Below are 56120 nucleotides of genomic sequence, written 5' to 3'. Positions count from 1 at the left end.
CGTCCGCCGCGAGGAAGCGCCCGAGGAGGCCCTGCTGGCCGAGGGCTGCGCGCATGACCTCATCATCATCGGCCGCGACAGCACGCTCGGCCGCGAGGCCTGCGATGACGGTCTTTCGCCGACCATCGAGGCGCTGCTGCGCGACGGTGCGCGCCCGCTGCTGGTGGTGCCGCCGGGCATTGAGACGGCCGCACCCGGCATCGCCGCCGGCGAGGCGCTGAAGCGCCCCATCCTGGTCGCACATGACGGCTCGCTCGCCGCGATGCGGACGCTGCATGTCTTCGCGCTTCTCGGCCTCGGGCGGAACCAGGCCGTGAAGGTGCTCGACTTCGTCTCGGAAACCAGCCCCCAGGCGCTGCAGCGCTACCTCACCCAGCACGAGATGCGGGCCGAGGCCTACGCCGTGCAGGGTGATGTGCATGACATCGTGCTGGCCGAGGCGAGCAGCTTGCCGGCCTCGTTCCTCGTGCTCGGCGCGGATCAGGAGAGCGGCATCACGCGGCTGATCTTCGGCAGCGCCACCGCGCGGCTGCTGCGCGCCTCGCCCTGCGCGGTGTTCATCCACGGCTGAGCAGCGGGGGGCTCAGCTTCTCCGCTGCTCCTCCAGCAGCCAGAACAGGATATTGTCGCGGAAGGTCGCGTCGCGCGTGATCTCCAGATGCTCGCGTGGCAGGAACAGCGCGCGCTCGAAGCCCATCGGGCTTTCCACACGCGGCGGGCGCGGGGATTGCCCCTGGCGGTGGTCGAGCAGGACGGAATCGCGCAGCACCACGCCATCGCCCGGCCCGTTCTCGCGCACCGTGAGCCGCCCTTCGGCACTGGCCGCGATGCGCAGCGCCGTCGGCATGGAATCGCCCGCTACCAGCATCAGCTCCGTCCCCGGCGGCAGGTGCACCGGCTGATCCATGGCTGCCGCGAAGGCACGGGCACGGCGCAGCAGACGCGCCTGCAAGGCGATGGCCAGTCGCCGCCGCTCCGCCGCATCCGCCACATCGGGCATCAGAGTCGCCAGGTCCCCCTCCAGCCCGCGTGCGGCCAGCCCCCAGCCCAGGCGCTGCCACAGCTCCGGGTCATGCGGATCAGCCGGCGCATCGCCCACCAGCAGCGGTTGGCTGCGCGCACGCGGCAGCAGCTGATAGACCGAGGCGAAGGTGCCAAGGATGGCCTGGCTGTAGCGCGGCACGATGGGCTGGCCGAAATCCCGCCCCTCCACCAGCACGCGCAGCGCATCGAGCGAGCCGCCATTGGGCGTGCCGATCTGGATCAGCCGCGCGATATACTCGGCCCCCGCGTAGCTCGGCGTGGGCAGTGCGCCATCTGCCGGCAGGTCGGCCGCGCCGAAGAGCATGGCGTAGCGCGCGACGAGCCCGCCCATGGAATGCGCCACCACGTCGAACTTCACCGGATGGTTCCGCATGCCGTAGCGCCGCGCATATTCCGCCTGCACATAGGCGCGCTTCTCGGCCATGAAGTCCATCAGCCGCCGCGCATTCGCGACATTGTCCTGCCGCCAGTCATAGGCGAACTGGAAGCAGGTGAAGTGGTCATTGCCGTAATCCACCCGTCCGGCGAGGCCCAGCGCCTCGTCGCGATAGCCACCGAGGCCGAGCGTGCTCAGGATCTCCGCATAGGCGCGAAGTGCCAGCGGAATGCCCGCCACGCGCAGTTGCACCCGTTCCAGCACGCCATCGGGCGAGACCCGCGCCCCGGGGCTCTGCATCTCCTCGGTGAAGGGCAGCGCCACCAGCCTGGCACCCTCCGGCGTGCCGGGATCGGCCGCGACACCATCGAAGGCGCCCCAGACGACGCGGCCCGAGGCCGGATCGCGCAGGCGGCTGCCGAGCAGGCCGGGGATGACGATGATCGGGTTGCGGTCCAGCCCGTGATGCATGGCGGCGGGCGTGTAGAGCAGATGAAGGTCGGCCTCGGTCTCGGGCGGCCGTGTCTTCAGCGCGGCATAGGCCGCGGCACCCGCGACGCCGCCCAGCAGCATCCCGCGGCGCGTCCATCGCCAAGCCTGACGCCTGTTCATGCCGCCACCCTGCTCAACCGGCATGAGACTGTGCGCCACGCGCCGTGCTGTCAAAGAATCCCGTCAAGCCAATCCTGCACCCGCGCGGCGATGGCATCACTGTTGCGCTCCAGCATGAGCATGTGCCCATTGCCCCTCAGGCCATTCGCCGGCAGGTCGCACAGGGTTACATGCGGGTGCGCCGCGGCGAAGGCGCCGCCCGCCGCGCGCTGCGTCACCCAGCGCGGATCGCGCGCGATGTGGTCGCCATAGAGCAGCAGGACGGGGATGTCCGGCATCGCGCCGCTGCCGAAGCCCGAGGGTTCCAGCAGCACCAGCGCGCGGACCTTGTCCGGCGCGGCCTGCGCCGCCGCGCAGGCGAAATGCCCGCCCTGGCTATGCGCGATGATGACCGAGGGGCCCACGCGTTCCAGCAGCGCGAGATAGCCCGCCAGGATATCGCCATCCGTGCCGACGAAGCGCGGCACGCCCTGCCGCACGAAATCCTCATAATGCTCCAGCGGGAACTGGTGATCCGGATGCGCGCGGCGCTCCGCGTAACTCGGCCCGATGCGGAACTGCTCCCAAGGGTCGTTCACGCGGCGATGGATCGGCGCGCCGGGGAAGATTTCGGGAAAGGGGGCATAGCCGCTGCGGCCGCGCTCCACCGCATCGCTCACATGCACATGCCAGCCGCGGCGGAGGAACCAGAGCTTCCAGCCCTCGCGCCCATCAGGCGTCGTGTCCCAGCAGGCGCCGGTCAGCCCGCCGCCATGCCAGAAGAGCAGCGGGAAGGGCCGCGTCACCGGATCGGGCCGCGCATGCTCCACATAGAGGCTGGCCACCAGGTATTCGCCGTTCATGTCGGCGCGATAGGGCGGGCTGCCGGGAACGAGCTGCATCTCGGCGATCGGCCGTCCCTCGACGCGCGCCCGGCGCCCACCCACGAAGAAATGCCCCATTTCGGCGATGCTGAGCGGCTCCATCGACGCATCCTGCGGCAGCACGCGCGGGCGTGAAAGCGCGGGATTGACGCCGCGCGCCCGAGAGGCCGGAATACGGCAAACACCAACAGGGAGGCAGCCATGGCCGGAAGGCTCGCAGGCAAACGCGCATTCGTGACGGCCGCCGGCCAGGGCATCGGCCGCGCCACCGCCATCGCCATGGCGAAGGAAGGGGCCACGGTCATCGCCACCGACCGCGACGCCGCCAAGCTCGCCGGCCTCGACGCGCATGGCATCCAGAGCCACGCGCTGGACGTGCTGGATGACGCGGCGGTGGAAGCGGCGATCCAAGCGGCCGGGCGGCTCGACATCCTCTTCAACTGCGCGGGCTTTGTGCACCAGAACACGGCGCTGACCTGCACGGACGAGGAATGGGACTTCGCCTTCGCACTGAACGTCCGCAGCATGTGGCGCACCATCAAGGCCGCACTGCCCGCGATGCTGGAAGCCCGAAGCGGCAGCATCATCAACATGGCCTCCGCCGCGTCGAACATCAAAGGCGCGCCCAATCGCTTCCTCTACGGCACCAGCAAGGCGGCCGTGATCGGGATGACGCGCGCCGTCGCGGCTGATTGTGTGACGCAGGGCGTGCGCGTGAACTGCCTGGCCCCCGGCACGGTGGACACGCCGAGCCTGCAGGACCGCATCGCCGCCAATGCGGCGGCGGCGGGAAGCGTCGAGGCCTCGCGTGCCGCCTTCATCGCGCGCCAGGCCATGGGGCGCCTCGCCACGGCGGAGGAAATGGCGGCGCTGGTCGTCTATCTGGCGAGTGACGAAAGCGCCTTCGTCACCGGCCAGGCCATGGTGATCGACGGAGGATGGACGCTGTGATGACGACCCGCCGCGCGCTCTTCGCCGCGCCCCTGCTCGCCACGCCCGCGCTCGCGCAATCCCCTTGGCCCAACCGCCCCATCCGCATCCTGGTGGGCTTTCCCGCCGGCGGCACGACGGATCTTCTGGGCCGCCTTGCCGGCCAGATCCTCACCGAGGAGCTGGGCCAGCCCGTGGTGATCGAGAACCGCCCCGGCGCCGGCTCCAATATCGCGGCCCAGGCCGTGCTGCGCAGCCCCGCCGATGGCTACACGCTGCTGCTGGGCTCGCCCGGCACCAACGCCATCAACGCGCATCTCTACAGCAATGCGGGCTATGACCCGCTGACCGACTTCCTGCCGATCAGCCAGATCGCCGAAGTGCCGAACCTGCTGGCGGCCCACCCCTCGCTCGGCGTGCGCGACGTGCCGGGGCTGATTGCGTTGGCCAGGCAGCGCCGCCTCTCCTATGGCGAGACCAGCATCGGCGGCTCCACCCATCTCTCGGCCGAGATGTTCCGCCTGATGGCCGGCATCGAGGCGACGCATGTGCCCTATCGCGGCAGCGCGCCGATGATGGTGGACCTGCTGCCCGGCCGCATCGACTACGGCGTGGACAATATGCCGACCATCATCAACCATGTGCGTTCCGGCGCGCTGGTGGGCATCGGCGTGACCTCCGCGCGGCGCTGGCCGACGGCGCCGGACATCCAGGCCATCGCCGAGACGCTGCCCGGCTATGAGGTGACGGCCTGGTTCGGCCTTGTCGCCCCACGCGGCACGCCGCAGGAGGTGATCCAGCGCGCCAATGCGGCACTTCGCGCGGGGCTGGCGAAGCCCGAAGTGGTGGCGCGCCTTTCCGAACTCGGCGCCGCGCCGCTGCCCGGCACGCCGGAGGAATACCAGGCACGCAACGTGGCGCAGCACGCGCGGCTGGGCGAGCTGATCCGGCGCATCGGCGTGAAGGCGGACTGAGGCTTATTCCTCGGGAAGGTCCGTCTTCGCCTCGGGCCGCCCATGCCGCATGCGCCCGCGCGACAGCTCGGCCACCACGCCGTGCAGCGTGCGCACCTCCTGCTCGGTGATCTCGCCGCGCTCGAACCAATGGCGCAGGTTGCGCACCATGCCCTCGCGCTTCGGCGCATTGCGCAGGAAGCCACAGGCATCCAGCTCCGCGATGAGGTGGCCCATGAAATTGTCGAGGCTGCCCTTGGTGGCGACCTCGGTCTTGTGCGTCTGCAGGCGGCGCGGCGGGGTGGCATCGGCCGACACCCACCATTCATAGGCCAGCACCATCACCGCCTGGGCGAGGTTGAGCGAGCTGAATTCCGGATTGAGCGGATAGCGGATCAGCGTATCCGCCCGCGCCAGATCCTCCGCCTCCAGCCCCGCGCGCTCCGGCCCGAACAGCACCGCGACCCGCATCCCGCGCGCGTTGATGTCGCGCAGCTCGGCGGCACCCGCGCGCGCCGTCATCACCGGGATCACCACATGGCGCGGGCGCGGGCAGGTGGCCAGCACGCGGTGGCAATCGGCGATCGCCGCCTCCACGCTGTCGAAGACCTGCGCCGCATCCAGGATGCGGTCGGCACCCGAGGCTGCGGCCCAGGCGCGCGGATGCGGCCAGGTGTCGCGGGGTGCCACCAGGCGCAGATGGAACAGCCCGCCATTGGCCATGGCGCGGGCCGTGGTGCCGATATTCTCGGCGAGCTGCGGGCGCACGAGCACCACGATCGGCGTCTCGCCGGGCGGTGCCACCAGCGGTGCGGCGCCCTCCTCTCTCATCTGGCGGGAAGTCGCGCGAGAATGGCGCGCATCTGCGCGATCTCGGCCTGCTGCGTGCGGATGATCTCTTCCGCCAGGCGCTTCACCTCAGGGTCGCTGCCATGGCGCAGCACGATGCGCGCCATCTCCACCGCGCCCTCATGATGCGGGATCATGCCGGCGATGAAGTCGCGGTCGGCATTGCCGCTGTAGCGGATCTCCATGGCGCGGTGCATGGCGTTGTTCGCCGCGCGGAATTCGCGCGTGCTGGCGGGCTCGTTCGCGCGAGCGGGTGCGCCGTGGCCCGCATGCGGCGACTGCGCGAGCGCCGTGCCGGGCACGGCAGCGGTGGCGGCGATCAGGGCGGTGCGGCGATTCATGGCGTGTCTCCTTGGTTGAGGGAGACAGCCTCCGGCTTGCCACAAGGTCAGGGTCAAGCGCGCTTCCACGTCGTGCCGCCCGGCCCGTCCTCCAGCACCACGCCCTGGGCCAGAAGCTCGGCGCGGATGCGGTCGGCCTCGGCCCAGTTCTTGGCCGCGCGTGCGGCAAGGCGCGCGGCGATGGCGGCCTCGATCGCGCTCGCATCATCGCCACCCTGCAGCCAGGCGCGCGGATCGCCCTGCGCCAGGCCCAGAACGGCCGCCGCCTCGCGGAAGGCTGCCGCCGCCTGGCCCGGCACGGGCTGCCAGGCCTTCCCGATGCGCGAGAGCACCGCCGCGGCCGAGCCGCCCACCGTCGCGCTGTTCTCCAGTGTGCGCAGGTCCCGCAGGCGGGCGATGGCGAGTGGCGTGTTCAGGTCATCAACCAGCGGCTCCAGCGCCCATTCCGCCATTTCGGTGATAAGCGGGGTGTCGCTCACGGCCGGCGCGCGGCCCAGCATCGCGTAGCTGTCATCGAGCTCCGCCTTGGCCTCAATCAGGCCTGCTTCCGTGTAGTCGAGCGCGGAGCGGTAATGCGTCCGCAGCAGCAACAAACGAAATGCTTCGCCCGCCCAGGGGCCCTGCGCCAGGATGTCCTGCACGGTGAGGAAGTTGCCGAGGCTCTTCGACATCTTCTCGCCATTCACCAGCAGCATGCCGTTGTGCAGCCAGGTATGCGCCATGAAGGGCGTGCCGAAGGCCGCGCGGCTTTGCGCCACCTCATTCTCGTGATGCGGAAACAGCAGATCCGCGCCGCCGCCATGAATGTCGAATTGCTGGCCCAGATGCCGCCAGGACATGGCCGAGCACTCGATATGCCAGCCCGGCCGCCCGCGGCCCCAGGGCGAATCCCAGCCGGGGGTCTCGTCGTCGGAGGGCTTCCACAGCACGAAATCGCCCGGGTCGCGCTTGTAGGGCGCCACATCAATGCGGGCGCCCGCCAGCAACTCCTCCTGGTTGCGGCCCGAGAGCTTGCCGTAATCAGGGAAGCTGCCCACGCTGAACAGCACATGGCCTTCCGCCGCATAGGCGTGGCCGCGCGCGATCAGCTTCTCGGTCAGCGCGATCATCTCGGCGATGTGGCCCGTCGCCGTCGGCTCCACATCGGGCGGCAGCGCGCCGAGGGCGGCCATGTCGCGGTGGAAATCGGCGGTGGTGCGGGCGGTGATGGCGCTGATCGGCTCGCCGGACTCGCGGGCGCGCGCGTTGATCTTGTCATCCACGTCGGTGATGTTCCGCGCATAGGTCACGCGCGGAAACACCCGCCGCAGCAGGCGCGCCAGCACGTCGAACACCACCACGGGCCGCGCATTGCCGAGATGCGCCAGGTCATAGACCGTGGGGCCGCAGACATAGAGCTTCACATGCGCGGGATCGAGCGGGCGGAATTCTTCCTCGCGGCGCGTGAGGCTGTTGTGGAAACGGAGCTGTGTCATGGGGAAAGGTCCATAAGGCAAAACGGCAGCAGGCACGACCACCGCGCGGCGCGCGGGTCGTCAGCCGTTGCAACAGGGGCGGGTCAGGACCATGGCGCAGCTATGCGCCACCTCCGCCGAAGCATCAAGCCCAAAGCGGCCCCGGGATGGCGTGTCGCGCTCAGCCCGCCCGCGTGTTGCAGGGGGCAACCGGGCCGCGGCCGCGGCCGAGATCGGATGTGGGCGCCACCACCTTGACCAGCCGGAAACCGCCGAAGGACGCCATCTGCTGCTCATTCACCACATGGCAGATGTCGGTGCCGATCCCGGCCACCGTGCCCACGCCATACAAGCGATAGACGGCGGTCTCGTTCGTGCGCCGGTAGAACCCGTTGGGCCAGGCGCAGGCCCCCGTCTGCTGCCCCAGCATGGCAATCCGGGGAACCACCGTCACCTTCGAGAACCCGCCAAAGGCCGCCATCTGGCTTTCGCTCTGCACCTGGCAGTAGCGGTCCCTGGCGGATTGGAACATGACGGCGTTCTGGTTGGTCTGCCGATAGAAGCCGCCCACCGCGGTCTGTGCCTCCGCTCCAGCCATGAAGGCCAAGGAGAGCAAGGCGGCGCAACCCATCACCCGGCCAGACGACATGAAGATTCTCCACTCGGAACGATTCCGAGCATGATCCCTGTCATGCCGTGCAGCAATGGGGCCTGGGGCGCGTCAGGCGCGCAGGCGCTGCGCCGCCCGCTCGCGCCCGATCAACGGCAGCAGCGCCTTCAGATCCGGCCCGTGATCCTCACCGGTCAGCGCGAGGCGCAGCGGCATGAAGAGCGCCTTGCCCTTGCGGCCGGTGGCGGCCTTGATCGCCTCGGTCCAGGCGGGCCAGGTCGTCGCGTCATAGGGCTCGGGCGGCAGCAGGCTGAGCGCGGTGGCCAGGAACTCCGCCTCCGCCGGCTGCTCGATGGGCGCGATGTGGCCATGCACCACATCCCACCAATGCTTCACCTCGGGCATGCGGTCCAGGTTCTCGCGCACCGCTTCCCAGAAGGTGGCGTCCGCGCCCTCGGGCAGGCGCGGCCGCGCCTCCTCGAAGGACATGCCGTGCAGCAGCTTGCGGTTCAGCGCCAGCATCTGCCGCGGGTCGAAGCGCGGCGAGGAATGCGAGACGCTCATCAGATCAAAACCGGGAAGCAGCTGCGCCGGCATGCCCGGAACCGGATCCTGCGAGGTGCCGAGTGCCGCGAGATACCCGGTGATGGAGGCCGCCTCCACCCCATCCCGCCGCAATTGCCGCAGCGAGAGCGAGCCGATGCGCTTCGACAGCGGCCCGCCATCCGCATCGGTCAGCAGCGGCAGATGCGCGAAATGCAGCGCATCGCTGCGCCCGCCCAGGGCGAGCCAGATGTCGAGCTGCACGCCCGTGTTGGTCACGTGATCCTCGCCGCGGATCACATGCGTCACACCCGTCTCCAGATCATCCACCACCGAGGTGAAGGTGTAGAGCGGCGAGCCATCGGCGCGGACCAGCACCGGATCGCTGATCGCCGAGAGCTTCACCGCGCGCGGCCCCAGCACGCCATCCACCCAGGTGATGTTGGCGCCTGAGAGCTTGAAGCGCCAATAGGGCTTCTTCCCGTTCTCCAGCGCGCGGGCGTACTGCTCCTCGGTCATCTTCAGCGCGGCGCGGTCATAGAGCGGCGGGCGGCCCTGGCGCAGCCGCTGCTCGCGCTTATAGGCCAGCTCCTCCTCGCTCTCGAAGCAGGGGTAGAGATGGCCGCTCTTCTTCAGCCGTTCGGCCGCGGCGGCATAGGCGTCCAGCCGGTCGGTCTGGCGGAACATGCTGTCCCATTCCAGGCCGAGCCAGCGCAGATCCTCCTCGATGGCCGTCACATACTCGGCCTTGCTGCGGCCCGTATCCGTGTCGTCCAGCCGCAGCACCAGCTCGCCGCCCATCTTGCGGGCGAAGAGCCAATTGGCGAGCGCGATGCGCGCATTGCCGACATGAAGATGCCCCGTGGGAGAGGGCGCAAAACGAAGTTTGATGGACATGATGCTAGGCCCTCAGGCGCCGGGCGCCGGCTCCGCCGGCTTGGCTTCGCGCCGCCAAGGGCGCGCGGGTGAGAAGGTCGGTCTGGGCGCGCCGGCCGCTGTGCGGCCGGATGAGTTTCCCGGTTGCTCTCAGGCGCCGGGCGCCGGCTCCGCTGGCTTGGCTACGCGCCGCGGCGGTTGTTTGGGTGGCACGCGCAGTCTGGGCGCGCCGGCCGCCTTGCGGCCGGATCCTCACAGGGGTGCGAAGACCGATGAAGCTGTGATCAACGGGAGCGAGGCTCACTCCTCCTCACCCTCCCCGCCATCGTCGTCTTCGTCCCCATCCTCTTCCATCCGCCGCGGGTCGAGCATGCGCCAGTTCAGCGCCTCACGATCACGCGGCGGGGCGGCGGCGAAGGCGGGCAAGTCATTTGCGCTTTGCCACATCTCGCCCTGATGATCCTCGCCGAGGCCGCTCACCACCGCATCCTCGCCAAAGGCGAACCACGCGGCCGTCACCTCCGCCGCCGTCGCGCGCGGCACGCGGCAGCGTTCCACGCTGTCCCGCACATAGCGCTTGGCGAATTCATTGGCGTGCGCGAGCGAGAGGAAGCCGCGCACCACCTCCACCGCCTCGGCATCGGGGTCGGAGAGGTCGCGGATGCGCACCTCCAGCCCCGCGGGTGGTGTCAGCGGATGCTCGCTCACGAGATCAGTCCGGTGAAGCCATTGGTGATGGGATAGCGACGGTCGCGGCCAAAGGCGCGCTGGCCGATCTTCACGCCCGGCGGCGCCTGGCGGCGCTTGTATTCCGCGCGGTCCAGCATGCGCCAGACGCGCAGGATCAGCGCGCGTTCGAAGCCCTGCGCCACCAGATCATCCACGCTGAGCTCGCGCTCCACCAGCCCGTTCAGGATGGCGTCCAGCACTTCATAGGGCGGCAGCGTGTCCTGGTCCTTCTGGTCGGGCTTGAGTTCGGCGCTGGGCGGCTTGGTGATCACGCGCTCCGGCATCACGGCGCCATCCGGCCCCAGCGCGCCGGCTGGCGTGTTCGCGTTGCGCCAGCGGCACACCTCGAAGACGTCGGTCTTGTAGACATCCTTCAGCACGGAATAGCCGCCGCACATGTCGCCATAGATGGTGGCGTAGCCGGTGCTCATCTCGCTCTTGTTGCCGGTGGTCAGCAGCATGTTGCCGAACTTGTTCGACAGCGCCATGAGCGTGACGCCCCGGATGCGCGACTGCAGGTTCTCCTCCGTGATGTCCGGCGCGCGATTGCCGAAGGCCGGTGCCAGCATCGCCTCATAGGCCGCCATGGCCGGCCCGATCGGGATGGTGTCGTAGTGGATGCCCAGCAGCCGCGCGCATTCGGCCGCATCCTCCAGGCTTTCCTGGCTGGTATAGGGCGAGGGCATCATCACCGCGCGCACCCGCTCGGGCCCCAGCGCATCGGCGGCGACGGCGGCCGAGATCGCGGAATCAATGCCACCCGACAGGCCCAGCACGATGCCGGGAAAGCGGTTCTTCTCCACATAGTCGCGCAGGCCCAGCATCATCGCATGGTAGATCTGCGCGGGCCGGCTCAGCGGCTTCGCCAGTTCCTGCTGCGCACAGACCCAGACATCGCCGGGCTTCTCCCAATCGGTGAGGATCAGCGTCTCGGCGAAGGAGGGCGCGCGCACGGCCAGCTTGCGGTCGGCGTTCAGCACGAAGCTCGCGCCGTCAAACACCAGCTCATCCTGGCCGCAATTCTGGTTGAGGAAGACGAAGGGCAGCCCCGTCTCCACCACGCGCGCGACGGCCAGATCAATGCGCGCCTCGGCCTTCTCCACCTCGAAGGGCGAGCCGTTGATGGAGAGCAGCAGCTCCGCCCCGCTTTCGCTCAGCGTCTCGGACACGGCGGGGAACCACCAATCCTCGCAGATCATCAGGCCGAGGCGCAGGCCGCGGAACACCACGGGGCCGGGCGCGGGGCCGGCGTCGAAGACGCGCTTGTCGTCGAAGACGCCGTAATTCGGCAGCTCATGCTTGGCGCGCCGCGCCACGATCTTCCCGCCATCCAGCAGGAAGGCCGCGTTGTAGAGCTTGCCGCCCTCCAGCCATGGCCCGCCCACGATCAGGCCCGGTCCGCCATCCGCCGTCTCGGCCGCCAGGGCCGCGATCTCGGCATCGCACATGGCCTGGAAGGCGGGCTTCAGCACCAGATCCTCGGGCGGGTAGCCGGCGATGCTGAATTCCGGCGTCACCAGCAGGTCGGCGCCTGCCGCCGCGGCCTCGGCGCGCAGCGCCCGGATTTTCGCGGCATTGGCGCGCAGCTCCCCCTCATGCGGGTTCATCTGCGCGAGGGCGATGCGGAGGCGGTTCGTCATCCCGTGGAAGTAGGCGCGCGGGGACGCAGGGTCAACGCGGGAAGGACGCTGGCCACCATGCCGCCGGTGACCAGCAGCACCCCCACCCAGCCGGTGGCCCCCAGCGTCTCGCCCAGGAAGAGCCAGCCGCCCAGCGCCACCATCGCCGGCACGGCGGCCGTGATGGCGGAGGTCTGCGGCCCGCCCAGCAGCACCACCGCCCGGGTGAACAGGAACCCCGCGAGCATGACGGAGAGGGCGCCATGCCAGGCCATCTGGAAGATTTCCATGCCGAGCGACAGGTTCTCCATCCGGGAGGGCAGCCAGAACCACCAGATGGGCAGGAAGAGCGGCGCGGCATAGAGCGCCACGGCCATGGTCGCGTCCAGCGCGCCGATCCGCCATTTCCGGATCAGCCAGGTATAGGCCGCCCAGCAGAGCACGGCGAAGATGAAGAGCAGGTCCCCCCGCCAGGCGCCGGGATGGTCGCCGAAGGTGTCGCGCCCCAGCAGCAGGATGCCGAAGCCCACCAGCGCCAGCGAGACGATGCGCCGGAGCCCCCAGGCCTCGCCGAAGCTGATCCACCAGGCGGCGGCGATGAGGAAGGGCAGCAGCCCCGCCATGATCACCCCGCCATGCGCGGCCGGCGCGAGCTGGAAGCCGCCATAGGCGCCAAGCGAGAAGCCGAAACCCGCCGTTGCCGTCAGGGCCAGCGCCTGCGCCACCGGCATGCGCGGCGGCCCGCGCCAGATCAGGAAGGGCAGGGCGGTCAGGAAGGCGCCGGCATAGCGGAGGGCCGCGATGTCCCAGGCGGTGACGGATTGCGCCGCGAGGAAGCGGGACATCAGCTGGAAGCCGGTCCAGATGAAGAGGACGCCGAAGGCGCAGAGCAGCCCGATGCGGCGTTCGCTCAACCCTGCTGCCCGTTCCGCCGCCGCCCCTCCTGCCGCAGCAGGAACTCGCGCCCGAGCTTCACCCGCGGCGTGCCGTCATACTCGACGATATCGGCCGTGGCGTAGGTCTCGCTCCAGATGTCGGGGATGAAGCTGCCCGTGCCCACCACATCCACCGGCGCATGCGCTTCGTTCATCACGCGGCACTTGCCGACGCTGAAGCCTGAACTGGCGACGATCCGCACCTTCCCGAAGCCCGCCGCGTCCAGCGCCTCGCGCACGCGCCAGATGGCGGCGGCGGAAACGCCCGTGCCCACCAGGTGGCGCAATTCGGAATCGCTGCGATAGCGGCGGATGGCCTGGGGTGCATGACGCTCCAGCACGGCGTAGCTCTCGGCCGGGTCCAGCCCTTCCAGGAAGCGGCCGCCATGGGTGTCGAGCCGCACGGCCATCCGGCCGGAATGGGCGAGATCCGCGAAGCGATGGCAGACGGCCAGCGCATCCGTCACCTCCTGGCCGAAATAATCCACCAGCACGGTCAGCCCGTCATTCGGGTAGGTCTCGTGGAACATCTCGGCCGCGCGCAGCGTGGAGCCGGCATAGCCGATCAGCGCATGCGGCATGGTGCCGCGCCCCGCCGCCTCGCCGAACCAATGCGCGGTGGCATCGGTCGCGGTGCCGACGAAGCCCGTGGCCCCCTCAAGGCGTGCCGCCGCGCTGCCGACCGAGGCCGCATAGGCCATCATCTCCTGCATCTCGAAGCCGGCGCAGTGCCGCGCCTCCATGGCCAGGAAGGCGGCCTTGGGCATCTCCAGGCTCATCTGGTAGGCGTTGTGCGCGGCCACGCAGGCCGGCCCCAGACGCTGCAGGTACAGCGTCTCGAGATCCGCCAGGGCGGCGAAGGAGCCGCTGAGATAGAGCAGCGGGTCACCCGCGCCGACCCAGGCCCCTTCCGGGTATTTCACCTCGATCTCGAAGGGCGTGCCACGCTCCCGCGCCACGCGCTCCAGCCATTGCACGGCGAGGCGCGGGGCGGAGATCACGGGGCGGCGCAGGAAGACCGCATAGGTGACGCGCACATCGCCGAAGGTCTCGACGATGCGGCGTGTGCGGTTGAAGTAGCTGTCCGTCCGGGCCGTGATTTCACGGTCCAGCGGGGATCTCTCGCTCATTGCGCGGCGCGGACCAGCTCGCGTTCCGGGCGCGCCCGATGCGCCTTCAGTTCCTCCGCGATGAGGAAGGCGAGTTCCAGCGACTGCTCGGCGTTCAGCCGCGGGTCGCAGAAGGTGGCATAGTTCTCGCCGAGATCGGCCGCCGTCAGCTTGCGCGCGCCGCCCGTGCACTCGGTCACGTCGCGGCCCGTCATCTCGACATGCACGCCGCCGGCGAGTGCCCCTTCGGCCGACATCACGTCGAAGAAGCTCTTCACCTCGTTCAGGATGGCGTCGAAGTTGCGGGTCTTGTAGCCGCCCTGGGTGGTGGTGTTGCCGTGCATCGGGTCGCTCAGCCAGACCACCTTGCGGCCGGCCTCGGTCACCGCGCGCACCAGCGGCGCCAGCTTCGCCTCCACCTTGTCCGCCCCCATGCGGGCGATGAGCGTGAGGCGCCCCGCCTCGTTCGCGGGGTTCAGGATCTCGGTCAGGCGCAGCAGCTCGCCCGCCTCCATGCTCGGGCCGACCTTCATGCCGATCGGGTTGGCCACGCCGCGCAGGAACTCCACATGCGCTCCATCCGGCTGGCGCGTGCGGTCGCCGATCCAGAGGAAATGCGCCGAGCAGGCATAGGTGCGCAGATGCGTGCTGCTCTCGCGCGTCAGCGCCTCCTCATAGGGAAGCAGCAGCGATTCATGGCTGGTGTAGAAGGCCGTCTCGCGGATCTGCGGCGCATTGTCGCTGTTCATGCCGCAGGCGGCCATGAAGCGCAGCGTCTCGTCGATGCGGGTGGCCAGGCCCTCATATTGCGCGGCCAGCGGGCTGCGCGCCACGAAATCGAGGTTCCAGCGATGCACCTGGTGCAGGTCGGCGAAGCCGCCGGTCGCGAAGGCGCGCAGCAGGTTCAGCGTGGCGGCGGATTGCAGATAGGCGAATTCCATCCGCTTCGGATCGGGCACCCGCGCCTCGGAGGTGAATTCCGCGCCGTTGATGATGTCACCGCGATAGGAGGGCAGGGTCACCTCGCCCACCTTCTCCACATCGCTGCTGCGCGGCTTGGCGAACTGGCCCGCCATGCGGCCCAGCTTCACCACCGGCATGCCGGCGCCGAAGGTCAGCACCACGGCCATCTGCAGCAGGACCTTGAAGGTGTCGCGGATGGTGTTCGCGTTGAAATCCGCGAAGCTTTCGGCGCAGTCGCCCCCCTGGAGGACAAAGGCCCGGCCTTCGGCAGCTTCGGCGAGCGCGGCCTTCAGTCGCTCGCACTCGCCTGCAAAAACCAGCGGGGGAAAGCTCGCGACCTTGGCTTCCATCGCGGCCAGCGCCGCGGGATCCAGATATTCAGGCACCTGCCGGATCGGCATCTGCCGCCAGGAAGAGGGGCGCCAGTCACGCGCCATGGCTGCGAACTCCCAAAAACCGTGTTCCCGCCAGCCTAAATCAGCCGGCGGAGAAAGGCTACCGGCGCGGCCTATTCCCGCTCCGCCGCCGCCGGCACCCCCGCCACCCGGGTCCGCGTCCGCAGCGTCACGAATTCTTCCGCCGCGGTCGGATGGATGCCGATGGTGCGGTCGAAATCCTGCTTGGTGGCGCCCATCACCACCGCGATGCCGATGCCCTGCATGATCTCGGCTGCGTCCTCCCCCAGCATGTGGGCGCCCAGGATGCGCTGCGTCGCCTGGTCCACCACCAGCTTCATCAGGGTCTTGCGGCCCGGGCGGCCGCTGATCGTGTGGCGCATCGGCGTGAAGCGGGTCAGGTAGATATCCACCGGGCCGCGCTCCGCCGCCTCCTCCTCCGAGAGGCCCACGGTGCCGATGGGCGGCGAGGTGAAGACGGCGCTCGGCACGTTTTCATAGCTCGCCCGGCGCGGCTTGTTGCCGAAGAGCGTATCGGCCAGCGCGTGGCCGACGGCGGTCGCCATGGGGGTCAGGTTCACCCGGTCCGTCACGTCGCCGATGGCAAAGATGTGCGGGATATTGGTCGCGTGGTCGTCATCCACGGGGATCACGCCGTCCTTCCCCGTGATCACGCCCGCGCGCTGCAGCCCGAGGCCCGGCGTGTTCGGCGCGCGGCCGGTGCAGAAGAAGACCGCATCCACCTCGCGCATGCCGTTGTTGCTGAGCGAGACGAGCAGGTGGCCCTCCAGCTTCGCGATGCGGGTCGGCAGCACGCCCGCGCTCATCGCGATGCCCTGCGCCTCCATCGCCTCCACCACGGCGGTGCGGAGATCGCCATCGAAGCCGCGCAGCGGCAGCTCCGCGCGGTAGAAGACCTCCACCTCCGCCCCCAGGCCGCGCAGCAGCCCGGCGAATTCCAGGCCGATATAGCCGCCGCCGATGACGGCGACGCGCTTCGGCAGCGCCTTCAGGGTGAAAAGGTCATCGGAGACGAGGCCGAACTCGGCGCCCGGAATGTCGAGCTTCGTGATCCGCCCACCGGTGGCCACCACGATGCGCTCGGCCGTGACGCGCTTGCCGCCGACATCGAGCGTATGCGCATCCAGGAAAGTGGCGCGCGCGTCGAAGGTGGTGACGCCCGCGCCGGCCAGCAGCTTGCCGTAGATGGAGGACAGCCGCGTCACCTCGGCATCGCGCGCGGCGGCGAGCTTCGCCCAGTCATGCCCATGGTTTTCGATGTTCCAGCCGAAGGCGGCGGCGTCCTCCGCCCACATCCCGTATTCGGCGGCGTTCACCATGATCTTCTTCGGCACGCAGCCGACATTGACGCAGGTGCCGCCCCAGAAGCGCTCCTCCGCCGCACCCACGCGCGCGCCATGCCCGGCCGAGATGCGGGCCATCCGCACACCGCCCGAACCGCCGCCGATCACGAAGAGATCGAAATCATACGCCATGGAGGACCCTTTCACGCTGCGCCCCACATAGGCGCTCCCCCCGCGCTCAGGAAGGGCGGCGGGGCACCACCATGCGCGGGGTGAAGACCTGCACCGCCTCGCTCGCCTGGTTCAGCGTGGTGATCCGCACCACGGCCGAGCCGCGATCCGGCCGCGAGCGGGAGGGGACCACCTCCAGCACCTCGATCTCCACGCGAAGCTCGTCACCCGGCCGGGTCGGGCGCGGCCATTGCAGCTCTCCACCCGCACCCACGATGCCGCCCGCCAGGTGCCCGATGGCCCCCACCACCATCCGCATGGTCAGCGCCGCCGTATGCCATCCGCTGGCGGCCAGGCCGCGGAACAGCGGATGCTCGGCCGCCGCCACGGGGTCGGTGTGGAAGGGCTGCGGGTCGTAACGCTGGGCGTAATCCATGATCTCCTGGGCCGTGAGCGTCAGCGGCCCGGCGCGGAACAGCTGCCCGGGCGAGAGATCCTCCAGGTAGAGCGGCGCGGCCAGCCCGCCGATCGGCGAGCAGAGCTGCACCAGCGCGCCATCCAGGTCCCGCAGGTAGGAAATGGTCTGCCCCCAAGGCTTGTCCACCGGCGCCAGCACCTCCAGCGCGCCCTCCCCCATCGCGCGCGCGTGGGCGGCGGCGACGTTCGGCACCTCCAGCGCGATCTCCTGGCTGCTGTCGCCATGCGGGCTGCCGATGTGCAGTCCGGTCTCGCGCTCGAAGAAGCCCTGGCGCGCGAAGCCCAGCACCGTGTCGCCCGTCTCCATGGCGATGTAGTCCTCGCCGAGCGCCAGCTTCTCGGTGAGGCCGAAGGCGCGGGCGTAGAAATCGGCCGTGGCGCGCGCGTCTGGCACATGGCGGATGATGCGGGCGAGGCGCGTCATGCCGTGATCGCCGTGCAAAGCTCGACCAGCGCGCCATTGGGGTCGCGCAGGTAGGAGACGGTCTGGCCCCAGGGCTTCTCCACCGGGGCCAGCACCTCCAACGCCCCGGCGGCCAGCGCCCGCGCATGGGCAGCGGGCACGTCCTCCACCTCGAAGCCGATCTCCTCGCCGGGCGGGCGGGCGCCGGGGCGCGTCGGCGCGAAGTCGAGCCCCATGCCGCTGGTCACGAAGCCCTCGCGGCAGAAGGCCAGCACGGTTGCGCCGGTTTCCATGGCGATGAAATCCTCGCCGCCGGCGAAGCGCTGCGTCAGGCCGAAGGCCTCGCCGTAGAAGCGGGCCGTCGCCATCGCGTCAGGCACGTAGCGGATCACCCAGGCGAGCTTCATGCGAACGGTCTCCCTTGCTCGGGGAGCTTAGGCAGCGCCTGCCCGGTTGTCAGCCGCCGCTATGCGCCCCTAGCCTCCCGCCCCAACACAGGAGGAACACCCATGGCCCGTCGCTTCATTGATCTCTCGGTCGCGCTCAAGGCCGGCATCGCGAGCGACCCGCCGCACATGCTCCCCGAGATCGACTATCTCGACCATCACATGACCGCGCCCGCCATGGCCGAGTACATGGGCGTGCCGGTCGAAGCCCTGCCCGAGGGCGAATACGCCGCCATCGAGAAGGTGCGCATCAGCACCCATAACGGCACCCACCTCGACGCGCCCTATCACTACTTCTCCCGCATGAACGAGCGCAGCGTGCCGGGCGGCGAACCCTCCTGGCGCATTGACGAGGTGCCGCTGGAATGGTGCTTCTCGAACGGCGTGAAGCTCGATTTCCGCAGCAAGCCGGACGGATACGTCTGCACGCCCGATGATGTGAAGCGCGAGCTGGACCGCATCGGGCACAGCTTGAAGCCGCTCGACATCGTGCTGGTCAACACCCGCGCCGCCAGCCGCTATGGCGAGGCGGACTACATCGACGCCGGCTGCGGCATGGGCAAGGCCGCCACGCTCTGGATGCTGGAGCAGGGCGTGCGCGTGGTCGGCACCGATGCCTGGTCCTGGGACGCGCCCTTCAGCCACACCCGCCGCAAGGTGGCGGAAACGGGGGATGCCTCGCTGATCTGGGAGGGCCATCGCGCGGGGCGCGAGATCGGCTACAGCCACCTGGAGAAGCTGGCGAACCTCGACCAGCTGCCGCCGCATGGCTTCATGGTCGCCTGCTTCCCGGTGAAGGTGCATCGCGGCAGCGCCGGCTGGACGCGCGCTGTCGCGATCCTCGAGGACTGATCACGCCTCAGCGCGCGAAGCCCGCATAGCCGCGCCGCAGCGCATCCTCCCGCCCGTCGCGCGTCACCTCCCAGAGCGGACTGTCCACCGCGAGGCGCTGCCCGCCGTCGCGCTGCACGGGGCGCAGGTTCAGCGCGGCGCGGTTGCGCGTGGTCAGGCCGAAGAAGTCGAAGGGCACGCGGACATAGATTCCCTTGTCGAAGCTCCCCTCGCCGAAGCGCGAATAGCTGACATTGGTGAAGGTGGCGAAGCCACCCACCTCGATGCCGCTGTCGAAGCGCCTCCCCATCTCGATGGTGCCGCCCCAGTCGCCCGCCAGATACCGCCCGCCGCGCAGCACGGTGTAGAGGTTCCACACCGGCAGATCGAGGTAGAGCGAGGCTTGGCCCGTCACGACGGAATAGCCCAGCGTGCCGATGTTCTGCGTGTATTGCCGCTGCGCCACCCAGTTCACGTCGAGGCCGATGGCGAAGCTGCGGTCCCGCGGGCGCCAGAGCAGCTCGGTCGAGAGGCCGCCGAACATCGGCTCCAGCATGCCGGCCGTCACGCGCGCGAAGACGTCGCGCGCCGGCGTCCAGATGCGCTCGGCATAGAGGGCGGGCATGGTGGTGGTGGCGGCGCGGGCATAGCGGGCGAAATCGCTGCGGACATGCGGCAGCACGCTGTTGCTGGGCAGCCCGTCGGCGAGGTTTCCGGCGAAGGCCTGCTGCACTGCGCCGACGATGGCGCTGTTCCAGCCGATGTCGAGCCTGGCACCCGCGGTGGCACCCAATTGCCAGCGCACCGCCGTCTCCGGGTCGCCCACCATGATGTTGAGCGCGGGCGCGATGCCCCAGGTCAGGCGTGGCGGTGCGGCCGTGGCGGCCGTGGCGCTCGCTTCGTCATAGGCGGGCAGCAGTTGCGAGGTGGCGAGGATCTCCTCCGCGCTGCCCATGGCGCGCCCCTGCGCCTCGAAGGCACCCCGCAGCGTGACGAGCCGCGCGATCACCACGCCGTCACGCTCCCAGATGACGCGGATGCGCTCGACATGGGCGGGCAGGATGGGCTGCGCCGCGCGCACCACGCGGGAGGCGACCTGCGCCAGCGTGCGGTATTGCCCGCCCGAGACCGCGATATGCGCCTCATCCCCGCGCAGGTCGAGCGAGATGGGCAGGAAGCTCTGCGCCCGCAGCGCGGGGAAGAGGCGGCGCGCCAGCACGGCGTTCTCGCTCGCCTCGCCCTCGCGGTCGTCGCGGCCCATCTGGATGCGCCCCTCGAAGCCGGCCGAGGCGGCCAGCAGCCGCTCGCGCCAGCCGCGCAGCGGCTCGGGCGGGGGCAGGGGGGCGCCGTCCACGGGGCGGGGCCGCATCGGCGGCGGCGGCTCGCGCGGCAGGTCCGGCGGTGCGTTGGGGTCGAGCCGGAGCGAGGCGCGGATCAGGAAATCCGTGCCGTAGAGAAAGGAGGCGCCGATATCCAAATAGGGATTGGGCTGCCAGTTGAAGCCGACATTGACGCGGCTCGCCGCCTCGCCGCGCAGGTTGGTGGTGCGGGCGGGATAGCCGCCGCGCTCGTCGCGCAGCGCATCGGCCGAATACTCGACCTTGGCGCGCAGGCCCTCGATCGCGCCCCAAGGTGTGGGGATCGGCGGCACGGAATATTCGAGGCCGGCGAAGATGCCGGAATAGGGGCCGCGGAACAGGTTGTTCCAGGCGACGGTGCCGCCCTGGCCCACATTGCGCGGCCGCGTGCCGAAGGCGGCCGGGCCATAGGTCAGCGGGTTCGTCACATCCTGCCCCGAGGAGAGGCGACCCCAGCCCATGCCGATGGTGGCGTCGAGCGACCAGAAGCGCTTGGAGGCGACGATGTATTCGCCCTGGTAGATGCCGGTGCCGATCACATCCTGCAGGCCGATGGCGAGTGCCGGGCGCCAGGCATTCTCCTCCCAGACGCGCAGCTTGAGGTCGAAGGCGCGGTCCGTCGTCGTGCCCCGGCCGAGCGTACCGTTCAGGCGTTCGCTCAGGCGGAAGGTGGTCTCGAGGAAGGGCAGCGCCTGGAAGTTCACGAAGTAGAATTCCCGCTGCCGCCGCCAGGCGCCGCCGCCCTCGATCACGCCATCGGGGCGGAAGCGCGCATTGGGCATCTCCAGCAGGCCGACGCGGCCGAAATTCGAACCGGTGGCAGGCACTTCGTCGAGGGCGTGGGCGGGACCGGACAGCAGCAGGAGCGGCAGCCCGATCAGAAGAAGCGCCACCTTCCGAGAATCCGGCCGCACAGCGGCCGGCGCGCCCAGACCACCCGCCATGTCAGCGCGCCTTCGGCGGCGCGAAGCCAAGCGGGCGGAGCCCGCGCCCGGCGTCTGAGGGCACTCATCAAACTCATCCGGCCGCACAGCGGCCGGCGCGCCCAGACCACCCGCCATGTCAGCGCGCCTTCGGCGGCGCGAAGCCAAGCGGGCGGAGCCCGCGCCCGGCGTCTGAGGGCACTCATCCAACTCATCCGGCCGCACGGCGGCCGGCGCGCCCGGACCGCGCGTCACGTCAGCGCGCCAGTGGCGGCGCGAAGCCAAGCGGGCGGAGCCCGCGCGTCGTGCGGAGAGCACGCCTCCGGCATGACGCCTCTGAGGGCATCAACTCAATTCCCCCCACGGTAGATCACGGCCAGCGCCGCCGCCGAGATGGCGAGCTGCCCCGCGATCTGCGTCATGTCGCGGAGAAAGCCCCAGGATTCGAAGGGCGAGGGATCATTCGGCACGATCACCAGGCTGCCCGGCGGCACGGGCGGCCCGCCCTGCTGCCACGCGCCAAGACCCGCAGGCACCGAGGTCCCGTTGGGCAGCACCAGGAAGGCGCGGGAGGGGTCGGCGAAACGCTGCGTGCCGCCCGCCGCCCGCACATAGTCGCTCGCGCGCCAGCCGGTCAGGAATTGCAGGCTGCCCGGGTTCTGCACCGCGCCGACGACCGTCACGTCATTGGGCCGCTTGGGCATGACGATGAGGTCGCCCGGCTCCAGCAGCACATCGAGTTCCGGCCGGCCGGCGAGCACCACGGGGTTGGCCTCCACCACCATGCGCCCCGCGGCCGGGATGTTGCGCAGGCTGGCGGCGAGCTGCTGGCCGGCCGCGACCGCGCCCGAGACATCCGTGCCCCGCCCGCTGCTGCCCACCACGGCGGTGCCGGCGGCCACCTGCATCAGGCCCATCTCCAGCTCGCGCGCCGTGCGGTTGAAGCCCTCCTGCTGGCGGGCGCGGGCCGCCTCGCGCGTGAAGACGGCGCCATAGGGATAGGCCTGGGGCGTCAGCCCGCCCGCGCGGGCGATGACCTCCGAGAGGCGCTCGCCACGCCGGATGTCATAGACGCCGGGGCGCAGGAACTCGCCCATCAGCGTCACCGGCCCGTTGTCGCGGTCGCCGAAGCCGCGCGGGATCCTCACGCCGTCGCGGGGCGAGAGGCGCACGGCGGCGAAGTTGCGGCTGCGCAGGTCGAGCAGCGTGCGCGTGAGCGGGATCGCGCTCGTCTGGTCCGAGGGCTCGCGCGTGAGTTCGACCGAGGACAGATCCGCCGTGTCGGTCAGACCGCCCGCCACGGCCAGAACCTGGTCCAGCCCGGTGCCGTTGGTGATGGGATAGAGGCCGGGCAGCCGCGCCTCGCCCGTCAATGTCATCGCGTTGTCGAGCAGGAAGGTCAGCAGCGCCGGATAGTCGATAAAGGCCTGCGGGCAGGGCGTCTCGCCCAGGCGCCGGAAGCCGCCGATGCGGGCATGGGCAAAACGCTGCGGCGAGGAGCGCGCCGCGATCTCGAGCTGCGTCAACGCGGGGCAATCGAGGCCGCGCGCCGGGTCGGGCGCCGCACCCGGCGGCGTCGGCATGCCCGGCGCGGGCGCGGGAACGAGGCTGGGCAGGCCGGCCAGCAGGCTCGCGGGCTGCGGCGGCGGCGAGGCCGGGGGCGCGATGCGCGCCTGGGCCGCGTTCAGCCGGCCGCGCTCCGTCTCGTCCAGCAGCGCCCATTGCACCGTGGGGCTGGAGAGCCACAGCACATCCGCCAGCGAGAGGATGATCACCTCATCCCCCTCGGCCAGGTGGACATCGGCGCGGCCGGCCAGCACGGCCGAGAGGTCGAAGGGCTGGAAGCGGCGCCCGCGCGTGCGCGCATCGGTGCGCAGGATGACGGCCATGCGGGCATAGGGGTCGGGCCGGACGATGCGGCCATCGCCGAGCAGGCCGCGCAGGCTGGCGCCGCGCCCGCCCAGCGCGCGCGTCATCGGCTGCGCGACATGGCCCGTCAGGCGGAGGTTCTGCGCCTGCACATCGGTGCCCGGCTCCACCAGCAGCAGGTCGCCCCGCCGCAGCGGGGATTGCATGCCGATCTCGCGGAAGGCGCGACGACCCTCGCCATCCGTCGTCTCCAGCAGGAAGCGGTTGCCGGAAGGCCGCAGCGCATCACCCGCGAGGCGCAGCATGGTGCCGAGCGGCGAAGAGCCGCTCCCCGGCGGCAGTTCGTAGATGGCGGGGCGCGAGACCTCGCCGCCCAGCGCCACCACGCCGCCGATGGGCGGCACCAGGATGCGCTCGCCCTCGCGCAGGGTCAGGTCGGGCGGCTCCCCCTCGCCGGCCAGCACGGGGTAGAGGTCCACGACGCGGCGGCCGCGCGGCCCTTCGACGCGGATGGCGCGCAGCGTGCCCGACTTCCGCACGCCCTGCGCCGCCACCAGCGCATCGAACAGATTGGCGAGCGGCGAGAGGGCGACGACGCCGGGCCGCTGCACTTCGCCGCCCACGAAGATGGTCACCTGCCGCATCTGCCGGACGGAGATGAAGACCTCCGCGCCGGCCAGTTCGCGCTGGGCGCGGCGGCCCAGCTCCTCGCGCAGGTCGCGCAGGGTGCGGTCGGCGGCCTGCATCGGCGGCAGGTTGGGCAGCAGCAGCATCCCCTCGCGCGAGACGCGCAGCGTCAGGTCCTGGCTGGAGCGGCCGCGGAAGCTGATCACCAGCTCGTCATCCCGGCCGATGACGTAATCCTCGGGGATGGCGCCGGAGGCCTGGTTCAGCTGCTGGCCAAAGGCCTGGCCTGCCAGCACGCCGGGCGGGCTGGTGCGGAAGCTGTCATAGCCGAATTGCCGGAGCGGCTGCGGTGCCGCGGGGATGCGCGCCGCCGGATTGGCCGCGGCCATGGCCGCGGGCTGCGGCCGACGATTCTCGAAGAACTGCTCGATGGGCGAGAGCGGCTCCTCCGTCGCCGGTGGCGTGGGTGCGGGCAGGGCGAGGCTGGAGAAGGGGGCAGGCTGCGGCGCCGTCGGGCTCTGGCTGCCGAGCGGCCGGCCCGCGCCCGCATCGAGCAGGCGCTGGAGGATATCCTGCTGCGCGCTCGGCGGCAGGGCCTGCAGGGGCGCGCCGCCGGGCAGCGTGGAGGGCAGCGAAGGCGGGCCGAGCAAGGAGGAGGGCAGATTCTGCGCGGCCGCGGGCCAGGCCAGCGCCAAGGTCCAGAGGGCCAAGACGCGGGCGTGTTTCAACGAACGGGCTCCCCTTTTTGGTGCAAGGACGTGACTCGAAGATTCAGTTATCGGAAAATTACGTGCAATATTTGCAACCATGCGGCGAAGCCTCCCCATTTCGTCAAGCCTCTGGATTGCAAAAATGAATGCCGCTCGCCTGCTGGGGGCGGGGCCGGTCGCCTGGGCGCTTCTCGGCCGCGGCCCCTGGGCGCGGGGTTGGGTCCGCTGGCGGCTGCGCGACGGGGTTCCGCCGGAGGGTGCAGACCTCATGGCCGGGCCGGATGTGCGGCCGCTCTGGGAAGCGAATCGCTGGTCGGAATGGCCGCGCCTGGCCCTGGCGGGGGAGGGGGATGCAATCCCGGGCCGCGTCGCAGCGTGGCTGGCTGAACATCCGCCCTATCACGGCCCGGTCTGGGCCTGTGGCCAGGAGGCGGCTTTGCGGGCGCTGCATCTGGCCCTGGCCTCCGCCCTGGCGGGCATGGCCGCGCCCCCGGCCGCGATGCGGACCCTGGCGCGGCGCATCGGCGCGAACCCGGCCTATGCCCGCGCCCAGGACAACAATCACCCGGTCAGCGAGGCGGCAGGGCTGCTCGTCTGCGGCATGGCGCTCGGCGAGAACAGCTTGGCGCGCCGCGGCGCGCGGCGGCTCGATGCCCTGATCGCGCGGCTGGTGGCGGCGGATGGCGGCTTCGCGCAGCCAAGCCCGGCCTATCACCGCATGCTGCTGGATGTGATGGCGGTGACGCAGTGGCTGCGCGAGAGGGGCGGGGGCCCGGCCGCGGCACCGCTCACCCTTGCGCGCATGGCGGCAGCGACGCGTTGGCTGCATCGCCTCGCCTGCCCCGCCACGGGGCTGCTGCCGCGCCTCGGCCATCAGGACGGCTCGCATGTCGCGGATCTGTCCGGGGCGGGGCCGGATGACGCGCGGGCCAGCCTGGAGCGCGCGGCCCGGATCTTCTGCGGCGCTTCGGCCGGCTGGCCGGGTGATCCCGGCTGCGCCGCCCTCGGCCTCGCGGTGCCCCGGCCGGTGCTCGCAGGAGAGCCGGACTGGCAGGCGGGCGGCCTGCTCGGCCGGCGCTTCGGCCCTTTCCGCGCCGTTCTTCGTGTGGGTCCGCTGCGCTTCCGCCCCGCCCATGCCGACCTGCTGCATCTCGATCTCTGGCGGGAGGGGGAGAACCTGCTGCGCGATGGCGGCACCGGCGCCTACAACCCGGAAGACCCCGCCTGGCTGGGCTATTTCCAGGGTGCCGCGGCGCACAACACCATCGCCTTCGACGGCGAGGACCAGATGCCGCGCCTCGGTCCCTTCCTGTTTCACCATTGGCCCGAGACCGGCGCCCTTCCTGATGGCGGCTGGTGGCGGGACCATCGAGGCCGCCGCCATGCGCGGGTGCTGCACGCGGCACATGGCGGGCTTTGCGTGGAGGACCGGGTCTCAGGCCCCTTCCAGGCGGCCGTGCTGCGCTGGCGGCTGATGCCGGCGGAATGGGCCATGACCGAGGACGGCGTGACGGGGGCCGGCCTCCGCCTGCACCTCACCGCCGATGGGCCGGTCACGCTGCGACTGGTGCAGGGCCTGGAGAGCCTCGCCTATGGCGCGGCCACCCCCCTGCCGGTGTTGGAAGCGTGCATGCCCCCGGCAACTTCCCGCCTCACGACACTTATTCGTAATTTATGAACCGATAGGTTGCATTTCCTGCATCCCCGCGCCCATCCTGCCCGCATCACATGAGGCCATGATGGCGCTGGAGGCATTGCTCAGGGAGGTGTGGCGCCAGCGCATGGGCGTCCTGATCTCCTGTGCGCTCCTGTATGCCCTGGCCGCGACGCTGGTCTGGAACTGGCCGCGCAGCTATGTGGCCACCGCCATCGTGGCACCCTCGGAAACGACGGGCATCGCCACCTCCTCGCTGCTCACGCCATCGCCCTTCCTGCAGCCCTCCCTGCTCGACCAGCGGCCGGGCGGCAATTTCGCCGTCTATCTGGCGGCGCTCCGCGCGCCCGAGGCCGCCGCCGTCCTGGCGCGGGACACGCCCCTGCTGGGGCAGATCGAGGAGCGCCGCGCCGCCTGGCCGCTCGGCCCGCTCCGCCGCCTGCTCGGCCTGCGCCTTTTCGCCGATACGGATGACGCGCTGAGCTATCTGGAGCGCAACTTCGCCGCGACGCCCTCGCTCACCTCCGTGACCTGGACGCTGGAACTCGTGAACCGGGACCGGGATTCCGCGCTCGACATGCTGCAGCGCCTGCATGCCCAGGCCGAGGGCCGGGTGCGGGAGACGCTGGGCGAATTGGCGGGGCGGCGCATCGCGGCCCTCGAGGCGCGGCTGCGCGTCGAGCCCGACCTCTTCCTCCGCAACAGCCTCTATGACCTGCTGGCGCAGCAGCAGCGCGCGGCCCTGGTGGTGGCGGCGGATGAAGCGGCGGCCGCGCGCCTCGTCTCCGTACCGATGGTGGAGATCCGCCCCTCGGTGCCCAACCGGCCGCTCCTGCTCGTGCTGCTGGCCATTGCCATTCCCGGCGCCGTGCTGCTGGCCGTCACCTGCCGCATCCTGCTGCGGCCGCCCTTGCCACCCAGCCTGGCACCCGCCCGGCCCGCCCCGGCCGAGCCCGCCCCCATGCGCAAGGAACCCGTGCTGACGCGCCTGCCAGGCGGCGACGGCGCATGATCCGGACGGCGCCGCTCTTCGCCGCGCTGGCCGGCCTGGCCGGCGCCGTGCTGCATTTCGCCGGCGCGCTGAAATCCACCCAGGCGGTGGCGGCCCTGCCCTTCGACATCACCCTGCTGGCCCTGCTCGCGCTGCTGGGCCTGCTTCCGCTGCTGCTGCTCGGCCGCGCCTGGCAGCTGTCGCGCGCGCTGGGGCCGCCGCTCGCGGCCTGTGGCCTGCTCTGGGCCTGGTGGGTGCTGGCCGCCGCCTGGAGCCCCTGGGGCGAGGGGGTCGCGGACCGCCTGCCGGAGATCGTGCTGGCCGGGCCGCTCATGCTGGCGCTGGGCCTGCTGATCGGCGCCGATCCGGCGGCACGGCGCGTCTTCGCCGTGGCGGTGATCGGGCTCGGCGTCTTCGTCGCCGCCTCCATCGCCTGGGGGCTGGCGACCGACGCCGTGGTGCTGGGCGGCCAGGTGGGGGCGGACCCGTCGCGCGTCCGGGTGCAGTACCAGGTGGCCGGCCTCGCGATCGCCTGCGCGGCGGGCCTCGTCGCGCTCCGGGCCACGGCGGCGCGAGGCTGGGGCGTGCTCGTCTGGCTCGCGGTTCTGCTGGGCCTCGGGGTGGGGGTGCTGCTGCCGGGCGGGCGGGCGGCGCTGCTGGAACTGGTGGCGGTGGTGGCGCTGGCGCCGGCCCTGCGCTGGCTGCTGCAGGGCCGCGTGGCGCCGGCTGTCGGCTGGGTCGCCCTGGTCGCGGCCGGAGGCGCGATGGGCCTCGGCCTGCTGCTGCTCGATCCGGGCCGGGCCGAGGATCTCGCCACGCTGGAGCGCCTCTTCCGCCCCGATGGCGGGCAAGATTCGGCGCGCGAGATCCTCTGGGGCGAGGCCTGGCGCCTGGGTGGCGTCATGGGCCTCGGCCCGGGCGGGTTTCCGCCCGCCATCGGCGTCGGGCAGGATCGCGGCCTGCACCCGCACAACCACGCGATCGAGGCGTTGGTCGAAGGCGGCGCGGTGGGCCTCATCCTCTGGCTCGCGGCCTTCGGCGGCGCGGCCCTGCTGGCGCTCACGCGCCTGCCGCGCGTGGCGCCCGACCGTGCCGCGCTGATCCTGGCGCTGACCCTGCCGGTCGCGATGACGGCCATGGTCTCGACCGACCTCGGCAACCGCATGGTCTGGTTCGCGCTGGGCCTTGCCCTCTCACTCGGCCTCGAGGCGCGCGATGCCTGAGCGTGGGGCCTTTGGGCGCGGGGCCTTTGGGCGTGGGGCCCATGCGCACGGCGCCTATGCACGCTGGGGCAAGCGCGGCTTCGACATCGTGGGGGCGATCTTGCTGCTGGCGCTGGGGCTCCCGCTGCTCGCCGGCACGGCGCTGGCGGTCCGGTTGCGGCTCGGCCGGCCGGTGCTGTTCCGGCAATGGCGGGCGGGCCGCGACGGCGTCCCCTTCCGCCTCGTGAAATTGCGCAGCATGGAAGATGGGGCCGGGGGCGACGCCGCCCGGCTGGGTCCGCTGGGCCGGGCATTGCGCGCCTCCGCGCTGGACGAGTTGCCGCAGCTGTTCCAGGTGCTGAGCGGCCGGATGAGCCTGGTGGGGCCGCGGCCGCTGCTGCCGGAATACGGCCCGCGCTACACGCCGCGCCAGGCGACGCGGCTGCTGGTCCGGCCGGGCCTGTGCGGCCTCGCGCAGTCCAAGGGGCGCAACCGCGTGCCCTGGGAGGAGCGGCTGGAGTGGGATGCGCGCTATGTCGAGCGCATCACCTTCGCGGGTGATCTGCGCATCCTGTGGGATTGCGCCCGGATGCTCTGGCGGGGCGAGGGCGCGACCATGCCGGGCCATGCCACCACGGCCCGGTTCGACGCCCCGCCCTGACGCCTCATCCCACGACCGCGACCGCCTCGATCTCGATGAGCCAATCCGGTGAGGCCAGCGCCGCGACGCCGAGCAGCGTGCTCGCGGGCGGCGCGGCCCGGTCGCCGAAGAATTTGGCGCGCACCGCGCTGATGAGGGCGCGGTGTTCCGGCTTGTAGTCCACGACATAGGTGGTGATCTTCACCACATCGGCGAAGCTGGCGCCGGCCGCGGCCAGCGCCGTGCCGATATTCTCCATCACCTGCGTCGCCTGGGCCTCGAGGTCCGTGCCGCCCACCAGCCTGCCCTCGGCATCGGCCGGGACCTGCCCGGCGAGGTAGATGGTCCTGGCCCCCGAGGCGACGGCGACATGCGAATAGGAGGGCGTCTTCAGCAGCCCGGGCACGGGCGGGTATTCGGTGGCGCTCACGGCTCTCTCCCCGGATTACGGCTCCAGCTTCTTCCAGAGTGGTTCCTTCAGCTTGCCGAGGAAGGCTTCGAAGGCCTCCTCCTGCTCGGCCGTCGGCTGCATGGGGCGCGGTGTGCGCGGCGCGCCGGCCTCGCGCAGGATGGTCTGCACGACGGGGGCCGCGCCCAGCACGAGGCCAGGCTGCCGCCCGCCCTTCAGCTCCAGATAGACCTCGGCCAGCAGCTTCACGTCGAGCAGCGCGTTGTGCGTCGTGCGCTGCGAGAGATCGATGTTGTAGCGGCGGCACAGCGCATCCAGGCTGTTCTGCGCGCCGGGGAAGGCGACGCGCGCCAGCGCCAGGCTGTCCACCATGCGCTTCGGATCAAGCGTCGGCCGCTTGGCGCGGAACAGCTCCGCATCCAGGTGCTTGAAATCGAAGGGCGCGTTGTGCGCGACGATGGGGGAATCCGCCAGGAACTCCAGCATCGCATCCGCGATCTCGGCGAAGCGCGGCTTTCCTTCGAGGTCCGCGCGGGTGAAGCCATGCACGCGGGTGGCTTCCGGCGGCACGTCGCGCTCCGGGTCCACCAGCGTGTGGAACACCTTGCCCGTGGGCATGAGGTTTACGATCTCGATCGCCGCGACCTCGATGACGCGATGGCCTTCGAGTGGCTCGAAACCGGTGGTCTCGGTGTCGAGGACGATCTCACGCATCGCGCATCTCCCGAACGAGCTGCCGCACCGCGGCCTGCGCGTGGTGTCGCGAGAGGCCGGTGCGGATCACCCTATCGGCGCGGCGGCGCTTCTCCGCATCGGGCATCTGGCGCGCGAGGATCGCGTTCAACCGCGCCTCGGTCATGCCGGGGCGCAGCAGCACGCGGCGGCGCTGCACGGCGGCGGGCGCCGAGACGACCAGGATCTTGTCGAATTCCCGAAGGTCCCGCCGCGTCTCGTAGAGCAGCGGGATGTCGAGCACGACGAGCCGCGCGCCGCGCCCGCGCCAGCGCTTGAGGAAGCGCGCCTGCTCGTCGCGCACCAGCGGATGGATGATGCGCTCCAGCCGCTTCAGCGCCTCGGGCTGGCCGAGCACGGCGCGGCGCAGGACTTCACGGTCGGTGGCACCGTCGCGCTCGCTGCCCGGGAAGGCGCGGGCGATGGGCCGCACGGCGCGGCCGCCCTTGGCCTGCAGCGCATGCACCGCCGCATCGGCGTCGAAGACCGGCACGCGGAGGCGCTGGAAGGCCCGGGCGGCGGTGGACTTGCCCATGCCGATGCTGCCGGTGAGGCCCCAAACTTTCATGATGGGATCTTCATCGCGGCGGAATGTCCGCTGCCACGATGCGGCGCAGCTCCTCGTCCACCACGGGGGCCACGCCGAACCAGGCCTCGAAGCCCGGTCGCGCCTGGTGCAGCAGCATCCCCAACCCGTCCACGCCGGTCAGGCCGCGCGCGCGCGCGGCGGCGAGCAGCTTCGTCTCCAGCGGCACATAGACGATGTCCGCCACCGTCGCATGCGCGGGCAGGGGGGAGAGGTCCAGCTCCAGTGGCGGCTGGCCGGCCATGCCGAGGCTCGTGCCGTTCACCAGCAGCGCCGCACCTTCCAGCGGCGGCGTGGCGCTGACATGCACCGGCCCGCCGAGGGCCTGCGCCAGCGCCAGGGCGCGCTCCGGCGTGCGGTTCACCAGCGTCAGATGCGGGCAGCCCGCATCGAGCAGCGCGGCGGCGATGGCACGCGCGGCACCGCCCGCGCCCAGGATCACCGCCGGGCCGCGCCTGGGGTCATAGCCGGGCAGGGAGGCCAGGAAGCCGAAGCCATCCGTGCAATCACCGATGATCCGTCCGTCGCGGAAGACCAGCGTGTTCACCGCGCCCGCGCGATGCGCGCGCGGCAGCACCTCGTCGCAGACCGCGAAGGCGGCCTCCTTGTGCGGAATGGTGACGTTCATGCCGCGAAACCCGGCCGCCATCAGGCCCCGCACGGCGGTCGGAAAATTCTCGGGCGCGATGGGCAGGGGCACATAGGCCGCATCCAGCCCATGCCGCGCGATCCAGGTGCCATGCAGCAAGGGCGAGCGCGAATGGGAGACGGGCCAGCCCGCCACCCCCGCCAGCAGGGCCTTGCCGGTCAGCATCAGCCGGTCAGCGAGGGAACCAGCGTCGCCTGCATCGCGGCGCAGAGGCTTTCCGCCCCATCCTCGCCGCGCATCCAGACTTCGGCGCGGGCCACGGTGAGCGTGCGGCCGAGCTTCAGAACCTCGGCGCGGGCGATGGCGAGCACGCCGCGTGCGGGGCGCAGGAAGTTGACCTTCAACTCCGCCGTCAGCACCTCCTGCCCCGGCGGCAGCAGGGAGAGGGTCGCGTAGCCGCAGGCATTGTCGGCGAGGGTGGTGAGGACGCCCGCGTGGAGAAAACCCTGCTGCTGCGTCATCGTCTTGCGGAAGGGCGCTTCGATCACGCAGCGGCCGGGCGAGACCTCGGCGATGCGCGCCTCGATCACACGCATCAGCCCCTGCTGCGCGAAGCTCGCCTCGATGCGAGCCTGGAGGTCTTTTTGGGGCATGTCAGGCTCCGATCGTTGAAGGGCGCAGCCCGGAGACGTGAATCGGCGCCATGATGTTACAGCCTCCAACCCGTGTGAATGGCGACGATGCCGCCCGAGAGATTGCGGTGCTGCACGCGCTCGAGCCCCGCCGCCGTCATCATCCCGGCCAGCGTCGCCTGGTCGGGGAACATGCGGATGCTCTCGGCGAGGTAGCGGTAGCTCTCGGCATCCTGCGCGATGCGCCCGCCGATCGCGGGCAGCGCCTTGAAGGACCAGGCGTCATAGAGCGGTGCCAGCGCGGCCACCTCAAGCCGGGAAAACTCCAGGCAGTGGAAGCGTCCGCCGGGGCGCAGCACGCGCCGCACCTCGCGCAGCACCGCATCCTTGTCGGTGCAGTTGCGCAGCCCGAAGGCCATGCTGACCTTCTCGACGCTCATATCCGGCAGCGGGATGCGCTCGGCATCGGCGCAGAGGAAGGAGAGGCCCCGCGCCAGCCCCTTCTTCAGCGCCCGCGACTGGCCGACCGAGAGCATCTCGGCATTGATGTCCGAGCAGATGACGCGCCCCGCACCCCGCTCCAGCGCCAGGAAGGAGATGTCCCCCGTGCCGCCGGCGAGGTCGAGCAGCGTCTCGCCCGGCCGGGGCTGGATGGCGTTGACGAAGATGCGCTTCCAGGCCCGGTGCAGGCCGAGCGACATCAGGTCGTTCATCACGTCGTAGCGGGGCGCCACGCTGTCGAAGACCTCGCGCACGAGGCCCGCCTTCTCCTCGGCGGCGACGGTGCGGAAGCCGAAATCGGCGGTGGTCTCGGGGGTCTCGGTCATCGGGCGGGTATAGCGGCCCCCGGGCGAATCTGCCATGCGGGGGAGGCCAGAAAGAGGAGGCGGCCATCCCCGAATTGCCCGAGGTCGAGACCGTGATGCGGGGCCTCGCTTCCGTGCTGGACGGCCAGGTGATCCGCCATGCCGAGACGCGCCGCGCCGGCCTGCGCTGGCCCTTCCCCGCCGGCCTCGCCACCACGCTTGCCGGGGCGCGCGTGGCGGGCTTCCGGCGGCGCGGCAAATACATGCTGATGCGCCTCGATGGCCGGGAGAGCGTGCTGATCCATCTCGGCATGTCAGGCCGGATGGTGGCCCGCCATCGCGACGCCGCCTTCGTCCCGCGCATGGCGCCCCAGGGCCTGGCCAGCGACGCCCGCGGCCACAACCAGCCGCCCGAGGCGCATGAGCACCTGGTGATGGAGACCGAGGGCGGCTGGCGCGTGGGTTTCGTGGACCCCCGCCGCTTCGGCTGCGTGGACCTGATCGCCCGGGAGGCGGAGGACAGCCACAAGCTCCTCGCCGGCCTGGGCCCCGAGCCCCTGGAGCCTGGCTTCACCGTGGAGGTGCTGGAGGCCGCGCTCTCCGGCAAGATCACCCCCATCAAGGCCGCGTTGCTCGACCAGAAGGTCGTGGCCGGCCTCGGCAACATCTATGTGAGCGAGGCGCTCTACCGCGCCGGCATCTCGCCCCGCCGGCTGGCCGCGACCATCCCGGGTGCCCGGGCCGAGCGTCTGGTGCCCGCCATCACCTCCGTGCTGACAGAGGCCATCGCGGCGGGCGGCTCCAGCCTGCGGGACTATGTGCGGGCGGATGGCGAGCTGGGCGTCTTCCAGGAGCGCTTCGACGTCTATGATCGTGCCGGCCAGCCCTGCGCCCGCTGTCCCGGCCCGCCCGGCTGCGCTGGGATCACCCGGCTTGTGCAGTCGGGCCGATCCACCTTCTATTGCCCGAAACATCAACGCTGATCGGCCCGCTCCGGCCGCCAAACACGAGGACGCCATGGCCTACGAGATGATCCTGACCGAGACGCAAGGTGCGGTCGCCGTGATCCGGCTGAACCGGCCGCAGGCGCTGAACGCGCTCTGTGACCAGCTGATGGGCGAGCTGGGCGAGGCGCTGCGCGGCTTCGACGCCGACCCCGCCATCGCCGCCATCATCCTGACCGGTTCCGAGAAGGCCTTCGCCGCCGGCGCCGACATCAAGGAGATGAAGGACCGCACCTACCCGGCCGTCTATTTCGAGGATTTCATCACCGCCCGCTGGGAGGCGGTGACCAGGATCAAGAAGCCGGTCATCGCCGCGGTCGCCGGCTTCGCGCTCGGCGGCGGCTGCGAACTGGCGATGATGTGCGACATGATCATCGCGGCCGACAACGCGAAGTTCGGCCAGCCCGAGATCAACCTCGGCATCATCCCCGGCGCGGGCGGCACGCAGCGCCTGACGCGCGCGGTGGGCAAGGCCAAGGCGATGGACCTGGTGCTGACCGCCCGCATGATGGACGCCGCCGAGGCCGAGCGCTCGGGCCTCGTCGCCCGCGTCGTGCCGCTGGACCAGCTGATGGCCGAGGCGATGAAGGTGGGCGAGAAGATCGCGAGCCTCTCGGGCCCCGCCGTCGCCATCGCCAAGGAATCCGTGAACGTGGCCTTCGAGACGACCCTGGCCGAGGGCGTGCGCTTCGAGCGCAAGATCTTCTACTCGCTCTTCGCGACCGAGGATCAGAAGGAGGGCATGTCCGCCTTCGCCGAGAAGCGGAAGCCGGCCTTCCGCAACCGTTGAGGCCGCGCGCCCACTTCCTGTCTTGACGATGAGGGAGCGCGGGCTTAGACCCTCGCTTCCCCGGGCGGCCTCTTCCGTCCTACAGTCATTCACCCCAGCAGCGATCGCACCACACCGCCCATGGCCAACAATGCTTCCGCGCGCAAGCGCATCCGCCAGACCGAGAAGCGCACCGAGCGCAACCGCATGCACCGTTCGCGCGTGCGCACCTTCCTGCGCAAGGTCGAGCTGGCGATCGCCGGTGGCGACAAGGCGCAGGCGGCCGAGGCGTTCAAGTCCGCCCAGCCCGAAATGCAGACGGCCGTGACCAAGGGCGTCCTCCACCGCAACACGGTCGCCCGCAAGATGTCGCGCCTCTCGGCCCGCATCAAGGCGCTGAACGCCGCCTCGGCCTGATCGCGCTTATACTCCACCGATAATTGGAACGGCTCTGCCGAGGGAAGGTTATTCTTCCCATGGCGGAGCTTTTTCTTGTGGTTGGACGTCATCGCATAGCGACTTGTTTGTCACACTTGGCGTGTTTTTCTTAAACCGCGCCTGAACGGCTTCAAGCCCGGCTGAAACTTGCGGTAACGTTTAACCCTTGTCGCGACGCTCAGGCAGCGTGGCGGCCGGGCTGGTGTTGGGTTTTCGAGAGTCGAGTACCGGGCGGCCCCGCCCTCAAAAACGAGCAACCAATATGCGGCCTCCCCCGAGGAACGCGTTGAGAGACTGAGGACAGGGATGGATCAGGAAATGGGCGACACCCCCCCGCCCAATGCCGGAAAGATCGCCGCCTGCTGGGCCCGCGTCCGCACACGCCTCCGCCAGGAGGTGGGTGACGTCGAGTACCGCAACTGGCTGCGACAGATGAGCCTGGCCGGGGTCGAGGGTGAAGCCGTCCTCATCCATCTTCCCACCCGCTTCCTGCGGGACTGGGTGCGGGACCATTACGGCGATCGCCTGCGCCTGCTCTGCCAGGCTGAGATGCCCGGAATCCGCCTGGTCGAGCTGCGCGTGCAGGCGGCCTCCCGCGCCGAGAAGCCCGCGATCGAGCAGGAAGTCGCCGAGGCTTCGCCGCTGGCCGAGAGCCTGGCGCCAACCATCGCCGCCGCCCCAGCCGAGCCCGTCCGGAACGACTGGCTCGTGCCGCTCGACCCCCGCTTCACCTTCGACAGCTTCGTCGTCGGCAAGCCCAATGAATTCGCGCACGCTTGCGCCCGCCGCGTGGCCGAGAAGCCCGCCCAGGCCGGCTTCAACCCGCTCTTCCTCTATGGCGGCGTGGGCCTGGGCAAGACGCATCTGATGCACGCCATCGCGTGGTCGCTGCGCGAGCGCGATCCGAACCTCTCCGTCGCCTACATGTCGGCCGAGAAGTTCATGTACCGCTTCATCGCGGCACTCCGCAGCCACAACACCATGGAGTTCAAGACGCAGCTGCGCTCCGTCCATGTGCTGATGGTGGACGACCTGCAGTTCCTGATCGGCAAGGACAACACGCAGGAGGAGTTCTTCCACACCTTCAACGCGCTGATCGACGCCGGCAAGCAGATCATCATCTCGGCCGACAAGGCGCCGAACGACCTTTCCGGCATCGAGGACCGCCTGCGCACGCGCCTCTCGGGTGGCATCGTGGCCGATCTGCACGCGACGACCTATGAGCTGCGCCTCTCCATCCTGCAGTCCAAGGCGAGCCTTGCCGGCGTGGAAGTCCCGCCCCGCGTGCAGGAGCTGCTGGCCCGCAAGATCGCCTCCAACGTGCGGGACCTCGAGGGCGCGCTGAACCGCGTCGTCGCCCACGCCAAGCTCTTCGGGCGGCCGGTGACGCTGGAATCCGTGCCCGAGGTGCTCTCCGACATCCTGCGCGCGCATGACAAGCGCCTCTCGATCGACGACATCCAGCGCAAGGTGGCCGAGCACTACAACATCCGCCTGACCGAGATGGCCTCGGCCCGCCGCTCCCGTGCCGTCGCGCGGCCGCGCCAGGTGGCGATGTACCTGGCCAAGCAGCTCACCTCCCGCTCGCTGCCCGAGATCGGCCGGCGCTTCGGCAACCGCGATCACACCACCGTGCTGCACGCGGTGAACAAGATCACGGAGCTGATGGCGGAGGACCCGGCCTTCGCCGAGGACGTGACCTTGCTCAGGAAGATGCTGGAGATGTGAGGGGCTGTGCCTCTACGGCACAGGCAGGACGCGATACCGCGGTGCGCTCTACTGTCCCGAAGTCGGCTTCGGAACGAGACGCTCGACCAGCCGACGCAGCTCTGCCGGTGTGGTCTGTCCGGCGATGACCTCATGATAGCCAATTCCGGCGCGGCGTAGCGCCTCCTTCTTCACGGCGTCTCGCGCGGCTGCCGATCCCTGGTGGTGTCCCGATCCCTGATATTCGATGGCATGGCGAGGCACGTAGTCGCCGTCCACGAGCAGAAGATCCACCCGTTTGGAGTTGACGGCGGCATAGGCTGCCGGGTCCGGGCTGGTCAGGATTTCACCAAGGGAGACCTGCGCCATCACTCTCCAGCGCGGATCGCAGTCACCAACGAACCGCTCAAGTTCCTTCAGCACCCGTGCTTCGCTTCCGTTCAGCAGCGACTGCGCGGTGTATTCCGCGGTCATGACAACGCGTAACTGGTCAGCGGCGTCCAGCCTGTTCGGCGGAAAACGTTCCGCCTTGGCTGACCATTCGCCGTTGCCCCAGCGTCTCGAACCCAGGCCGTAGCTCCCGCGTGAGGGGCCTCGCTTGCGCCATGTCATGCCCCGCCAGCTGAACCGGATCCGTCCTATCCTGATCCCAGCCCAAATGCCCAGGACGATCAGGGCGATGACCACAACGGCAAGCATTTCTGGCGGAGCGGCCGATTGGCGAGACATTGCGGGAGCCTATCCCGATGTATCGGTCCGGTCATCGGTCTCGTAAGGTCGGGGTGGTGGCCCCCTGCCCATACAGTCCGGGATCCTGTTTTGGGGGTTGATTTCCCTCGGAAAGCCCGTTGCCGAAGCGGCATTTCGCAGCGGGGAGGTACGGGAGGGCAGCGCCCCCGTACAAGCCAGCTTTGCCCCACCGCGCCGCAATGCTACAGCAAACGTGCCGCGAGGCAGCGAATCCGCAGGATACAAGGGACCGGCAGATGAAGTTCAGCGTTGAGCGCGCCATCCTGCTCAAGGCCCTCGGCCACACGCAATCCGTGGTCGAGCGCCGCAACACCATCCCCATCCTGGCCAATATCCTGCTCGACGCGAAAGACGGCGCGCTGCGCCTGACCGCGACCGACATGGAAATCGCCATCGTCGAGGAAGTGCCCGGCGTGCAGGTGGCCCGACCTGGCCGCACCACCGCCCCGGCCGCGACGCTCTATGAAATCGTCCGCAAGCTGCCGGATGGCGCCACCGTCGAACTCGACCACAAGGGCGGCGATGCGCCGCTGACGCTGCGCGCCGGCCGCTTCAGCACCAGCCTGCCCGTCCTGCCCGTCGAGGACTTCCCCTCGATGACCGAGGGCGCGCTGCCGCATCAGTTCAAGCTCGAGGCCGGCAAGCTGCGCGGCATGATCGCCCGCACCCGCTTCGCCATCAGCACCGAGGAAACCCGCTACTACCTGAACGGCATCTACCTGCACGTGGCCGAGGATGCCTCCGGCCGCAAGCTGCGCGCCGCCGCGACCGACGGCCACCGCCTGGCCCGGGTCGAGACCGACCTGCCGGATGGGGCGTCGGCCATGCCGGGCGTCATCATTCCGCGCAAGACGGTGAACGAGCTGAACAAGCTGGCCGAGGAGACGCGCGACGAGATCGAGTTCCGCCTCTCCGACACCAAGATCAGCTTCCGCGTCGGCACCGTGACGCTGACCAGCAAGCTGATCGACGGCACCTTCCCGGATTATGAGCGCGTGATCCCGCGCAACAATGACAAGGTGATGGAAGTCCGTACGCAGAATTTCGCGCAGGCGGTGGGCCGCGTGGCCGCCATCTCCTCCGAGCGTTCGCGCCCGGTGAAGCTCAGCATCTCCAGCGACAACCTGCTGCTCACGGCGTCCAGCGCCGAGCAGGGCGAGGCGCGCGAGGAACTGGACGAAGGGCTGGTCACCTATGCGGCCTCGCCCATCGAGATCGGCTTCCAGGCCCGCTACCTGAACGACATCACCGAGCAGGTGGGCGAGACGCTGCGCTTCAAATTCTCCGATGGCAGCGCGCCCACCGTGGTGCAGGACGCCGCGGATGACGACGCGCTCTACGTCCTCATGCCGATGCGGGTCTGACCCATTCCAGCCTGAGTTCGGTGACCGCCTTGCCCCATTGGGTGGCGGTCAGCCGCTCGGCTTCGGCGAAGCCCGCCTCGGCATAGAGCCGGGCGGCCGCCGGCAAGCCATCCAGCGTCCAGAGATAGACGCGCGTGAGGCCCCGCGCCCGCGCGTGATCCAACGCCTCGCCCAGCAGCCGCCGGCCAAGCCCGCTGCCGCGCAGCGCCGCATCCAGGATGAACCAGCGGAGATGGCCGAGGCCCTCGCCCTCATCCTCCAGCGCGATGGACCCCAGGGCGTGCCCATCCCGCTCCACCGCGCGAAAGAAATCGCCGGATGAAGCCGGCTTGGTAAGGAACGCGCCCAGCTCCCGCGCCACCTTTGCCTCGAACACCGCCCCGAAGCCGTGGCTCGCCGCGTAATGCCGCGCATGCAGGGCGGCGATGTCGCCCACCACGCCGGGAAACCAGCCCGTGTGGATCTTCATCCGGCCAGCTCGGTGCGGAAGAGGTCGAGCAGCTTCAGCGATCCATCCGCCTGCACCAGGTGCCAGAAGGTCCAGCCATTGCAGGAGGGCGCTTCCTGCACCGCCGCACCGACCCCGTGGATGGAGCCGCGCGCCGTGCCGCAGGCGATGGTGCCATCGGCGAAGACTTGGGCGGCCCAGCGGCGGTGCCGGTCGGTCAGCGTGGCGCCGGGCTGCACCAGCCCGCGCTCCACCAGGCTGCCGAAGGCGATGCGCGGCTGTTCCTTGCGGGTGGGTGTCGGCGCGGTCTCGACATCGCCCAGCGGCTGGATGGCGGCGATGCGGCGTTCGGCCGCGGCGGCATAGGCGGGCTCGCGCTCGATGCCGATGAAGCGCCGGCCGAGGCGCTTCGCCACCGCGCCCGTGGTGCCAGACCCGCTGAAGGGGTCAAGGATGACATCGCCCTTCTGCGTGCAGGAGAGGATGACGCGGTGCAGCAGCGCCTCGGGCTTCTGCGTCGGGTGCAGCTTGTTCCCGGCCTCGTCCCGCAGGCGTTCATTGCCGGTGCAGAGCGGGATGTACCAGTCGCTGCGCATCTGCAAATCGTCGTTCAGCGCCTTCATCGCGGCGTAGTTGAAGCGGTATTTCGCGTCCTCGCTGCGCGCGGCCCAGATCAGCGTCTCATGCGCATTGGTGAAGCGCCGGCCGCGGAAATTCGGCATCGGGTTGGCCTTGCGCCAGATGACGTCGTTCAGGATCCAGAAGCCGAGGTCCTGCAGCGCGGTGCCGAGGCGGAAGATGTTGTGATAGCTGCCGATGAGCCAGAGCGTGCCGTCCTTGCGCAGCACGCGGCGGCATTCGGTCAGCCATTCGCGCGTGAAGGCGTCATAGGCGGCGAAATCGGAGAACTGGTCCCAGGCGTCATCCACCGCATCCACCAGGCTGTGGTCCGGCCGGTGCAGCGTGCCGCGGAGCTGGAGATTGTAGGGCGGGTCGGCGAAGACGGCATGCACCGAGGCGGGCGGCAGGGCGCGCAAGGTCTCGATGCAGTCGCCCAGCAGGATCCTGTCGAGCGGTATCTCGAGGCCAGCGCCCAAGTCGAAGCATTCCCTTGCGAATCGAAGGCCTGAACATGCGTGACGCGGAGTCGCGCCGTCAACAGCGGTGCCGCGCGAAGGCCTCCTCCACGGGCGCGAAGCCGCGGCGGTGATGCGGGGAAGGGCCGTGCTCCAGCAACGCGGCGCGATGCTGCGCCGTGGGGTAGCCCTGGTGCCGCGCAAAGCCATAGGCCGGCCAGCGCGCATCGAGCCGCGCCATCCCGCCATCCCGTGCGGTCTTCGCCAGGATGGAGGCGGCGGCGATGGAGAGGCTCTTGCCATCGCCGCCCACCACGCAGCGCACCGGGCAGGGCAGGGCGGGCGGGCGGTTGCCATCCACCAGCGCGAGGTCTGGCGTGACGGGCAGGCGCAGCAACGCGCGGCGCATCGCCAGCAGCGAGGCGGCGAGGATGTTGATCCGCCCGATCTCCGCCGCCGAGGCGCCGCCCAGGGCAAAGGCCAGGATGCCCTCGCGCGCCGCGGCGCGCAGCGCGAGCGCGGCCTCGCGGCGCGCCGCCTCCTTCAGCCGCTTGCTGTCATCCAGCAGCGCGGCCAGCGGCGCGGGGCAGGGCCCCAGGAAGACGACGGCGGCCGCGATGACCGGGCCGGCGAGCGGCCCGCGCCCCGCCTCATCCAGCCCGGCGACCAGGCCGCCCGCGGCTTGCTCGAGGCTGAAGTCAGGCACGGCGCCGCGGGCTTCCGATCACGAATTGTGACGGCGCCGAAACCCTCTTGCAGAGGAATATGAATATTTCTACATGACTTTTCGGTAACCAATAATCCATCTTGGAGACATCCATGCTTCCGACCTCCCGCCGCGGCCTGTTGGCCGCCAGCGCCACCGGCTTGCTTGCCGGCAAATCCGCCCTGGCTCAACCGGCGATCCCGGCCAATTGGCCCGACCGGCCCATCCGCATCATCGTCCCCTATGCGGCGGGTGGCATCACGGATGTCATCAGCCGTGGCATGGCGGTCGGCCTGCAGGGCGCGCTTGGTCAGCCGGTGGTGGTCGAGAACCGGCCGGGCGCCAACGGCACGGTGGGCACCCTCGTCGCCGCCCGCGCGCCGGCGGATGGCACCACCATCACCATGGGGATCACCGACACCTTCGCCATCAACCGCTCCACCTTCCGTTCGCTCCCCTACAGCGACGAGAACGATTTCGTGCCGATCTCCATGGTCACGCGGGTGCCCTTCGCGCTCATGGTCGGCGCCCATCGCCGCGAGATCACGGATTACGCGAGCTTCATCCGTGAGGCGCGGCGCGAGGCCGGGCGGCTCAGCCATGCCTCCTGGGGCGTGGGCTCCTCCTCGCATCTCGCCTTTGAATTCGTGGCCCGCTCCGAGCGCTTCGAGAAGCTGCATGTGCCCTTCGCCGCCCAGGCGCCGGGCATGCAGGCCGTCGCCTCCGGCCAGGTGGATTCCATGATGCTGCCGGTCGGCGGCGCGAACAGCCTGGCGGTGGACAACCGCGCCCGCATCCTGGCCCTGGCCCATCCCACGCGCATCGAGCTCACGCCCAATGTGCCGACGCTGACCGAGCTGGGCGTGCCGCTCGCGACGGGCCTCTGGCTTGCCCTCTATGCGCCGCGCGCCACACCTGCGCCGATCGTCGCGCGCCTCAATGCCGCGGTGCGCGAGGGCATGCGCAACGAACAGACGCTGGCGGTGTTCCGCCAGCAGGCGGGCGCGCCCGAGCCTTCGACGCCGGAGGAACTGGCTGCCTTCGCCGCGCGCGAGCGGGTGCAATGGGCGCAACTGGTGAACGAGAAGAACATCCGCGTCGAGTGATCTTCACGATACATCCATAGGTTGCTGGAGTGTTAACGGCCCGGGGCCGCATGGTCCCGGGCATGATCAGCAACCGCCTCATCGCCGCGGCCGGATCGAATTCCGGCCGTCGGTTCACGAAGCCTTCATCCTTGCGGTGGCAGGTGGTGCGCATGATCACCACCAATTCCCTCGCGGCCTTCGCCAAGGAGGTCGCCCCCCAGAACCGCCTGCCGGAGCGCCCGGTCGGGGAGGCCGCCGCCATCCGCCGCCAGATGCCGGGTGAGGGCGCTGGCCTCGCCGCCGAACCGGTGGCCCAACGCCGGCTGGAGGCGGTGCCTCCCGCGCCGAGCAAGCCCCTGCCGCGTGGCTCGCTGCTCGACCTTCGGGTCTGACGCGGGCGCTCCAGGCATGGCGCTCGCCGCGCCATGCTCATTTTTTGTCCATCCGAATTGGTTCTGCCGCATTTATGCGCGCTTGATGTGGTTGGAGCCTCAAAATGACGCCTTCTTGATGCGGCGAATTTGTGCGCTGCGGTATGTTGGAACGCGACGCCCTTCCAACTTCCCGGAGGTTCCATGCCCATCCGCAAAATCTTTCTCGCTTGCGCCGCGCTGGCGGGTTTCACCGCGATGCAGCCGGCCCAGGCCCAGATCCCGATCGGTGAAAGCGGCATCACCGTCACCACCACCGGCACCTTCGCCAGCGACTATCTCTTCCGCGGCATCAGCCAGACGCGCTCGCGCATGGCCTATCAGGCCACCTCCGAGGCGGTGCACACCAGCGGCGTCTATGTCGGCGGCTTCATCTCCAATGTCAGCTTCGAGGGCCTGGATGCGCGGCAGGAGGTGGACGTCTATGGCGGCTACCGCGTCACGCTCGGTGGCGTGAACCTGGATTTCGGCGGCATCGGCTACCTCTATCCGGGCTACAACCGCCCGCCCGGCGGCCTCTCGCCCGTGCTGGACTACGCGGAAATCTACGTGAAGGCGACCTATGAGATCGGCCCGGTGAACCTGCTGGGCGCCTTCAACTATTCGCCCAATTTCTTCGGACGCTCGGGTGACGGCTTCTATGTCGAAGGCGGCGCCGACTGGAAGACGGGCGTCTGGGACCTGACCCTGGGCGGCCGCCTCGGCTACCAGTGGATCCAGCGCAACCAGGTTTTCGGCACGCCGGATTACGCGTGGTGGTCCATCGCCCTGACCCGCGAATTCGCCATCGAGAACATCGGCACCATCGTGGCGAGCGTCGGCTACTACGACACCTCGATCAGCAAGCAGGACTGCATCTACGGCACGGCGCAGAATATCTGCAGCGCCCGCGCCCTGGGCTCGATCGCCTTCCGGTTCTGAGCCCGCATGGCGCCCGGCGGCTTCTCTCGGCCGCCGGGTGTTGACCCGGCGCTGGGGCGGGCGGACGCTCTGCCTTCCCCATCGGAAGGCTGGTTCATGAAGCCCGCAGCGCCCCTTCTCCTTCTCCTGGCCCTTGCCGCCCCTGCCATGGCTCAGGAGCGCCCCACCCTCACCCCCGCGCGCGACGTCGCCGTCACCTATCGCGTCACCGCCGAGGGCGCGCCGCCCGGCGAGATGCGCATGTCCTGGCTTGCCCAGCGGCGTCTCATGCGCATGGACATGCCGGGGGACCAGGGCTTCATCGTCCTCGACATGGGGGGCGGCACCGCCTTCATGGCCATGGCCGCGCAACGCATGATCCTCGACATGCCGGCCACACCCATCGCCGCGCGCATGGCGCCCAGCGCCGAGGCGCGCTTCACGCGCGAGGGCCCGGCGCGAATCGCCAATACGGATTGCGTGAACTGGCGCGTGGAGGAGCAAGGCCAGGCGGCGCGCATCTGTCTGACCACCGATGGTGTGATGCTGCGCAGCGAGACGCTCTCCCGCAACGCCACGGGCCCTGTACCCGGCCTGTTGGAAGCCATCCAGGTGAGCTTCGGCCCGCAGGACGCAGCACGCTTCCAGCGCCCTTCGGGCTACCAGAACCTGCAACTCCCGCCGCCCGCGCAGATCGGCGCCGGGGGCATGCCGCGCGGCACGGCCATCCCGCCGCCCGGCCTCAACATGCCAGGACGCTGAGCCATGACCCTCTCCCGCCGGGCCCTCGCTGCCCTTCTCGCCGCGCCGGCCATCGCGCGTGCCCAGGCGCCCGCCTGGCCGAACCGCCCTGTCCGCCTCATCGCGCCCTTCCCGCCGGGCGGCGGCGTGGACCTGACCGCGCGCCTCCTGGCCGAGCCGCTGGGCCGCGCCGTGGGCCAGACCATCGTGGTGGAGAACCGCGGCGGCGCGGGCGGCGTGATCGGCGTCGAGGCCATGTCGCGCGCCGCACCCGATGGCTACACGCTCTCGCTCACCGGCGCGGGCACCATCACCGCCGGCCCGCATCTGCGGCGTCTGCCCTATGACGCGCTGGGCCTCGGCCACATCACGCGCCTCGTGCGCATGCCCTTCATCCTGGCCGTCCGCACCGACCTGCCGGCGGCGAATCTCACGGAGTTCCTGGCCCTCGCGCGTCGTGGCGGCCTGCGCTACGCGAGCGGTGGTCCGGGCACCAGCCAGCACCTGGCGGGCGAGCTGTTCAACCAGCTGGCCGGCGTCTCGATCGAGCATGTGCCCTATCGCGGCACCGGCCCGGCGCTGAACGACCTCGCCGCCCGCGTGGTGGATGCCTATTACGGCGACCCGGCGACGCTCGGCCTGATTCAGGGCGGGCAGGCGCGCGCCATGGCCGTCACCTCGCCCGAGCGCTGGCCGCTGCTGCCCAATACGCCCGCGGCCATCGAGGCGGTGCCCGGCTATGTCGCCGAGAACTGGTATGGGCTCGCCGCGCCCGCCGGCACGCCGGATGCGCTGCTGGATGCGATCAGTGCCCAGGTGCTGCGCGTGATGGCAGAACCCGACACGAAGCGCCGCTTCGACGAGGCCGGGCTGCACCCCGCGACCATGTCGCGCGCCGACTACCTCGCCTTCCTGCGCGCCGACAGCGAGACATGGGCGCGGGTGGTGCGCACCGGGAATATCAGGATCGGGGATTGAGCGTGCCGTCAGCCCATCGCCTCGCCGTGGATATCGGCGGGACCTTCACCGACCTCGTCCTCGAGACCCCGCACCGCACGCATTCGCACAAGCTGCTGACCACGCCCGATGCGCCGGAGCGCGCGGTGCTGGAAGGCGCGCGCCATCTGCTCGCGGCCGCTGGCGTACAAGCCTCCGCGCTCTCCTTGGTGCTGCACGGCACCACGCTCGCGACCAATGCGCTGATCGAGCGCAAGGGCGCACGCACCGCGCTGCTGACGACGCAGGGTTTCCGCGACAGCGTCGAGATCGCCTATGAGCATCGCTTCGCGCAATACGACCTGACCATGGAGCGCCCCCCGCCGCTCGCCCCGCGCGCGCTGCGCTACACCGTGCCCGAGCGCATCGCGGCCGATGGCGGCGTTCTGCTGCCGCTGGACGAGGCCGCATTGCATGAGGTCGCGCAGCAGGCGCGCGCGGATGGCGTGACGGCGCTCGCCATCTGCTTCCTGCACAGCTTCACCAATGACGCGCATGAGCGCCGTGCGGCGGAGCTTCTCGCCGCCCTCCTGCCGGATGTCTCGCTTTCGCTGTCCTGCGAGGTCTGCCCCGAGGTGCGTGAATATGACCGCGCCAGCACCACCCTCGCGAACGCTTATGTGCGACCGCTGATGGATGGCTATCTGGCGCGGCTGGAAGAGGGTCTGCGCGCGCAGGGCATCGCCGCACCGGTCTTGATGATGATGTCCTCCGGCGGGCTCTGCACCGTCGCCGCCGCGCGACGCTTCCCGGTGCGGCTGGTGGAGAGCGGCCCGGCGGGCGGCGCCATCCTCGCGCGGCATGTCGCGGCGCAGAACGGGCTTTCCCGCGTGCTGGCCTTCGACATGGGCGGCACCACGGCGAAGCTCACGCTCATTGACGATGGCCGCTTCCACATGGCCCGCAGCTTCGAGGTGGCGCGCGCCTATCGCTTCGTGCAGGGGAGCGGGTTGCCGATCCGCATCCCAGTGATCGAACTGGTGGAGATCGGTGCGGGCGGCGGGTCCATCGCGCGGCGCGATGCGCTGGGCCGTATCCAGGTCGGTCCCGATTCCGCCGGCAGCGCGCCCGGGCCGGCCTGCTACGGCCTGGGCGGTGCCTCGCCCACTGTCACCGATGCCGACCTGCTGCTGGGCCGCCTGGACCCTGCGATGTTCGCGGGCGGCACCATCCCGCTCGACGAAGGTGCCGCGCGCAACGCTTTCGCGCCGCTTGGCACGGATGCGCCCGTCGGCGTCGCCGAAATCGTGGACGAGACCATGGCCAGCGCCGCCCGCGTGCACGCCGTCGAGAATGGCGAGGACACGGCCGGGCGCACCATGATCGCCTTCGGCGGTGCGGCACCCCTGCATGCCGCGCGCCTCGCGCAGAAGCTCGGCATCACGCGGGTGCTGGTGCCGCGCGGCGCGGGCGTGGGCTCGGCGCATGGCTTCCTCCAGGCGCCCATCGGCTTCGAGGTGGTCCGCACGCGCTACACGCGCCTCGATGCGCTGGACGAGGCGGCGCTGGAGGCGATGTTCGCCGAGATGCGCCGCGAGGCCGAGGAGGTGGTGCTGCAGGCCGCGCCGCGCGAGGGCCTGGTCGAAGCCCGCACCGCCTTCATGCGCTATCGCGGCCAGGGGCATGAGATCGCGGTGCCGATCACCGCCGGCATCGGCGCCGCCGCGCTGCAGGAGGCCTTCACCGCCGCCTATCGCGGCATCTTCGGCCGCGCCATTCCGGGCCTGCAGCCCGAGGTGATGACCTGGGCGCTGGCCCTCTCCAACCCCGTGGCTCCGCCGCAACGGCTGAGCGAGGTGGCGTCGCACGCGGCACCCTCCGCCGCGCAGCAGCGCCCGCTGGTGGACCCCGCCACGGGCCTCACCGGCAGTGCCGCCATCCAGCCCCGCGATGCGCTGAAGCCCGGCGCGCGCGTGCCGGGCCCCGCCCTCATCATCGAGGACGAGACCACCACCGTGGTCCCCGCCGGCTGGTCCGCCGCCATCAACGCTGCCGAGCAGATCGTGCTGGAGTTCGCGCCATGAACGACATCCGCCTCCAGGTGATGTGGAACCGCCTGCTCTCCGTGGTCGAGGAGCAGGCGCGCACCCTGGTCCGCACCGCCTTCTCCACCAGCGCGCGCGAGGCGGGCGACATCTCGGCCGGCGTCTTCGATGTCGAGGGCCGGATGCTGGCCCAGGCCGTCACCGGCACGCCGGGCCATGTGAACTCCATGGCGCGCAGCGTGAAGCATTTTTTGGCCGCCATTCCCGCCGAGACCATGAAGGAAGGCGACCACTACATCACCAATGATCCCTGGCAGGGCACCGGCCATCTCTACGACGTCGTCGTCACCTCGCCCGCCTTCCACAAGGGCAAGCTGGTCGGGTTGTTTTCCTGCACCGTGCATGTGGTGGATATCGGCGGCATCGGCCTCTCGCCCGATGGACGCCAGGTGTTTCACGAAGGGCTGCGCATCCCGATCATGCCACTGGCGCGCCAGGGCGTTGTGGACCCCTGGCTGGTCAACCTCATCCGCGTGAATGTGCGCGAGCCGGTGCAGGTGGAGGGCGATCTCTACGCGCTCATGGCCTGCAACGAGACGGGCGAGCGCCGCCTCTCCGCCATGCTGGCCGAGAACGGGCTGGATGACCTCGAAGTGCTCGGCGCCCACATCATCGCGCGCTCCGAGGCCGCGATGCTGGCGGAGATCGCGAAGCTGCCGAAAGGCAGCTGGAAGAGCCATATGCGCATTGACGGCATGGAGGCGCCGATCGACCTCCACGCGACACTCACCATCGCGGAGGACCATATCGCGGTGGACTACACGGGCACCTCGGCGCAGAGCGGTTTCGGCATCAACTGCCCGCTCTGCTACACCGATGCCTACACCGCCTTCGGCATCCGCTGCATCATCGGCCCCGAGATTCCGAACAATGCCGGCACGCTCGACCTGATCCGCGTGACGGCGCCGGAGGGCAGCATCCTCAACGCGCTCTCGCCCGCGGCCGTGAACGCCCGCAGCACCATGGGCCATATGCTGCCTGACGTGGTCTTCGGCGCGCTCGACCAGGCGCTGCCCGGCCGCGTCCCGGCCGAGGGCACGTCCAACCTCTGGAACCTCAAGCTCGGCGCGGGGCAAGGGCTGACGGGCGGCACGCAGCGCCCCTTCATGGTGACGATGTTCCACTCGGGCGGCGCCGGTGCCCGCCCCGCGCAGGATGGGCTCTCCGCCACGCCCTATCCCTCCGGCGTGAAGAACGTGCCGGTGGAGGTGACGGAGACGGTCGCCCCCATCGTCGTCTGGCGGAAGGATCTGCGCGACGGTTCGGGCGGTGCGGGCCGATATCGCGGCGGCGATGGGCAGATCATGGAAGTGGCGCATCGCCACGGCGAGGCCTTCGGCATCTTCGCGACCTTCGAGCGCGTGCATCACCCCGCGCGCGGCCGCCATGGCGGCGAGGATGGCGCGCGGGGCGTGGTGCGCCTCGCCTCCGGCGCCACGCTGAAGGCGAAGGGCTTCCAGGTGATCCCGGCGGGTGACCGGCTGATCGTCGAAATGCCGGGCGGCGGCGGCATGCACCCGCCCGAGAAGGAGTGAAGATCCGATGACCTTCACCGCCGTCCTGCGCTGCCCGCGCACGAAGATGCTGGGCGTGGCCATGGCCACCAGCTCCATCGCCGTCGGCAATCGCTGCCCCGTGGTGGTGCCGCGCATGGGGGCGGCCGGCGTGCAGGCCATCGCCGATCCGCGCCTGACGCTGACCTGCGCGCGCCTGATCGGCCTCGGGCTGCACGCGCCCAAGGTGGTGGAGGAACTGGCGACGGGCGACCCCGAGCGTGACCTGCGACAGATCGGCGTGGTGGATGCCTATGGCCATGCGGCCGGCTTCACCGGCGCGGGCAATGGCGTGCATGCGGCGCATATCCTGGGTGCCGGCTTCGTCGCCATGGGCAATGCGCTGGCCAATGACGGCGTGGTGCCCGCCATCGCCGCCTCGCTCACCGCGAGCGTGGAGGAGCCGATCGAGCTGCGCCTCATGCTGGCGCTGGAAGCCGGGCGCGATGCGGGGGGCGAGCACAAGCCGCTCAACTCCTCCGCCATGCTGATCTATGCGGACGAGCCCTTCAGCTATCTCGACCTGCGCGTCGACCTCCACGACACACCGGTGCACGAACTGCGCAGCATCCTCGATCGCTTCCGACCCTTGCTGCCCTATTTCCAGGAGCGGCCCTACAATCCGCGCCTGGCGACGCACAGCAAATGGCTGGCCGACAACGGCCACCCGCCCGCGCATCGTTGACGAAGAGGAGCCCCGCATGAAGCGCCGCGATGCCCTGATCCTGGCTGGAGCGCTCGCCGCCCCGGCCATTCACGCGCAGGAGGCCTTTCCCGGCAACCGCACGCTGACGCTGACCGTGGGCTTCGCCCCTGGCGGCGTGGGCGACATGGTGATGCGCCAGCTCTCGGAATCCGCGCGCGCCAAGCGCGGCGTGCAGACCGTGGTGGATTTCCGCCCCGGCGCCGGCAGCGCCCTCTCGCTCGAGCGCATTTCGCGCGCCACGCCCGATGGCACGCAGGTGGCGCTGGGCTCCGTCAGCGCGCTCTGGATCATCCCGCACCAGCAGCAGCTGGGCTATGACCCGCGGCAGCTCACCGGCCTCGGCCAGATCAGCGGGCACCCGCTCGCCGTCTATGTGAAGACGGACAGCCCGCTGCGCAGCTGGGCGGACCTGCTCGCCTATGCCCGCGCCAATCCGGGCAAGCTCTCCTGGGGCACGACGGGCTCGCGCGGCTTCGCCGAGGTGCTGGTGGAGGCCGCCTTTCGGCATGAGAACGTGCAGACCAGCACCGTGCCCTTCCGCGGCGGTGCCGAGGCCATCGCCGCCATGATCGGCGGGCACATCGACGCGGTGGCCTCGGCCGATTTCGGCCCGATGCTGGCCCAGGGCGCCGTGCGGCTGCTGGCCGAGACCGGCCCCAACAAGGTGCCCGGCCACCCCGAGGTGCCGACATTCCGCGAACTCGGCTACCCGCTCTCCGACGCGGTGGCCTATGGCGTGGTGGGCCCGCCCGGCATTCCGCGCCAGGCCGTGCTCTGGTGGCAGGAGGTGATCCGCGAGACGACGCAGGACCCCGCCTTCATCGAGGCGCTGCGCCGCATCTACGCCGTGCCCGGCTATCTCGGCGCCGATGCCTATACGCAGTCCATCCGCGACGGCTATGCGCGCTTCGGCGCCGCGCTGCGCGGCTGAGCGCGAGGCGGGAGCGACCAGGCTTGTCGGTGTGGAGGATCGTGATCGCGGCGGCCGCCAGCCTGCCCGCCGCCGCCCAGGCCGTCGGGCCGGAGCAGGGCCATCCGCACGAGCAGCTGAGCCTCGGTGCGCTCGCGCGCATCGCGCAGAACCCGCTCGCCAAGGTCTACAGCGTGCCCTTCCAGAACAATACGAATCTCGGCACGGGGCCGCGCAAGCAGACGGAGAACATCCTCAACATCCAGCCGGTGCTGCCCTTTGGGCTGAATGACGACTGGAACCTGATCACCCGCACCGTCTTCCCCGTCACCTCCCAGCCCGGCCTCTCCCCGGGGCAGGGCAGCAGCTTCGGGCTGGGTGCCACGCAGGGTTCCTTCTTCCTCTCACCGGCGCGCCAGACGGCGGGCATCGGCTGGGGCGCGGGCATTCTGGTGCAGGCGCCGACCGTGACCGAGCCCGCCTTGGGCAGCCGCGTCTGGGGTGCCGGGCCGTCGGGCATCGCGCTCACCATGCGCGGGCCCTGGGTGGTGGGCACACTGCTCAACAATGTCTGGTCCTTCGGCGGCGGGCCGCAGGACGCCTACAACACCTTCACCTTCCAACCGCTGATCAACTACAATTTCGCGCATTCGCCGGGCACCTATCTCTCCACCCAGCCGCTCATCACGGCGGATTGGCTGGCGCCGCCGGGGCAGCGCTGGACGGTGCCGGTGGGCTTGGCGCTCGGGCAGGTCTTTCGCGTCCATGGCCAGCCGATGAACGCCAATCTCGGCGCCTATTACAACGCGATCCGGCCGGACAATGCGCCCGCCTGGCAGGTGCGCGCCCAGCTCGTCTTCCTGTTTCCGCGCTGAATCCGCAGCGGCTTGCGGCACCTCAAGGCACGGGACCATGCTGATGGTGCATGAACTGCCATGCGACGTACCGGCAGCGAGGTTCAGCGAGATGGCCGTTCCCCTCCTTCGCGCTGCGGCAGCGCTCCTGTGCGTCGCCGCGCTTCCCGCGCTGGCGCAGCCACATGCGGAAGACCCGAACAGCAATGCGGCGCTGGCCCGGGCGGTGCAGAACCCCGTGGCCAACATGTCGAGCCTGCCCTTCCAGAACAACACGAACCTGGATGCGGGCCCACGCAAGCACACGCAGAACATCCTCAACATCCAGCCCGTGGTGCCGTTTTCGCTGAACAGCGACTGGAACCTCATCACCCGCACCATCCTGCCGGTGATGTCGCAGCCGGGCATGATGCCGGGGCAGGGCACCACCTTCGGCCTGGGTGCGACGCAATTCACCGCCTTCCTCTCGCCCGCGCGGCCGATGGATGGCCTGATCTGGGGTGCCGGGCCGATCCTGCAGATCCCGACGACGACGGATCAGGCGCTGGGCAGCAACATCTGGGGTGCCGGGCCTTCCGCCGTGGCGCTCACCATGCGCGGGCCCTGGGTGATCGGCGCGCTGGTGAACAATGTCTGGTCCTTCGGCGGCAATCGCTACAACTCCTACAACACCTTCACCACGCAGCCCTTCATCAACTACAATTTCCCGCACTCGCCCGGGACCTACCTCTCCAGTTCGCCCATCATCACGGCGAACTGGATGGCGCGCAGCGGGCAGCAATGGACGGTCCCGGTGGGGCTCGCGCTGGGCCAGGTCTTCCGCGTCCACGGCCAGGCGGTGAACGCGCAGCTCGGCGCCTATTACAACGTCGTCCGGCCGGATGACGCCGCCTCCTGGCAGATCCGCTTCCAGCTCTCCTTCCTCTTTCCGCGCTGAGCCACGCATCGCCGCATGGCGAAAACTCCATGCGGCTTTCACTGGCGTCGCTTAGCCAAATTTTGCATCCTCTGTTTGGATGAGGGGGCAAATAAAGCCCCCCGGGGTAGGGGCGGCACGCGGTCGCGCCAGCCAGGACCAGGAAGGACAAACGTATGACGATTTCACGCCGCTCCGCGCTGGCCGGGATGGGCCTCATGGGCATGGCTCCCACCACCGGCGCGCTGGCCGAAGGCCTGCGCCTCTTCGAGGGCATGGAGGATTTCTGGCTGGCGAGCGAGGCCTATGTCTACGGCTATCCGCTGGTGACGATGGAGATGACGCGCCGCATCGTCACCAATGTGCCGGCGGTGCAGGGCACGCGCGGCCCGATGGGCCACATCATCAAGCTGCGCGAATACCCGAACTCGAGCTTCCGCGACGTCACGGCGCCCAACGCCGACACGCTCTACACCACCTCCTTCTTCGATGTGGGGCAGGAGCCGATGGTGCTCTCGCTGCCCGACATGAAGGGCCGCTACGCGCTGTTTCCGCTGCTGGATGGCTGGACCACGGTGTTCCAGGTGCCGGGCAAGCGCACCACGGGCACCGGCCCGCAGGTCTATGCCATCACCGGCCCGGGCTGGCGCGGCACGCTGCCCGCCGGCGTCACCGAGTACAAGTCGCGCACCAACATGGTCTGGCTGCTGGGCCGCATCTACTGCACCGGCACGCCCGAGGATTACCGCGAGGTGCATGCGCTGCAGGACCAGGTCTCGCTGGTGCCGCTCAGCGCCTATGGCCGGCCCTATACGCCGCCGCCGGGCCGCGTGGACCCGTCCATCGACATGCGCACCGCCGTGCGCGACCAGGTGAACCGCATGAGCGCGGTGGAGTACTTCACCCTGCTCGCGCAGCTCATGAAGACGAACCCGCCCAACCCGGCCGATGCGCCGCATGTCGCGCGCTTCGCGCGGATCGGCCTCGTCCCCGGCCAGGATTTCGACGCGAGCAAGCTGCGCGCCGATTTCGCGAGCCGCATCCCCTCCGTCTCCTTCGACCGCATCATGATCCAGTTCCGGATCAACCCGGCGGTGAATGACAGGAACGGCTGGGCCTTCACCACGCGCACCGGCATCTACGGCACGGACTATCTGATGCGCGCGCTGGTCACCGCCATCGGCCTCGGCGCCAACCGCCCGCAGGATGCGGTCTATCCGACCTCGCTGAAGGATGCGCATGGGCATGACTACAACGGCGCCAACCGCTACGTGATGCGCTTCCCGCCCGGCCAGCTGCCGCCCGCGGATGGCTTCTGGTCGCTCACCATGTACGACGCCGACTACTTCTTCGTGGCGAACCCGATCAACCGCTACTCGATCAGCGCGCGGCAGGATCTGAAGCGCAACCCGGATGGCTCGGTGGACCTGCTGATCCAGCATGCCTCGCCGGGGCGGGATCTGGAAGCCAACTGGCTGCCGGCGCCGGCGGGCAAGTTCATCCTGATGATGCGCCTCTACTGGCCGCGCGAGCACGACCCCTCGATCCTCGACGGGACCTGGACCATCCCGGCCGTCACCAAGGTCTGATCCGGGGCGGGCGGGGGCGCACCCCGCCCGCTCTCGCCCTATCCCCGCGCGACCTGGCTGCCGGCGACGGCCGCCAGGTTCGCGATGCCGCGCGCGGTCACGCTTGGCGTCAGCACATGGATGGGCTTGTTCATCCCCAGCAGCATGGGGCCCACCTGCAAGCCATCCGCCACCGCCTTCACCAGGTTGAACGCGATGTTGGCCGCATCAATGTTCGGAAACACCAGCAGATTCGCCGTGCCTTCCAGCGGCGAATCCGGCACGGCGCGCGCGCGGATCAGCGGCACCAGCGCGGCATCGGCATGCATCTCGCCATCCACTTCGAGATCGGGCGCCGCGGCGTGGATCAGCTTCAGCGCTGCGCGCATCTTCCGCGCCGAGGGCGCGCCCGAGGCGCCAAAGGAGGAATGGCTGAGCAGCGCCACCTTGGGCGTCAGGCCGAAGCTCTTCACCTGCTCGGCGGCCAGCAACGTCATCTCCGAGATCTGCTCGGCGCTGGGGTCCACCAGCAGATGCGTGTCCACGAAGAAGAGCGTGCCGTTCTGCGTGATGACCGCGGTGCAGGCATAGGCGCGGCTGACTTCGGCGCGGGCGCCGATGATGCCGAGCGCATGCTCCCACTCGCTCATCCAGTCGCCATGGCCACCGACGATCGCGGCATCCGCATGCCCCGCCTCCAGCAGCAGCCCGGCGGCCACGGTGGGGCGTGAGAAGACGCGGCGCTTCGCGGCCGTCGGCGTGATGCCACGCCGGCAGACCTTGGACTGGTAGAGTTCCACCAGCGGGGCGAAGAGCTCCGGCTGCTCCTCCGGATGCATCACGCGCACCGACTGGCCCAGCGCCATCCGCAAGCCGAGCGCCTTGAGCTTCGCCTCGATCACCGGCGTGCGGCCCACCAGGATGGGCTCCGCCGTGCCCTCGTCCAGCACGGTCTGCACGGCGCGCAGCGTGCGCTCGTCCTCGCCCTCGGCGAAGACGATGCGTGCGGGCTTGCGGCGCGCGGATTCCTGCACGGGGCGCATCAGGTTGCCCGAGCGGAAGACGAAGCGGCTGAGATCAGCGCGGTAGGTGTCGAAATCCTCGATCGGGCGGCGCGCCACGCCGCTATCCATCGCGGCCTTGGCGACGGCGGGCGCGATCTCCAGGATCAGCCGCGGGTCGAAGGGCTTGGGGATGATGTATTCCGGCCCGAAGACCGGCGCCGTGCCGCCATAGGCCGCGGCCACCACCTCGGAGGCTTCCACGCGGGCGAGTGCGGCGATGGCCTCGACGGCGGCCACCTTCATCGCCTCGTTGATCGTGGTCGCTCCCGCATCCAGCGCGCCGCGGAAGATGAAGGGGAAGCAGAGGACGTTGTTGACCTGGTTCGGGTAGTCCGTGCGCCCGGTCGCGACGATCGCATCCGGCCGCGCGGCGCGCACCGCCTCGGGCAGGATTTCCGGGTCGGGGTTGGCCAGCGCCAGCACCAGCGGCTTCGGCGCCAGCTTGTGCAGCCATTCGCCCTTCAGCACGCGCGGGGCGGAGAGGCCGAGGAAGACATCGGCGCCGTCCAGCACCTCCGGCAGGGTGCGGGCCGTGGTGTCCTGCGCGTAGCGCGCCTTGGTGGGATCGAGCCCCGGGCGGCCCTTGTAGACCACCCCCTCGATGTCGCAGACCGTCACGTTCTCGCGCTTCAGGCCCATGGTCAGCAGCAGGTCGAGGCAAGCCAGCGCGGCCGCACCGCCGCCGGTGTTCACCAGCTTCACATCCTCGAGCTTCTTGCCCTGCAGCAGCAGCCCGTTGCGCACGGCGGCGGCGACGATGATGGCGGTGCCGTGCTGGTCATCATGGAAGACCGGGATGTTCATCCGGGCGCGCAGCCGGGCTTCGATCTCGAAGCATTCGGGCGCCTTGATGTCTTCCAGGTTGATGGCGCCGAAGCTCGGCTCCAGCGCCGCCACCGTCTCGACGAAGTGGTCGATCTCCGTCGCCTGCACTTCGATGTCGATGGAGTCGATGCCGGCGAAGCGCTTGAAGAGGACGGCCTTGCCCTCCATCACCGGCTTGGAGGCCAACGGACCGATATTGCCGAGGCCCAGCACCGCCGTGCCATTGGTGATGACGGCCACCATGTTGCCGCGCGTGGTGTAGTCCCAGGCCTTGGCCGGATCTGCCGCGATTTCCTCGCAGGCGGCCGCGACGCCGGGGGAGTAGGCCAGCGCCAGGTCGCGCTGGGAAGCCATGCGCTTGGTCGGCTCGATGGCGAGCTTTCCGGGCCGCGGGAAGCGGTGGTAGTCGAGTGCGGCGCGGCGGAAATCATCGTCCATGTCAGAACCCCTTGAACCGGAGCGAAGATGCGGCCTGCCAAGCTTGGAAGCAACCGCGGAAGATGCGAGGGCACGGTGCGTGTGATATGGGGCACCCGACGCCAGAGGGCCCGCGCAATCCCATCCGGCCGCAAGGCGGCCGGCGCCGCCCAACCGCCTGTGATGCCGAGGATGCGCGTGGCGCGGCGAAGCCAAGCCCACGAAGTGGGCGCCCGGCGTCTGAGGGCGAGCGCAGGATCATCCGGCCGCAAAGCGGCCGGCG

Annotated in this window: 53 protein-coding genes (1 of these 53 running past the window's edge); 25 read left to right on the top strand and 28 right to left on the bottom strand. The window is 70.2% G+C overall.

The window, feature by feature from the left end; all coding sequences use genetic code 11:
- Positions 1-571 carry the 3' portion of a universal stress protein gene (locus tag KTR66_RS20580; protein ID WP_213615936.1) on the top strand. 275 nt of this gene lie to the left of the window's left edge, so 571 of the gene's 846 nt are visible here — the last part of the coding sequence; the start codon falls outside the window, past its left edge; it ends in the stop codon at positions 569-571.
- Between the two features lie 12 nt (positions 572-583).
- On the opposite strand, the gene KTR66_RS20575 is transcribed toward KTR66_RS20580, so the two are convergent.
- Positions 584-2032 carry a lipase/acyltransferase domain-containing protein gene (locus KTR66_RS20575; protein WP_213615934.1) on the bottom strand — a complete coding sequence of 483 codons (1449 nt, stop codon included), beginning with the start codon at positions 2030-2032 and terminating at the stop codon, positions 584-586.
- 50 nt (positions 2033-2082) lie between these two features.
- A complete protein-coding gene (locus tag KTR66_RS20570; RefSeq protein WP_213615932.1) occupies positions 2083-2997 on the bottom strand; it encodes an alpha/beta fold hydrolase in 915 nt (304 codons plus the stop codon).
- 99 nt (positions 2998-3096) lie between these two features.
- On the opposite strand from KTR66_RS20570, the gene KTR66_RS20565 reads away from it, so the two are divergent.
- Positions 3097-3846 carry an SDR family oxidoreductase gene (locus tag KTR66_RS20565; protein ID WP_213615930.1) on the top strand — a complete coding sequence of 250 codons (750 nt, stop codon included), beginning with the start codon at positions 3097-3099 and terminating at the stop codon, positions 3844-3846.
- The gene (locus KTR66_RS20560) at positions 3846-4799 is read left to right on the top strand and encodes a tripartite tricarboxylate transporter substrate binding protein (protein ID WP_213615928.1); all 954 of its coding nucleotides are present in this window, start codon (positions 3846-3848) and stop codon (positions 4797-4799) included. Before KTR66_RS20565 ends, KTR66_RS20560 begins: the two co-directional genes overlap by 1 nt.
- Positions 4800-4802: 3 nt before the next feature.
- On the opposite strand, the gene KTR66_RS20555 is transcribed toward KTR66_RS20560, so the two are convergent.
- From KTR66_RS20555 to KTR66_RS20495, 13 genes are all read right to left on the bottom strand, one after another.
- Positions 4803-5609: an RNA methyltransferase gene (locus KTR66_RS20555; RefSeq protein ID WP_213615926.1), complete on the bottom strand. Its 807-nt coding sequence runs from the start codon at positions 5607-5609 to the stop codon at positions 4803-4805.
- Entirely contained in the window at positions 5606-5968 is a 363-nt protein-coding gene (locus KTR66_RS20550) for a DUF305 domain-containing protein (RefSeq protein WP_213615924.1), read from the bottom strand. Before KTR66_RS20550 ends, KTR66_RS20555 begins: the two co-directional genes overlap by 4 nt.
- A gap of 53 nt (positions 5969-6021) precedes the next feature.
- On the bottom strand, positions 6022-7443 hold the full coding sequence (cysS, locus tag KTR66_RS20545; protein WP_213615922.1) for a cysteine--tRNA ligase: 1422 nt from the start codon (positions 7441-7443) through the stop codon (positions 6022-6024).
- Positions 7444-7603: 160 nt separating this feature from the next.
- Complete coding sequence (locus KTR66_RS20540; protein WP_213615920.1) at positions 7604-8071, bottom strand: hypothetical protein; 468 nt, start codon at positions 8069-8071, stop codon at positions 7604-7606.
- Positions 8072-8143: 72 nt separating this feature from the next.
- On the bottom strand, positions 8144-9472 hold the full coding sequence (gene gltX / locus KTR66_RS20535; RefSeq protein WP_213615918.1) for a glutamate--tRNA ligase: 1329 nt from the start codon (positions 9470-9472) through the stop codon (positions 8144-8146).
- Between the two features lie 279 nt (positions 9473-9751).
- The gene (locus KTR66_RS20530; RefSeq protein WP_213615916.1) at positions 9752-10159 is read right to left on the bottom strand and encodes a hypothetical protein; all 408 of its coding nucleotides are present in this window, start codon (positions 10157-10159) and stop codon (positions 9752-9754) included.
- Positions 10156-11820, bottom strand: a complete 1665-nt coding sequence (locus tag KTR66_RS20525; RefSeq protein WP_213615914.1) for an NAD+ synthase — start codon at positions 11818-11820, stop codon at positions 10156-10158. The genes KTR66_RS20530 and KTR66_RS20525 overlap by 4 nt, the downstream gene beginning before the upstream one ends.
- The gene (locus tag KTR66_RS20520; protein WP_213615912.1) at positions 11817-12713 is read right to left on the bottom strand and encodes a DMT family transporter; all 897 of its coding nucleotides are present in this window, start codon (positions 12711-12713) and stop codon (positions 11817-11819) included. The genes KTR66_RS20525 and KTR66_RS20520 overlap by 4 nt, the downstream gene beginning before the upstream one ends.
- Positions 12710-13864, bottom strand: coding sequence for a nicotinate phosphoribosyltransferase (locus KTR66_RS20515; protein WP_213615910.1), 1155 nt, complete (start codon positions 13862-13864; stop codon positions 12710-12712). Before KTR66_RS20515 ends, KTR66_RS20520 begins: the two co-directional genes overlap by 4 nt.
- Positions 13861-15243, bottom strand: coding sequence for a class II 3-deoxy-7-phosphoheptulonate synthase (locus tag KTR66_RS20510; protein ID WP_213615908.1), 1383 nt, complete (start codon positions 15241-15243; stop codon positions 13861-13863). Before KTR66_RS20510 ends, KTR66_RS20515 begins: the two co-directional genes overlap by 4 nt.
- 71 nt (positions 15244-15314) lie before the next feature.
- Positions 15315-16697 (bottom strand): glutathione-disulfide reductase, encoded by a 1383-nt coding sequence (gene gorA, locus KTR66_RS20505; protein ID WP_213615906.1) that lies wholly within the window; start codon positions 16695-16697, stop codon positions 15315-15317.
- Between the two features lie 46 nt (positions 16698-16743).
- Positions 16744-17577: a MaoC/PaaZ C-terminal domain-containing protein gene (locus tag KTR66_RS25340; protein ID WP_371819182.1), complete on the bottom strand. Its 834-nt coding sequence runs from the start codon at positions 17575-17577 to the stop codon at positions 16744-16746.
- Positions 17574-17963: a VOC family protein gene (locus tag KTR66_RS20495; protein WP_213615904.1), complete on the bottom strand. Its 390-nt coding sequence runs from the start codon at positions 17961-17963 to the stop codon at positions 17574-17576. The genes KTR66_RS25340 and KTR66_RS20495 overlap by 4 nt, the downstream gene beginning before the upstream one ends.
- Before the next feature lie 102 nt (positions 17964-18065).
- Here KTR66_RS20495 and KTR66_RS20490 point away from each other — a divergent pair, with 102 nt between their 5' ends.
- The gene (locus KTR66_RS20490; protein ID WP_213615902.1) at positions 18066-18854 is read left to right on the top strand and encodes a cyclase family protein; all 789 of its coding nucleotides are present in this window, start codon (positions 18066-18068) and stop codon (positions 18852-18854) included.
- Between the two features lie 7 nt (positions 18855-18861).
- Here the strand turns inward: KTR66_RS20490 and KTR66_RS20485 are convergent, their stop codons facing one another.
- Complete coding sequence (locus KTR66_RS20485) at positions 18862-21084, bottom strand: YjbH domain-containing protein (protein WP_371819181.1); 2223 nt, start codon at positions 21082-21084, stop codon at positions 18862-18864.
- Between the two features lie 380 nt (positions 21085-21464).
- Positions 21465-24338, bottom strand: a complete 2874-nt coding sequence (locus KTR66_RS20480; protein ID WP_249732295.1) for an SLBB domain-containing protein — start codon at positions 24336-24338, stop codon at positions 21465-21467.
- Between the two features lie 124 nt (positions 24339-24462).
- Here KTR66_RS20480 and KTR66_RS20475 point away from each other — a divergent pair, with 124 nt between their 5' ends.
- The 4 genes from KTR66_RS20475 (at position 24463) to KTR66_RS20460 (ending at position 28828) form a co-directional block, all read left to right on the top strand.
- Complete coding sequence (locus KTR66_RS20475) at positions 24463-25998, top strand: heparinase II/III-family protein (RefSeq protein WP_213615896.1); 1536 nt, start codon at positions 24463-24465, stop codon at positions 25996-25998.
- Positions 25999-26059: 61 nt separating this feature from the next.
- The gene (locus KTR66_RS20470) at positions 26060-26986 is read left to right on the top strand and encodes a hypothetical protein (RefSeq protein WP_213615894.1); all 927 of its coding nucleotides are present in this window, start codon (positions 26060-26062) and stop codon (positions 26984-26986) included.
- Positions 26983-28188 (top strand): O-antigen ligase family protein, encoded by a 1206-nt coding sequence (locus KTR66_RS20465; protein WP_213615892.1) that lies wholly within the window; start codon positions 26983-26985, stop codon positions 28186-28188. The genes KTR66_RS20470 and KTR66_RS20465 overlap by 4 nt, the downstream gene beginning before the upstream one ends.
- Entirely contained in the window at positions 28181-28828 is a 648-nt protein-coding gene (locus KTR66_RS20460) for a sugar transferase (RefSeq protein WP_213615890.1), read from the top strand. Before KTR66_RS20465 ends, KTR66_RS20460 begins: the two co-directional genes overlap by 8 nt.
- A gap of 4 nt (positions 28829-28832) precedes the next feature.
- Here the strand turns inward: KTR66_RS20460 and KTR66_RS20455 are convergent, their stop codons facing one another.
- From KTR66_RS20455 to KTR66_RS20430, 6 genes are read right to left on the bottom strand one after another with little or no spacing between them, the layout of a single operon-like run.
- Positions 28833-29237, bottom strand: a complete 405-nt coding sequence (locus tag KTR66_RS20455) for a RidA family protein (RefSeq protein ID WP_213615888.1) — start codon at positions 29235-29237, stop codon at positions 28833-28835.
- A gap of 15 nt (positions 29238-29252) precedes the next feature.
- Positions 29253-29930, bottom strand: coding sequence for a DNA polymerase III subunit epsilon (gene dnaQ, locus KTR66_RS20450; RefSeq protein ID WP_213615886.1), 678 nt, complete (start codon positions 29928-29930; stop codon positions 29253-29255).
- Positions 29923-30516, bottom strand: a complete 594-nt coding sequence (gene coaE / locus KTR66_RS20445) for a dephospho-CoA kinase (RefSeq protein WP_213615884.1) — start codon at positions 30514-30516, stop codon at positions 29923-29925. The genes dnaQ and coaE overlap by 8 nt, the downstream gene beginning before the upstream one ends.
- A gap of 10 nt (positions 30517-30526) precedes the next feature.
- On the bottom strand, positions 30527-31348 hold the full coding sequence (locus KTR66_RS20440; RefSeq protein WP_213615882.1) for a shikimate dehydrogenase: 822 nt from the start codon (positions 31346-31348) through the stop codon (positions 30527-30529).
- The gene (locus KTR66_RS20435) at positions 31348-31776 is read right to left on the bottom strand and encodes a PaaI family thioesterase (RefSeq protein WP_213615879.1); all 429 of its coding nucleotides are present in this window, start codon (positions 31774-31776) and stop codon (positions 31348-31350) included. The genes KTR66_RS20440 and KTR66_RS20435 overlap by 1 nt, the downstream gene beginning before the upstream one ends.
- Positions 31777-31832: 56 nt before the next feature.
- Positions 31833-32618 (bottom strand): class I SAM-dependent methyltransferase, encoded by a 786-nt coding sequence (locus KTR66_RS20430; RefSeq protein ID WP_371819180.1) that lies wholly within the window; start codon positions 32616-32618, stop codon positions 31833-31835.
- Positions 32619-32647: 29 nt separating this feature from the next.
- Between KTR66_RS20430 and mutM the strand changes: the two genes are divergently transcribed.
- The 4 genes from mutM to dnaA all read left to right on the top strand — a co-directional run bounded on the left by mutM (position 32648) and on the right by dnaA (position 36500).
- Positions 32648-33544: a bifunctional DNA-formamidopyrimidine glycosylase/DNA-(apurinic or apyrimidinic site) lyase gene (mutM, locus tag KTR66_RS20425; RefSeq protein ID WP_213615978.1), complete on the top strand. Its 897-nt coding sequence runs from the start codon at positions 32648-32650 to the stop codon at positions 33542-33544.
- Positions 33545-33578: 34 nt separating this feature from the next.
- A complete protein-coding gene (locus KTR66_RS20420) occupies positions 33579-34355 on the top strand; it encodes an enoyl-CoA hydratase (protein ID WP_213615877.1) in 777 nt (258 codons plus the stop codon).
- A gap of 120 nt (positions 34356-34475) precedes the next feature.
- Positions 34476-34751, top strand: coding sequence for a 30S ribosomal protein S20 (gene rpsT / locus KTR66_RS20415; protein WP_213615876.1), 276 nt, complete (start codon positions 34476-34478; stop codon positions 34749-34751).
- Between the two features lie 339 nt (positions 34752-35090).
- Complete coding sequence (dnaA, locus tag KTR66_RS20410) at positions 35091-36500, top strand: chromosomal replication initiator protein DnaA (protein ID WP_249732294.1); 1410 nt, start codon at positions 35091-35093, stop codon at positions 36498-36500.
- Between the two features lie 48 nt (positions 36501-36548).
- Here the strand turns inward: dnaA and KTR66_RS20405 are convergent, their stop codons facing one another.
- The gene (locus KTR66_RS20405; RefSeq protein ID WP_213615872.1) at positions 36549-37208 is read right to left on the bottom strand and encodes a DUF2726 domain-containing protein; all 660 of its coding nucleotides are present in this window, start codon (positions 37206-37208) and stop codon (positions 36549-36551) included.
- Between the two features lie 257 nt (positions 37209-37465).
- On the opposite strand from KTR66_RS20405, the gene dnaN reads away from it, so the two are divergent.
- Positions 37466-38593, top strand: coding sequence for a DNA polymerase III subunit beta (dnaN, locus tag KTR66_RS20400; protein WP_213615870.1), 1128 nt, complete (start codon positions 37466-37468; stop codon positions 38591-38593).
- Here the strand turns inward: dnaN and KTR66_RS20395 are convergent.
- The 3 genes from KTR66_RS20395 to KTR66_RS20385 are packed head-to-tail and all read right to left on the bottom strand — an operon-like array spanning position 38574 to position 40823.
- Entirely contained in the window at positions 38574-39062 is a 489-nt protein-coding gene (locus tag KTR66_RS20395; protein WP_213615868.1) for a GNAT family N-acetyltransferase, read from the bottom strand. The genes dnaN and KTR66_RS20395 overlap by 20 nt on opposite strands.
- Positions 39059-40138 (bottom strand): site-specific DNA-methyltransferase, encoded by a 1080-nt coding sequence (locus KTR66_RS20390; protein WP_213615984.1) that lies wholly within the window; start codon positions 40136-40138, stop codon positions 39059-39061. Before KTR66_RS20390 ends, KTR66_RS20395 begins: the two co-directional genes overlap by 4 nt.
- Positions 40139-40196: 58 nt before the next feature.
- A complete protein-coding gene (locus KTR66_RS20385; RefSeq protein WP_213615866.1) occupies positions 40197-40823 on the bottom strand; it encodes a ribonuclease HII in 627 nt (208 codons plus the stop codon).
- Between the two features lie 113 nt (positions 40824-40936).
- On the opposite strand from KTR66_RS20385, the gene KTR66_RS20380 reads away from it, so the two are divergent.
- The 12 genes from KTR66_RS20380 to KTR66_RS20325 all read left to right on the top strand — a co-directional run bounded on the left by KTR66_RS20380 (position 40937) and on the right by KTR66_RS20325 (position 53552).
- Positions 40937-41929: a tripartite tricarboxylate transporter substrate binding protein gene (locus KTR66_RS20380; RefSeq protein ID WP_213615864.1), complete on the top strand. Its 993-nt coding sequence runs from the start codon at positions 40937-40939 to the stop codon at positions 41927-41929.
- A 152-nt stretch (positions 41930-42081) separates the two neighbouring features.
- Positions 42082-42303, top strand: a complete 222-nt coding sequence (locus KTR66_RS20375; RefSeq protein ID WP_213615862.1) for a hypothetical protein — start codon at positions 42082-42084, stop codon at positions 42301-42303.
- A gap of 183 nt (positions 42304-42486) precedes the next feature.
- Complete coding sequence (locus KTR66_RS20370) at positions 42487-43263, top strand: TorF family putative porin (protein WP_213615860.1); 777 nt, start codon at positions 42487-42489, stop codon at positions 43261-43263.
- A gap of 96 nt (positions 43264-43359) precedes the next feature.
- The gene (locus KTR66_RS20365) at positions 43360-44004 is read left to right on the top strand and encodes a hypothetical protein (RefSeq protein WP_213615858.1); all 645 of its coding nucleotides are present in this window, start codon (positions 43360-43362) and stop codon (positions 44002-44004) included.
- Positions 44005-44007: 3 nt separating this feature from the next.
- Positions 44008-44961 carry a tripartite tricarboxylate transporter substrate binding protein gene (locus tag KTR66_RS20360; protein WP_213615856.1) on the top strand — a complete coding sequence of 318 codons (954 nt, stop codon included), beginning with the start codon at positions 44008-44010 and terminating at the stop codon, positions 44959-44961.
- Between the two features lie 2 nt (positions 44962-44963).
- Positions 44964-47003 (top strand): hydantoinase/oxoprolinase family protein, encoded by a 2040-nt coding sequence (locus KTR66_RS20355; RefSeq protein WP_371819184.1) that lies wholly within the window; start codon positions 44964-44966, stop codon positions 47001-47003.
- Positions 47000-48559, top strand: a complete 1560-nt coding sequence (locus tag KTR66_RS20350; protein ID WP_213615852.1) for a hydantoinase B/oxoprolinase family protein — start codon at positions 47000-47002, stop codon at positions 48557-48559. The genes KTR66_RS20355 and KTR66_RS20350 overlap by 4 nt, the downstream gene beginning before the upstream one ends.
- Before the next feature lie 7 nt (positions 48560-48566).
- Positions 48567-49262 (top strand): DUF1028 domain-containing protein, encoded by a 696-nt coding sequence (locus KTR66_RS20345; RefSeq protein WP_213615850.1) that lies wholly within the window; start codon positions 48567-48569, stop codon positions 49260-49262.
- Between the two features lie 16 nt (positions 49263-49278).
- Positions 49279-50214 carry a tripartite tricarboxylate transporter substrate binding protein gene (locus KTR66_RS20340; protein ID WP_213615848.1) on the top strand — a complete coding sequence of 312 codons (936 nt, stop codon included), beginning with the start codon at positions 49279-49281 and terminating at the stop codon, positions 50212-50214.
- A gap of 23 nt (positions 50215-50237) precedes the next feature.
- The gene (locus tag KTR66_RS20335) at positions 50238-51068 is read left to right on the top strand and encodes a hypothetical protein (protein ID WP_213615846.1); all 831 of its coding nucleotides are present in this window, start codon (positions 50238-50240) and stop codon (positions 51066-51068) included.
- A 91-nt stretch (positions 51069-51159) separates the two neighbouring features.
- The gene (locus tag KTR66_RS20330) at positions 51160-51984 is read left to right on the top strand and encodes a transporter (RefSeq protein ID WP_213615844.1); all 825 of its coding nucleotides are present in this window, start codon (positions 51160-51162) and stop codon (positions 51982-51984) included.
- 155 nt (positions 51985-52139) lie between these two features.
- Entirely contained in the window at positions 52140-53552 is a 1413-nt protein-coding gene (locus tag KTR66_RS20325) for a DUF1254 domain-containing protein (protein WP_213615842.1), read from the top strand.
- 38 nt (positions 53553-53590) lie between these two features.
- Here KTR66_RS20325 and KTR66_RS20320 read toward each other — a convergent pair whose 3' ends face one another.
- The gene (locus KTR66_RS20320; protein WP_213615840.1) at positions 53591-55858 is read right to left on the bottom strand and encodes an NADP-dependent malic enzyme; all 2268 of its coding nucleotides are present in this window, start codon (positions 55856-55858) and stop codon (positions 53591-53593) included.
- Positions 55859-56120: the final 262 nt, after the last annotated feature.

Source organism: Roseococcus sp. SDR, from assembly GCF_019083995.1.
GTDB lineage: Bacteria > Pseudomonadota > Alphaproteobacteria > Acetobacterales > Acetobacteraceae > Roseococcus.
This window is presented reverse-complemented; position numbering and strand designations above follow the sequence as displayed.

Coding starts and splice junctions, on each gene's coding strand:
- KTR66_RS20430 (WP_371819180.1), bottom strand. CDS start 32,618: ATGGCAGATTCGCCCGGGGGCCGCTATACCCGCCCGATGACCGAGACC.
- KTR66_RS20375 (WP_213615862.1), top strand. CDS start 42,082: ATGATCACCACCAATTCCCTCGCGGCCTTCGCCAAGGAGGTCGCCCCC.
- coaE (WP_213615884.1), bottom strand. CDS start 30,516: ATGAAAGTTTGGGGCCTCACCGGCAGCATCGGCATGGGCAAGTCCACC.
- KTR66_RS20365 (WP_213615858.1), top strand. CDS start 43,360: ATGAAGCCCGCAGCGCCCCTTCTCCTTCTCCTGGCCCTTGCCGCCCCT.
- KTR66_RS20460 (WP_213615890.1), top strand. CDS start 28,181: ATGCCTGAGCGTGGGGCCTTTGGGCGCGGGGCCTTTGGGCGTGGGGCC.
- gorA (WP_213615906.1), bottom strand. CDS start 16,697: ATGGCGTATGATTTCGATCTCTTCGTGATCGGCGGCGGTTCGGGCGGT.
- KTR66_RS20575 (WP_213615934.1), bottom strand. CDS start 2,032: ATGAACAGGCGTCAGGCTTGGCGATGGACGCGCCGCGGGATGCTGCTG.
- KTR66_RS20490 (WP_213615902.1), top strand. CDS start 18,066: ATGGCCCGTCGCTTCATTGATCTCTCGGTCGCGCTCAAGGCCGGCATC.
- KTR66_RS20515 (WP_213615910.1), bottom strand. CDS start 13,864: ATGAGCGAGAGATCCCCGCTGGACCGTGAAATCACGGCCCGGACGGAC.
- KTR66_RS20420 (WP_213615877.1), top strand. CDS start 33,579: ATGGCCTACGAGATGATCCTGACCGAGACGCAAGGTGCGGTCGCCGTG.
- KTR66_RS20325 (WP_213615842.1), top strand. CDS start 52,140: ATGACGATTTCACGCCGCTCCGCGCTGGCCGGGATGGGCCTCATGGGC.
- KTR66_RS20440 (WP_213615882.1), bottom strand. CDS start 31,348: ATGCTGACCGGCAAGGCCCTGCTGGCGGGGGTGGCGGGCTGGCCCGTC.
- KTR66_RS20510 (WP_213615908.1), bottom strand. CDS start 15,243: ATGGCGCGTGACTGGCGCCCCTCTTCCTGGCGGCAGATGCCGATCCGG.
- KTR66_RS20370 (WP_213615860.1), top strand. CDS start 42,487: ATGCCCATCCGCAAAATCTTTCTCGCTTGCGCCGCGCTGGCGGGTTTC.
- dnaA (WP_249732294.1), top strand. CDS start 35,091: ATGGGCGACACCCCCCCGCCCAATGCCGGAAAGATCGCCGCCTGCTGG.
- rpsT (WP_213615876.1), top strand. CDS start 34,476: ATGGCCAACAATGCTTCCGCGCGCAAGCGCATCCGCCAGACCGAGAAG.
- KTR66_RS20320 (WP_213615840.1), bottom strand. CDS start 55,858: ATGGACGATGATTTCCGCCGCGCCGCACTCGACTACCACCGCTTCCCG.
- KTR66_RS20565 (WP_213615930.1), top strand. CDS start 3,097: ATGGCCGGAAGGCTCGCAGGCAAACGCGCATTCGTGACGGCCGCCGGC.
- KTR66_RS20570 (WP_213615932.1), bottom strand. CDS start 2,997: ATGGAGCCGCTCAGCATCGCCGAAATGGGGCATTTCTTCGTGGGTGGG.
- KTR66_RS20475 (WP_213615896.1), top strand. CDS start 24,463: ATGAATGCCGCTCGCCTGCTGGGGGCGGGGCCGGTCGCCTGGGCGCTT.
- KTR66_RS20360 (WP_213615856.1), top strand. CDS start 44,008: ATGACCCTCTCCCGCCGGGCCCTCGCTGCCCTTCTCGCCGCGCCGGCC.
- KTR66_RS20555 (WP_213615926.1), bottom strand. CDS start 5,609: ATGAGAGAGGAGGGCGCCGCACCGCTGGTGGCACCGCCCGGCGAGACG.
- KTR66_RS20435 (WP_213615879.1), bottom strand. CDS start 31,776: ATGCCCCAAAAAGACCTCCAGGCTCGCATCGAGGCGAGCTTCGCGCAG.
- KTR66_RS25340 (WP_371819182.1), bottom strand. CDS start 17,577: ATGACGCGCCTCGCCCGCATCATCCGCCATGTGCCAGACGCGCGCGCC.
- cysS (WP_213615922.1), bottom strand. CDS start 7,443: ATGACACAGCTCCGTTTCCACAACAGCCTCACGCGCCGCGAGGAAGAA.
- dnaQ (WP_213615886.1), bottom strand. CDS start 29,930: ATGCGTGAGATCGTCCTCGACACCGAGACCACCGGTTTCGAGCCACTC.
- gltX (WP_213615918.1), bottom strand. CDS start 9,472: ATGTCCATCAAACTTCGTTTTGCGCCCTCTCCCACGGGGCATCTTCAT.
- KTR66_RS20525 (WP_213615914.1), bottom strand. CDS start 11,820: ATGACGAACCGCCTCCGCATCGCCCTCGCGCAGATGAACCCGCATGAG.
- dnaN (WP_213615870.1), top strand. CDS start 37,466: ATGAAGTTCAGCGTTGAGCGCGCCATCCTGCTCAAGGCCCTCGGCCAC.
- KTR66_RS20350 (WP_213615852.1), top strand. CDS start 47,000: ATGAACGACATCCGCCTCCAGGTGATGTGGAACCGCCTGCTCTCCGTG.
- KTR66_RS20495 (WP_213615904.1), bottom strand. CDS start 17,963: ATGAAGCTCGCCTGGGTGATCCGCTACGTGCCTGACGCGATGGCGACG.
- KTR66_RS20395 (WP_213615868.1), bottom strand. CDS start 39,062: ATGAAGATCCACACGGGCTGGTTTCCCGGCGTGGTGGGCGACATCGCC.
- KTR66_RS20330 (WP_213615844.1), top strand. CDS start 51,160: ATGGCCGTTCCCCTCCTTCGCGCTGCGGCAGCGCTCCTGTGCGTCGCC.
- KTR66_RS20380 (WP_213615864.1), top strand. CDS start 40,937: ATGCTTCCGACCTCCCGCCGCGGCCTGTTGGCCGCCAGCGCCACCGGC.
- KTR66_RS20470 (WP_213615894.1), top strand. CDS start 26,060: ATGGCGCTGGAGGCATTGCTCAGGGAGGTGTGGCGCCAGCGCATGGGC.
- KTR66_RS20540 (WP_213615920.1), bottom strand. CDS start 8,071: ATGTCGTCTGGCCGGGTGATGGGTTGCGCCGCCTTGCTCTCCTTGGCC.
- KTR66_RS20340 (WP_213615848.1), top strand. CDS start 49,279: ATGAAGCGCCGCGATGCCCTGATCCTGGCTGGAGCGCTCGCCGCCCCG.
- KTR66_RS20345 (WP_213615850.1), top strand. CDS start 48,567: ATGACCTTCACCGCCGTCCTGCGCTGCCCGCGCACGAAGATGCTGGGC.
- KTR66_RS20405 (WP_213615872.1), bottom strand. CDS start 37,208: ATGTCTCGCCAATCGGCCGCTCCGCCAGAAATGCTTGCCGTTGTGGTC.
- KTR66_RS20550 (WP_213615924.1), bottom strand. CDS start 5,968: ATGAATCGCCGCACCGCCCTGATCGCCGCCACCGCTGCCGTGCCCGGC.
- KTR66_RS20560 (WP_213615928.1), top strand. CDS start 3,846: ATGACGACCCGCCGCGCGCTCTTCGCCGCGCCCCTGCTCGCCACGCCC.
- KTR66_RS20465 (WP_213615892.1), top strand. CDS start 26,983: ATGATCCGGACGGCGCCGCTCTTCGCCGCGCTGGCCGGCCTGGCCGGC.